Origin of the sequence: Kitasatospora sp. NPDC001603 (assembly GCF_040298365.1) — a bacterium.
In the GTDB taxonomy this organism is placed as follows: Bacteria; Actinomycetota; Actinomycetes; order Streptomycetales; family Streptomycetaceae; genus Kitasatospora.
In genome coordinates this window covers 1-57,671 of sequence record NZ_JBEPAA010000044.1, presented here as the reverse complement: position 1 = coordinate 57,671, position 57,671 = coordinate 1, and the positions used below count along the sequence as shown (strand labels likewise).

Annotated in this window: 29 protein-coding genes and 1 pseudogene (1 of these 30 running past the window's edge); 12 read left to right on the top strand and 18 right to left on the bottom strand. The window is 70.3% G+C overall.

Annotated features, from left to right (window positions below):
* The 3 genes from ABT263_RS25415 to ABT263_RS25405 all read right to left on the bottom strand — a co-directional run.
* Window positions 1-25,890, bottom strand: the 5' portion of a protein-coding gene (locus ABT263_RS25415; protein WP_352293605.1) for a DUF6349 family protein. The gene continues 9,891 nt to the left of window position 1, outside the view; only the first 25,890 of its 35,781 coding nucleotides appear in the window; the start codon lies at window positions 25,888-25,890; its stop codon lies beyond the left edge, outside the window.
* Window positions 25,891-25,947: 57 nt separating this feature from the next.
* On the bottom strand, window positions 25,948-26,469 hold the full coding sequence (locus ABT263_RS25410; protein WP_352293602.1) for a hypothetical protein: 522 nt from the start codon (window positions 26,467-26,469) through the stop codon (window positions 25,948-25,950).
* A 298-nt stretch (window positions 26,470-26,767) separates the two neighbouring features.
* Window positions 26,768-27,085 carry a hypothetical protein gene (locus ABT263_RS25405; RefSeq protein ID WP_352293599.1) on the bottom strand — a complete coding sequence of 106 codons (318 nt, stop codon included), beginning with the start codon at window positions 27,083-27,085 and terminating at the stop codon, window positions 26,768-26,770.
* Between the two features lie 430 nt (window positions 27,086-27,515).
* Between ABT263_RS25405 and ABT263_RS25400 the strand changes: the two genes are divergently transcribed.
* Together ABT263_RS25400 and ABT263_RS25395 are read left to right on the top strand one after the other, a co-directional pair.
* Window positions 27,516-27,881 (top strand): hypothetical protein, encoded by a 366-nt coding sequence (locus ABT263_RS25400; RefSeq protein WP_352293596.1) that lies wholly within the window; start codon window positions 27,516-27,518, stop codon window positions 27,879-27,881.
* A 28-nt stretch (window positions 27,882-27,909) separates the two neighbouring features.
* Window positions 27,910-28,374 (top strand): hypothetical protein, encoded by a 465-nt coding sequence (locus tag ABT263_RS25395; protein WP_352293594.1) that lies wholly within the window; start codon window positions 27,910-27,912, stop codon window positions 28,372-28,374.
* 589 nt (window positions 28,375-28,963) lie between these two features.
* On the opposite strand, the gene ABT263_RS25390 is transcribed toward ABT263_RS25395, so the two are convergent.
* Both ABT263_RS25390 and ABT263_RS25385 read right to left on the bottom strand, forming a co-directional pair.
* Window positions 28,964-30,007 (bottom strand): ATP-grasp domain-containing protein, encoded by a 1,044-nt coding sequence (locus ABT263_RS25390; protein ID WP_352293591.1) that lies wholly within the window; start codon window positions 30,005-30,007, stop codon window positions 28,964-28,966.
* Window positions 30,008-30,307: 300 nt separating this feature from the next.
* A complete protein-coding gene (locus ABT263_RS25385) occupies window positions 30,308-31,186 on the bottom strand; it encodes a helix-turn-helix domain-containing protein (protein WP_352293588.1) in 879 nt (292 codons plus the stop codon).
* 179 nt (window positions 31,187-31,365) lie between these two features.
* On the opposite strand from ABT263_RS25385, the gene ABT263_RS25380 reads away from it, so the two are divergent.
* Entirely contained in the window at window positions 31,366-32,232 is an 867-nt protein-coding gene (locus tag ABT263_RS25380; RefSeq protein ID WP_352293585.1) for a helix-turn-helix domain-containing protein, read from the top strand.
* 33 nt (window positions 32,233-32,265) lie between these two features.
* Here the strand turns inward: ABT263_RS25380 and ABT263_RS25375 are convergent, their stop codons facing one another.
* Window positions 32,266-32,448 (bottom strand): hypothetical protein, encoded by a 183-nt coding sequence (locus ABT263_RS25375; protein ID WP_352293582.1) that lies wholly within the window; start codon window positions 32,446-32,448, stop codon window positions 32,266-32,268.
* 838 nt (window positions 32,449-33,286) lie between these two features.
* Between ABT263_RS25375 and ABT263_RS25370 the strand changes: the two genes are divergently transcribed.
* The 4 genes and pseudogenes from ABT263_RS25370 (at window position 33,287) to ABT263_RS25355 (ending at window position 38,349) form a co-directional block, all read left to right on the top strand.
* Window positions 33,287-35,419, top strand: a complete 2,133-nt coding sequence (locus tag ABT263_RS25370; protein WP_352293579.1) for a hypothetical protein — start codon at window positions 33,287-33,289, stop codon at window positions 35,417-35,419.
* Between the two features lie 273 nt (window positions 35,420-35,692).
* Window positions 35,693-36,855, top strand: a pseudogene (locus tag ABT263_RS25365) (IS3 family transposase); the annotation flags it as partial.
* Window positions 36,856-37,065: 210 nt separating this feature from the next.
* The gene (locus ABT263_RS25360; RefSeq protein ID WP_352293576.1) at window positions 37,066-37,719 is read left to right on the top strand and encodes a DUF6000 family protein; all 654 of its coding nucleotides are present in this window, start codon (window positions 37,066-37,068) and stop codon (window positions 37,717-37,719) included.
* A 45-nt stretch (window positions 37,720-37,764) separates the two neighbouring features.
* On the top strand, window positions 37,765-38,349 hold the full coding sequence (locus ABT263_RS25355; RefSeq protein WP_352293573.1) for an SMI1/KNR4 family protein: 585 nt from the start codon (window positions 37,765-37,767) through the stop codon (window positions 38,347-38,349).
* 91 nt (window positions 38,350-38,440) lie between these two features.
* On the opposite strand, the gene ABT263_RS25350 is transcribed toward ABT263_RS25355, so the two are convergent.
* The 3 genes from ABT263_RS25350 to ABT263_RS25340 form a co-directional block, all read right to left on the bottom strand.
* Entirely contained in the window at window positions 38,441-38,887 is a 447-nt protein-coding gene (locus ABT263_RS25350; protein WP_352293570.1) for a hypothetical protein, read from the bottom strand.
* 68 nt (window positions 38,888-38,955) lie between these two features.
* Entirely contained in the window at window positions 38,956-39,447 is a 492-nt protein-coding gene (locus ABT263_RS25345) for a glycosyltransferase (protein WP_352293616.1), read from the bottom strand.
* A gap of 359 nt (window positions 39,448-39,806) precedes the next feature.
* The gene (locus ABT263_RS25340; protein ID WP_502885861.1) at window positions 39,807-40,982 is read right to left on the bottom strand and encodes a helix-turn-helix domain-containing protein; all 1,176 of its coding nucleotides are present in this window, start codon (window positions 40,980-40,982) and stop codon (window positions 39,807-39,809) included.
* A gap of 665 nt (window positions 40,983-41,647) precedes the next feature.
* Between ABT263_RS25340 and ABT263_RS25335 the strand changes: the two genes are divergently transcribed.
* Both ABT263_RS25335 and ABT263_RS25330 read left to right on the top strand, forming a co-directional pair.
* Window positions 41,648-42,214 (top strand): hypothetical protein, encoded by a 567-nt coding sequence (locus ABT263_RS25335; protein ID WP_352293564.1) that lies wholly within the window; start codon window positions 41,648-41,650, stop codon window positions 42,212-42,214.
* A 241-nt stretch (window positions 42,215-42,455) separates the two neighbouring features.
* Complete coding sequence (locus tag ABT263_RS25330; RefSeq protein ID WP_352293561.1) at window positions 42,456-43,106, top strand: hypothetical protein; 651 nt, start codon at window positions 42,456-42,458, stop codon at window positions 43,104-43,106.
* Here the strand turns inward: ABT263_RS25330 and ABT263_RS25325 are convergent.
* Complete coding sequence (locus tag ABT263_RS25325; RefSeq protein ID WP_352293558.1) at window positions 43,003-43,410, bottom strand: recombinase family protein; 408 nt, start codon at window positions 43,408-43,410, stop codon at window positions 43,003-43,005. The genes ABT263_RS25330 and ABT263_RS25325 overlap by 104 nt on opposite strands.
* Window positions 43,411-43,465: 55 nt before the next feature.
* Between ABT263_RS25325 and ABT263_RS25320 the strand changes: the two genes are divergently transcribed.
* Window positions 43,466-44,286, top strand: a protein-coding gene (locus tag ABT263_RS25320; RefSeq protein ID WP_502885862.1) for an IS5 family transposase whose coding sequence is annotated in 2 segments (ribosomal slippage) — window positions 43,466-43,805 and window positions 43,805-44,286 — 822 coding nt in all. Because the reading frame shifts where the segments join, the coding sequence is not laid out codon by codon here.
* Window positions 44,287-44,315: 29 nt separating this feature from the next.
* Here ABT263_RS25320 and ABT263_RS25315 read toward each other — a convergent pair.
* Complete coding sequence (locus tag ABT263_RS25315; RefSeq protein ID WP_352293610.1) at window positions 44,316-44,777, bottom strand: barstar family protein; 462 nt, start codon at window positions 44,775-44,777, stop codon at window positions 44,316-44,318.
* A gap of 454 nt (window positions 44,778-45,231) precedes the next feature.
* Between ABT263_RS25315 and ABT263_RS25310 the strand changes: the two genes are divergently transcribed.
* On the top strand, window positions 45,232-47,175 hold the full coding sequence (locus tag ABT263_RS25310) for a restriction endonuclease (protein ID WP_352293555.1): 1,944 nt from the start codon (window positions 45,232-45,234) through the stop codon (window positions 47,173-47,175).
* Window positions 47,176-47,407: 232 nt separating this feature from the next.
* Here the strand turns inward: ABT263_RS25310 and ABT263_RS25305 are convergent, their stop codons facing one another.
* From ABT263_RS25305 to ABT263_RS25295, 3 genes are all read right to left on the bottom strand, one after another.
* On the bottom strand, window positions 47,408-48,337 hold the full coding sequence (locus tag ABT263_RS25305) for an ATP-dependent DNA ligase (protein WP_352293552.1): 930 nt from the start codon (window positions 48,335-48,337) through the stop codon (window positions 47,408-47,410).
* Between the two features lie 970 nt (window positions 48,338-49,307).
* Window positions 49,308-50,612, bottom strand: coding sequence for an MFS transporter (locus ABT263_RS25300; RefSeq protein ID WP_352293549.1), 1,305 nt, complete (start codon window positions 50,610-50,612; stop codon window positions 49,308-49,310).
* A 229-nt stretch (window positions 50,613-50,841) separates the two neighbouring features.
* Entirely contained in the window at window positions 50,842-51,711 is an 870-nt protein-coding gene (locus tag ABT263_RS25295) for a class I SAM-dependent methyltransferase (protein WP_352293546.1), read from the bottom strand.
* Window positions 51,712-52,176: 465 nt separating this feature from the next.
* Between ABT263_RS25295 and ABT263_RS25290 the strand changes: the two genes are divergently transcribed.
* A complete protein-coding gene (locus ABT263_RS25290; protein ID WP_352293543.1) occupies window positions 52,177-52,974 on the top strand; it encodes a DUF5677 domain-containing protein in 798 nt (265 codons plus the stop codon).
* Window positions 52,975-53,097: 123 nt separating this feature from the next.
* Here the strand turns inward: ABT263_RS25290 and ABT263_RS25285 are convergent, their stop codons facing one another.
* From ABT263_RS25285 to ABT263_RS25270, 4 genes are all read right to left on the bottom strand, one after another.
* The gene (locus ABT263_RS25285) at window positions 53,098-55,035 is read right to left on the bottom strand and encodes an AAA family ATPase (RefSeq protein WP_352293541.1); all 1,938 of its coding nucleotides are present in this window, start codon (window positions 55,033-55,035) and stop codon (window positions 53,098-53,100) included.
* Window positions 55,035-55,607 (bottom strand): hypothetical protein, encoded by a 573-nt coding sequence (locus ABT263_RS25280; RefSeq protein ID WP_352293538.1) that lies wholly within the window; start codon window positions 55,605-55,607, stop codon window positions 55,035-55,037. The genes ABT263_RS25285 and ABT263_RS25280 overlap by 1 nt, the downstream gene beginning before the upstream one ends.
* Window positions 55,604-56,962 (bottom strand): dsDNA nuclease domain-containing protein, encoded by a 1,359-nt coding sequence (locus tag ABT263_RS25275; RefSeq protein WP_352293535.1) that lies wholly within the window; start codon window positions 56,960-56,962, stop codon window positions 55,604-55,606. The genes ABT263_RS25280 and ABT263_RS25275 overlap by 4 nt, the downstream gene beginning before the upstream one ends.
* Window positions 56,963-57,149: 187 nt before the next feature.
* On the bottom strand, window positions 57,150-57,551 hold the full coding sequence (locus tag ABT263_RS25270) for a LysR family transcriptional regulator (protein ID WP_352293532.1): 402 nt from the start codon (window positions 57,549-57,551) through the stop codon (window positions 57,150-57,152).
* Window positions 57,552-57,671: the final 120 nt, after the last annotated feature.

Genomic DNA, 57,671 nt, shown 5'->3' with positions numbered 1-57,671 from the left:
GTTGCCGCCGCGGGCGTCCTGACCCCACCAGTAGCGGCGCCCCTTCGGGCCGGTGCGTGCCCGGATCCAGCCGATGACGTCGCCGTCCGCGTTGGTGACGAGCCCGTGGCCGGCGGCTTCGTCGAGGTGCGTCAGGCGGGCTCCGTCGTCGGCGAGGTCGATGCCTTCGGTGGTGGCCGCCTGGGCCAGGGCCGCGGGCCAGTGCTCGCGGGAGCGCTGGGGTGTGGGCTCTTCTCCCGGGCGCCACAGCTCGCCCACCGGCCGCTCGGTGAATCCGTCCTGGGTTTGGACGTGGGCCATGCCCTCGTCGTCGACCGCGAAGAACCGGCCGACGAGGCCCTGGTGGCCGTGGACTTCCTCTCCGAACTCGAAGGAACTGGGCACGGTCGCGGCCGGGGCTGTCTCGCGGGCGTCGGACCCGCTCGCAGCCGGCTCCTCATCGGTCTTGTCCGTCGCCGTGTCCTGGTCAGGAAGGGGCTTGGAGCGGACCGGCTGGTGCCACTGGCGTTCTTCGGCCTCCGCCTGGGTGATCAGGTCGGCTCGGTTGCTGCCCTGCCGGTCGGCTGTGGCGGCGTCCGCGGCCTGGTTCTGCTGGGTCTTGGTTTCCCCGCGCTCGCGCGATGCCCGCTTGGCGGCTCGGGCGGCGCGCTTGTCGCCGTCGGCGAGGGCCGCCTCGTACAGTGCTGCCTTGACATCCGGAACCGGCTGGCCCGCGTCGACGGCGGGCCCGACCAGCGTCCACACGAGTTCGTTGAGCCGGTCCTGCCAGTCGACCCAGCTCCCGGCTCCCCCGGAAAGCCTGTGGGCGACGCTGGGTACCTCGCGGTTGAACGAGTCGTCGCCGGTGAGGCGGTGCGCGAGGTGCTGGTGGCAGATCACCACCGTGCCGTGGGAAGTTCCGTCTGCGGCCAGGACTTCCACCAGGAAGCGGCGGTCCTTGGCGCTGGAGGCGCAGGACCCCAGGTGCTTGGGTCCTCCTTCTGCGCAGGGCTCGTCCATCTCGCGGTGGGTGCTGACGACCCGGAGGCGGTCGTCGGGTAGGTTGAGCAGTCCTTGGTAGGTCAGTTCATGGGCTGCGAGTTCAAGGCGGATTCCGTCGCTGTACCGCCGGTTGGGGTTCTCCCCCAGGCGGCCACGCTGATGGGTTTCCCAGCCCCACGGGTAGTCGGCCGCGATGCCTTGGCGCCCGAAGCGCGCCACCCGCATGACGCCTGACTCCACCTCCTCCATCTCGATGGTGACCGAGAACGGCACCTGCTTCTGCAGGTGTCCCCAGCGCTTCCACCGCGCGGCCGCCAGCGCCTGCGACTGGCTGTCGCGCCGGATCCAGGCCAGCACCACATCCTGGGTCGGGTTGTCGCCGATCCACCGGTAGCCGCCGTTGATGGGCGAGTGCGACCAAGGCATCCACGTGACGTGCCAGCGGTCAGGTTTGGTGACCTCGTTCGTCAGGCGGTACTCGTAGCCCTCCTGGCTGGTGAAGACCCAGTCCTCGCCCGGGTGCGGGTGGAACCGGTCGTATTCCGGGCCTACCGGGTGCTCGTAACGCGTGACCGATTCGCCGGGTTCCAGCCGGGTGTGGATGCTGTCCACAGGATCGGTGTGGGTGCCGTCCGCCTGTGCGCCGGGGAGAGGCACGCCGTTCGGCTGCGACATGGGCGGATTGGGCCCGGGCGCGACGGCACTCCGCGCGATGGCGTCGAAGATCACCTGCCAGTCGGTGGAGGTGGCGACGGCCGCACCGCCCGGCCCCACCACGTCGAGCGGTTCTCCCTCCGTGATGGTGTCGCGGGTCACTCGGAACGACGTGTCGCCGCGGGTCACGGTCCAGGAGTTGTCCCCGTGGTCGACGAGGGTCATGCCGGTCGGCGGGATCGGGTGGCCGCCCTCGGTCGTCAGATCGAGGCCGAGTTGTCCGGCGTGGGTGTCCTCGGTGATGACAGACCGCTGGGGCGATGTCTGCTCTCGTGGGGGCTCAGGTTCACCGGCGACCATCGGTGCGTTCGGGCCCGCGGCGACCACGGTGATGGGCGGGGTGCCGTAGGGGTCTGCGGACAAGGGGTCTGCAACTTCTTGAGCGGCCGGGGCCGGGATTCCGAAGTCGCGCTCCTGCATCGCGAGCCAGCTGCGGCCGCCCGCCACCTGGACCACACCGACGGCGGTGCGGGAGGTACCCAGGTTCGCCGTGTCGGCGGGGACCTGCTCGGTGAAGGTCTGTCCGTTCCGTTCTCCGCCGACGGTCAGAGAGCCGTCGTCGGCCCGTTCGACCGAGCGGAGGATGAACGGCTCGCCCCAGCGATCGGGGGCGACGGCGAGTTCGCCCCGGCCTGCGATCTCCGGGCGGGGCAACCGAACGGTCTCGCCAGGGGCGACCTGGGACCAGCCCGCGTAGCTCCAGCCGGCCGGTGTCCGGTCCTCGTGGCGCCGGCGCAGCTCGTGGACGCCTGCGACCGCGTCCGGGACCGCTCCGAAGATCATGTCCAGCGCGGAGCCGCCGTCGACGTCGATGGCCGCGAAGCCGTTTCCGGCCGGCACGACGCAGCCGACCAGGACGCCGCCCTCGTCGGTGACCCGGACCAGGTGTGGGGGTGCGTGCTCGGGGTCGGCCATCCATCCGCGCAGTTGGGCGCGTTCCTGCTCGCGGATGACGTTGCGGCCGCGGTGCTGCTCGGCGCGCTGGGCGAGCAGGGTGCGCCGTCGTTCGATGAGCGGTTCGTGTGTCGGGTCTTCGGCGGGCAGGTCGAGGCTGGTGAGTTCGGCGGTGACCTCGGCGGAGGTCATCTTGGCCGGGTCGAGCGAGCCGGGGCGGGCATGGCCGGTGGGGACCGGCGAGTCGGCGGTGGTGATCCGGCCGGCCCGGCGGCGGGCGATCACCCATCCCGTCCGGACGGGGGCGGAGTCGCCGGTGTCGAGGGAGGTCGTCTGGACGGTGCGGACGCTCTGCCACCAGCCCCGGGCGAGGAGGATCTCGTCGCCGGGCTGGAAGTCGACGGGCGACCAGCGGCGCGCGCGGCCGTCCGCGGTGTCGGCTTCGAGTCCGCGTCGTTCGTCGGCGGTGAGCTGATCGACCGAGTTGCTGTGGCGGCCGCCGGGTTCGAGGGCGGCCGCCCGGTCGGCGGCGTCGAGGTAGACGGGGATCTCCCGGCCCAGGTCCGCCAGGCGCTCGACCAGCCACGTGACCCGCGTATCGCGCTTGATCCGCTGCTTCCAGGTCGTCGGCAGTTCCCAGACCTGCACCAGTCCGCCGGCGGTGACGCGCCTGAACCCGCCGACGCCCTTGCGGACCTGGTCGAACTCCTTGTCCTTGGGATCGACACCGTGCAGGCGCGTGACGAATCCGTTGTGCTCGATCCACAGCTGCGCCTCGACCGGGACGGCGGCCCGTGTCGGCACGGCGGGCGTCGCCTCGACGCCCTGCACGGGTGCTTGGTCGACGGCCTGCTGCACGGGCTGCTCGGTGGGGGGCTGCGGTGGCGGCGTGCGGTGCGCGAAGTCGAGGAGCGCTCGCTTGGTGGTCGCGTTGACGATCTCCCAGGTCCCCGCGATGCGGTAGCCGGACCTGGTGGCGAATGCTTCCGCCCGGTCGGTGGGGACTGCGGCGATGTCGCTGGCAGGCTTGGGCGACGCCCGCCGGAACCTGGAGCCGCCGGAGGGAATGAGCCCGGCACCGTCCGACTGGCGGATCTTGTACTCGCTCAACCCTGTGGCGGGATCCACGGCGATGTACACCCGGCTCATCAAGGGGGGTGTGTAACCCTCCGATTCCTCCAGCAGGGAGTCAACGGCGTTGCCCCGCCGGGGCTGGGCGTGGCGGCGCAGGACGTGCAGCATCTCCTCGCGGCTGGCCGCCTCCAAGTTGCTGCCGTCGGCGGTGGCCATGTGGACGATCTCGTCGTTGCCGACGTCGTAGGTCCGGCCGCTGCTGGTGAACAGCAGCCTGGGGCCGGGAAGCCACTCATGCTGCTCGTCGTCCGTGGTCAGCACTTCGGGCCACAGGCCGGTGTCCGCCGGCAGCTCGAACAGCTCGGCCGCGTGACGAACCGCCTGCGATACCAGGCCATCGGCGTCCGGGGCTGTGGCGATGGGTGTCGAGCCGCCGAGCGAGAGGATCCACTGCACGGCGCCGCTTTCGTCCTGCGTGAGCTGCGCGGAGAAGCGCAGTCCGTCGACGGTGATGGCGGCCGCGCTGGCGTGGTGGCGCTCCATCCGGACCAAGGGGGGCAGGGAAGCGGTGTCCTGCGTGTTGAGTGCTGGCTCGGTCTCGCGGACCTCGACCCCGCCGCTGGGAAGGGTGGTGACCGGTCCTGGCACAACGGTGGGGGCGGGGAGCTGTTGATCGCCTGCCTCTGGCGCGGGCACCGCCGGCGTCGGTGCGGGGCTGTCGAAGTCGAGCTGTTCCTGCCCCGCCGGCTGAGCATTGGCCTGGCGTTCCTGGCGCTTGGCCGACGTGGTGCCCGGCCGGTACAGGACGGGCGTGCCTGCCGGCATCGCGACGATCGCCGAGGCGGGGAAGACGAAGGGGAAGCCCGGCGTCATGGACTCGTAGTACTCGCGCCCGGTGAGCGGGCCAATGCGCGTGGAGAGGTAGGTGTTGCCGCGTCCGCGGACACGGACCCTTTCGCCGCCCTGGAGGTCGAGGTGGTCACCGACGACTTCCTCCCACCCCCCGGGGGCGGGGGCTTCTGTGGGCTCATCACCTGTCGGGGCGATCGCGTCGCCGTCGGCGTGGGCCCGGATCAGCGCTGCCCGCTCCGCGGCGGCCTGCTGATGTGCCTGCACCCGAGGTTCGGCGAGCAGGCGCGAAGCGAGGTCCTGTTCGTCGGGGCCCGCGTCGACGACGTATTCGGTGAGGGGGTGGACGCCGTCCAGATGCCGGCCAGCGGAGGAGAATGCCTGGCCTTCCTCGGGAAGCCAGGTGTAGAGGCGCAGGTTCGTCGAGCCGCGTTCGGGTCCGGTGCCCACCACGAGGAAGGGCCGGCCGAACAGCTTGGTCCCGCTGTACGGGGGGCGGACCTCGCGGGCGATCTGGCCCGGCTGCAGCTCGCCGGCGCGCAGGATCCGGCTGGTGGCGGGCAGCTTCGCGGCCCAGTCCGGCGTCGGAGCGGGTCCCTGGGGGGCGGTGGCGCGAATCCGCCGCTGAGTCACGAGGTGATCGTGTCCCTCGCGGTCGCGGACCCACCAGGCCACTGCGTGCTCGGCCATGGTGACGTGGCCGTACGGGATGTGGACACCGTCGCGGGTGTAGACCTCGACGGTGTCCCCGGGTACCCAGCCGTCCTGGGCCGGGAACGGGGCGAGGAAGTCCGGGATCCGTCCGGCCGCGGCGTCTGCCGCTGCCTTAGCGACCAAGTCGGCGTTGCGGGCCGCACCACGCTTCCCGATGGCGAGGTCCTCCCGCATGTCGGGCTGCTTCATCCGGGCGGTGGCCCGGGCGACGACGGCCGAGTCGTGGGACAGGGGGACCATCGCGCGGGGGGCGAGACGGAGAGTGCGACCGTTGGTGCTGGTGCCGAGGTTGGAGAGATGGATGTCGTACAGCCCGTCGGGTCCCAGGTCCAGACTCGTGACGACGCGGGGGATCCCGAACTCGGTCTTCCCGTTGCGGTGCTCGACGGTGAGAACCACGTCACCGATGGCGAGGTCGGACGCCCGGGCCGGTCCGTAGCCCTCGGGCAGGGCCTCGGCCCAGGCGGGCGGGATGACCGGTTCGTCGTCCCGGTACCAGGCATCGCGGACGCCGACCTGGTGTGAAGTGCCGTCGCTGTCGACCAGGGCGTAGTTCGGCCACTGGACCTCCTGGAACTCCCCGCGGGCGAGCGACCCGTCTGCCGCGCGGAAGTACGCGGGGTCGCCCGCGGCCCAGGCGCGGTACGGCGCGGTGCCGGCAATGAAGTCGTCCTCCGCGGACGGACCCGGGACGGGCCCCTCGGCCGCAGGTGCGTTGGCTGCCATGGGCGCGCTCTTGTCCACTGCGTTGGCGGGGGTGAGTTCGAGGCCGGGCAGGACCTGTTCGGTGGGCGGCGATATCCAGGTGTCCGCTTCCGGCACGGCCACGACGCGCGTGATCGAGAACCGCAGGTGCGGTCCCACGGTGTCGTACCAGCCGTTGGAGTCGGGGCCGTCCTGGACGGTGACGTTCTCGTAGCTGCTGTTCTTGCCGTCGCCGCGGCGGATGCGGACCATGTCACCGGCGAACAGGCGCTCCGGCGCCTGGTCCAGGGGCCGCCAGCCCGCGGGTGCCGGGTCGGTAGGACTGGCCGTCTCCGTGACGGCCGCCGGTCGGACGGGAGCGCCGATGTTCAGGACGAGTTGTTCCTGGGTGAGGACCTGCACCCGGGTGCCGAGCGGCACGAACGGAATGTCCAGGCCGTCGGGGTCCTCAATCCACAGCCGGTGTCCGGTGACGGTTCCCTCGTGCGAGCGAACCGTCGCCGTCGAGTACCCGGTGAGCCGGCCTTGGGCCCAGGTCCGCTCCCCGGCCAAGAGGTAGGGCGCCCGCACGAGGTCGCCGATCACGAGCTGGTGTGCGAGGACTTCCTTCGGCCGGCCATCGACACCGCTCTGCCCGTGCAGGCGTGCCGTCGCGGGGAGCTCGGTCAGCGGGTCGGGCTCGTGAAGTGGCGGCAGGGGGGTGAAGGCGGCGTCGAGGGCTTGTGCTTCGGTGCTCAGGGCCTGGGCCACCTGTGTCAGCAGCACGCTCGGGCCGGTGCCCGGCTGGGCGGTGTCCGCTGCCTCGCGTGTGGCGTCCGCGAGCGTGTGCAGGTGGGCGCTGGTGACCGGCAGGCCTCCGTGGGACAGCGGGTGGCCCGCGGTGGCGTTGCGCGACCACGCGGTGGCGGCCTCGGCGAGCTGCGGATTGTCGCTGGTGCGCCAGGCGACGGCCAGCGGGGCGATCTGCTGCAGTTGCTCGGCGTTCAGGGCGGGGGCGGCGAGGACCCGCGTCGGCTCGGGAAGCGGCGTGGAGGTGTGCCAGGCGGTCCAGACGGCGGCGCCCACTGGGTCGCTCCACCGGTCGGCCGCGGGGGTGCCACCACGTGCGTCCTGCGCCCACCACTGGCGCACGCCGCGGTGGCTGCGGGCGCGGATCCAGCCCCGGGTGTGGCCGTTCGCATCGACGACACGCCCCGTACCGCCGTCCAGGTCAAGGTCGACCAGTCGTCGGCCGTGATCGTCGAGCTGCAGCCCCTCGGAGCCCGACGCGGCAGCCAGCCGGCGGGTGTCGCGCTCGCCGGGCTCCGCCGTCACGGCCAGGCTCTCGCCGGGCAGGACCAGATCCTGCGCCGGCACGAGCGCGGTGATCTCCTGAGCAGGGCGCAGGTAGATGTCCGGGCCGACGACGGGGTCGATGACCTGGCGCAGGCTCCTGCTGAGTCCGCTCGCGTCGACCTGGTAGGCCTTGGCGTGGCTGCCGCCGCTGAGGAACCAGCTTCCCTTCACGAGGTCGGCCGGGGTGCACCGCAGCGGCGCCCAGGGCTCGGCGGAGGTCGCCAGTCCAGGGCCGGGGCGCTGGGCGGAGAGCGCCAGGACGGCCCGGGTGACGGTACGGCGGTGCTTCTCGCCGAACAGGCCCTCCCCGTAGACGGGGAGGCCGGCGTCACGGCCGACGGGCGGCTCCTGCTGCTTCTCCCGCCACGCTGCCCGGTTGCGTTCGAGCTTCTCGCGCAGGCGCTTGTCCGTCCGGACCTTACGCTTGGCGGCCGTGACGTCCTGGCCTGCGTCGATGACGGCGACGTACGAGTGCCGGCCCCAGTCACCGCCGTACGATCCTCCCGCCTCCCGTACCCATGTCAGGTCGACCCTGTGGCCGTAGTTGGCTTCGACCAGCTGCGGGTCGTTCCACTCGCCGTTGCTGTAGCTGCGGATGACTGTGCCGGGTTCCACGTTGGCGCCCGCGACCCAGCGGGACTTCTCGGGGAGCAAGATAGGCGGTGCGCCCTGGATGCGGGAGCTGAGCTCCGCGTCCCGATGCAGGTGGTCCGCGAAGTTCGCCGCGTCCTCGCTCAGGTGAGCCCGGGCGTACGCCAGATAGGCCTCGGCCAGTGCCGCGTCCAGCACGGTCTCCAGCCAGGGCAGGCCACCGGCGTCCTGCGCGGGGTCCGCGCCGGCAATGCGGCCCAGGAACTCGACGACGCCGTCCGGGTCGGCGCCCTCCTTCGCGGCCTCGGCCCGCGCGGCGACCAGGCGCTCGGCGAACACCTGGCGCAGACGAGCGTGGTGGCGCGTCTCGCCCGCGATACCCGCCCGGCGCGTCTGCAGTTCCTGCGGATCGCCGAAGAAGACGTCCTTCAGCGCTTGCGGGTCGAAACCCGCGTCGTTGATCCGCGTGAGGTAGTCGACCAGGGCGAGCTCGCCAACCCGTTCGACGTCGCCGCGCAGAGCCGTGGCCTGCCGCGCCCGCACCCATGGTGCCTTGACCTGGCCGAGGTTCTGCTCCCAGAAGTGCCGGCGGTTGGCGTCGAACTGCGCGAGCGGCTCGAGCCGCTCGGCAACCTGCAGCATCCCCAGGTACTCGGCGCTCCGGGCGCGGTCTGCGGCCGCCGCCAGCACACGCTGGGCCGCGACGTTCGGGACCTGACCCCCTTCGATGGGGTTCCAATGCAAGGACACGACGTCGAGGGGCGGAGCCACTTCGCCAGGCGCCGGAGGTGCACCAGCGAGACGCGATGCCACCGGGACGCCTGCGCTGCCCATCGGCACCGGCGTGCCGGGGACGCCACCGGCCAGAACGGGGTCCGAAGCCGCCTCGGGCGCCGCGTCGGCTTCGGACCCCGTATCGACACCAGCAGTGCCAGGGACGATGGCAGGCCCGCCAGTGCTCGGCAAGGGCGCACCGAGCACCATGTCGGCCGGCCGCAGCGCCACTGCCCGAAGCTCCTCCCAAGCCCGGGGGGTGGCGCGGGCGAGGACATCCTCGGCAACACCGTCGCGGAGGTAGGCCCAGAGCTGATGCTCCGTCGCACCATCCATGAGGGCTTCGTCCACTGCCTCGGCAAGGGCCTGGGAGAACTCGTCCGGGCTGTCTCCTTCGACATGCCGCAGCAGATCAGGATCCTGCGCGGCATGGTCGACGACCCAAGCCACCAGGTCGTCGACGGACGGCGCGAGGGAGTCGTTCATCGCGTCCGCGACCGCGGCGGCGAGCGCCGCACGCACGGGAGCACTGCTCCACGCGGGCACGAGCGGCCCGTCGGCGAGGACCGTGTCGAACCAGGCGGTCACCTCGCCCGTCTCCACCAGGTGCTCGTTCCGGTTCGCGGGCCGAACCAGCGCAGACACCACCACGGTCAGCGGCAGGGCTGCCCCCGGCAGCTCGTCGACGGGGACCCCGGGAACCGGCCGGATGGCCGATCCGGCGCCCTCAGGTATGACGGTGACGGACAACCGGTCGGGCACAGGGGCGGAAAGGGTGATCGTGGTCCGCGGCCCGGCAACAAGCTGGCGTGCCGGCTCGGAGGTCCCCTCCGGGACAGCCGCGGCAAGGGCCGAGGTCGTCGGGGCGGCCGGCGAGGGCGTCAGTGCGGCACCGATCTCGTCCTGACGCGGCTGCTCCGCAGCCTCCTGCAGCGCCGCAACACCGGCCCCGTCACCGGCCTCTCGGAGCATCGCGCCGTCCACACGCAGGACGTAGTCGAGGGATCCGAGCTCGAGGCGCTCCTTGGCACGGGTGACGGTGACGTACGCCAGGCGCAGATCCTCGCTCTTCGGCAGGATCAGCTCGCCGGTCTCGGTGTCCTCCTTAGGCTGGGGGAAGTCGGGTCCGATCCGGACCCGGTCCCACTCGCGGCCCTTGGCCTTGTGGGCGGTGGAGACGGTCAGCTGCGGGCGCTGATCAGGGTCCTCGGCGTCCTCCGGGACCAGCTGGCGGACCATGTCGATGACGCGATCAGGGCTGAAGCGGTCGAGGAGGCGGACGAAGGTCTGCAGGGCCTTGGCGTCCTCGTTGGACTCGGCGAACTCGCGGACCTCGTCCCAGTCCTCGAAAGCGCTCAGTTCCACGTGCTTGGTCCGGCGGCCGGCCATGAGGTCCTTGGCCGCCAGGGCGACGGCCTTGATGTCCTTGCCGCCGCCGACCATAGCAACGCGCTTGCCCGCGTCCAGCCCCTCGAAGACGGCTCCGACCGCGCCGATGTTGGTCTTCGTCAGGACGGCGTCGGGCTCGTCCACCAGGCCGATCGTCGTGTCCAGGGCCGGATTTCCCTGCAGCTCCAGGCCGGCGCCCAGGAGCGACAGGTAGCCGTTGCCGACGGCCGCGACCTCCGGGCCGAAGCGCCAGCTCTGGGTGAGCGGGAGCACGATGTCGGCGGGCCAGTCCTTGAGAGCGTCGATCGCCCCACGGAAGGAGTAGATCGACTGCTGGCTGTCACCGACGACGATCGTCTGCGTCGGCTGGTCCTGAATGACGCGCTTCAGGACGGGGTTAATATCCTGCGCCTCGTCGAAAAGGATCATGTCGTAGGGCAGCCGAGGCCTGGTCAGCGCCCAGATCTTGATGTAGTCGTCGCCCCTGAAGACGATCTTGTCGCTGGCGGGGTCCGTGATATCCGCCCAGGCCCGGCGGGCCGCGTCCAGGAGACCGGGCGCAGCGGGTGTGCGGCCCCACTGGCCGAGGTGCCGCGGCCCGAGGTCCTCGTCCGCGCTCTCGCGATACTGGCGGACCGCCTGCATGGCGATCTTCGCGACGTCCTCCGGATCGACCTCTCCCCCGGTGAACCTGAGGGGCCGGGTGATGCCCAGGGCCGCGGCGACGTCCTTGTCCCGGCGCGCTCCGGGGTGGCTGCGCGCGATGGCGACCTTTCGCTCGATCGGTGCGTCCTTCAGGCCGGCCCGGGCGAAGGCGTGGCTGGTGTCGGCGGTGACGTTGCGCGGCATCTTGCGCTTCGCCTCGTCGGCGATGGACCGGTTGAAGGCGATGTAGGCGATGCGCTTGTCGGGCAGGCGGCGGGTGACCATCAGCAGCGTGGACGTCTTGCCGGTGCCGGCCAGGGCCTGGACGGCGACGTCCTGTCCGGCGAGGCACGCGTCGATGATCTTCTGCTGCTGCGGGGTGGGCGGGTACTCCGTGCTCGCCTCTGCGGCTGCGGCCTTCGCAGCGGCAGCTACGGCTTCGCGCTCGTCCATGTCCGCCAGGTAGCTGCGGATCTCGTCCAGGACGCGCGCCAGGTCGCTGCCGCGGCCCTTGTACTTCCAGCGGCTCTTGCTCTTGATGAAGCCGAAGTTCCTGTTCTTCTTCAGCAACTCCCGGAGTTCAGCCTCGTCCTCGTAGTAGCCGGACTGCCCGGTGCCGGTGACGTAGGTCGTGCGTCCCGCGGTGACGATCTGGATGCGGTTGACCCAGGCGTTCGGGTCGGGATCGGCAACGGGCGGTGTCGGGTGAGGTTCGGCATCGTCCCTGGCCTCGGCCGCATCGGGCGCTGGAAGGTCGGCTGCCTGTTGTTCGGTCTGCGGTTGCCCACCGTCGACGGGGCCGGGGCGCATGGCGGTCGGCTCGACCGCCATGGCGTACACGGCAGCCGCCGCACCGGAGCGCTGGCGGAAGGGCGGCTCTGCCGTAAGGGTGCTGTCGGCGAACCGGGCCAGCCACTCCCCTTCGCCGGCGCGACGTACGGCGCCCAGGGGGAGAATGCCGCTCATGACGGGTGCCCACCCGTCCGCGTCACGGACGCCGAAGGTGACCTGGGAGCTCACGAAGGCGGGGTAGTCGGCTTCGGTGAACCGCGCGGCGTCCGCCGCGGTCCATTCCTGCTGCCTGCGTTCCAGGAGGTCCGCTGTAGCCCGCAGCCGTGCCTCGTGTGCCCTGGCCTCCTGCAGAATTCGGGCAGTTGGGAAGGCCAGCATTTCCCGGGCCTCGCCCGTGATCCGCTCGCGCAGAGCGGTGGCCGGGCCAAGGAGCGCTCCCAGGGTGTCAGCCTCAGCCCGCATGCCTTCGACGGTGTGGCCGACGGCTGTGTCCCAGGCGGCGAAAGCGGTTTCGAGGGCCAGGAGTTCGGGCTGGCGCGCGTAGTCCAACCCGAAGGCCCGGCTGCCGGCCTCGATGAGAGGCTTGCGCTGACGGCCGAGACGCTGGCGGCCCGCGGCCAGGTCTGCGGAGGTGGCGTAGGGCTGGTCAAGGCCGGGACCGAGCTGGATGTTGTGGATGAACGCCCACAGCTGCGCCGCGCGGTGGGCGCCCTCCTGGAGGTTGAGGGCGGGGTCGGTGACGTCCTGGCCGACGGTGGCCTGCCAGCTGGTGCCGGTGAGTGTGCGCCGGAGCGTGGCTGCGGTCTGACCGTCGGGGGCGACCAGTTCGTGCCGGCCGCCGCTGCCCGAGAGCGTACGAATGCTGAAGCCGGGCAGACCCTCGACCTCGGTCAGGAGCCCCTGTTCGGCAGGTGAGGCATTCTGCGGCTCGGTGCGCGGCGGCGCGATGTGACCGAGCGCGACGCGATCGCCGAAGCCGTCGATCAGGTCCTGCAGTGCCGTGGCCGCCCCGGCGCTCTGGGTGTCGGCGCTTCCTCCCGTCGAGGCGTTCCGCGTGGGGGGCGGCGCGATGTCGATGGCCTCGTCGGCTGTGGGCTCCGTCTGGGGAGCCGGGAGGTGCGGGAGGTGGCCGGCTTCGGCTTGAAGGTCCTCTTCGGTGGTTCGGGTGAGGGGCAGGTTGGCTGGCAGGTCCCAGTCTTGGGCCTGGCCGGTGTCCGGCGCGAAGGTGCCGTCGTCGCCGTCGGACAGAGGGGCGAGGGTCAGGGTGATGAGTTCGGCCGGCCCGCCCTCTCGGACGGCGAGCACCTCGTGCGGCCGGTGGGCGTCGTCGTAGGCGTCGAACCAGACGCGGTCCCCCAGCTGGAGGGTGTCGGGGTAGACCTCGCCGTCCTGGGCCTGTGGCCGGTCCGGGCGGTGGTGGGTGAGCTCCCAGACCAGGCATGCGGTGGACGAGGCCTGGAGGCCGGCGGCCCGGTCGAGGCCGGCTCGCTCGCCCAGTGCGAGGCGGTCCAGTTCGTGCCGGTAGGTGCCGAGGGTGCGGGGCAGCGCGGGGTCGTCCCAGGCGACGGGTTCGCCGAGGTGGTCGCGCAGGGCGGCCAGGCGCTCGGACAAGGCGAGGGCGTCGTCGCGGGTCGGGAGTCCGCGCATGACGTCGACGGCCCGGTCGAGGCCGGATCCGCTCAGGTAGGCGTACTCGTCGACGCGGCCCACCTCAAGGCCGCTGCCGGCCGCCAGAAGCGCCCACGTCCCGTCCGTCTCCTGGAACAGGGCGAACTGGCCGTTCGGGGTGAGGGAGAAGCTGTCGAGGTCGGCGAGGCGCCGCAGATCCCTCAGAGCGTGAGCGTCACGGGCGAGCCACTCCATGGGAGCGGCCTTGAAGTGGGTGACGAGCTGGCCGGTGGAAGCGAATCGGCCAGTCGACGGCGCGTTTGCGGCCGGTGGCAGCACGGACTCGTCCGGGGCCTGCGCCACGGTCGCGTCGGCATGGGGGGCGGGCATGGTGCGGGGGTCGCGGACGTGGCCTGCCCAGGTGGCGGCGCCGGTGGCCAGCTCGGTGTACGCGTGCTGGAGGCCGTTGTCGCCCATGGACTCCGCGGCGGCGGCGACAGCAGTGCCGGCTGCGGCCACCGCGTCGAGGCGCTCGGCCAGCCGCTCACTGCTGAGGGGCCGCTCCAGTGCCGCACCGACCGCGGTGCTCGCGGCGCCGACCAGAGAGGTCATGCGGGTGGTGATGACGTGACTGGCCAGCGGGCCCTGTCGCGGCCGCAGGTAGGAGCGGGCAGCCCGGCGGGCGACCTGGTCCGGGCTGTACGCGTGCTTGCCGATCGCTGCGCGCATCACCCCGTAGCGGCGTAGCTCGCCCGGGATCGTCTCCGTGACGGTGCCCTCGGCGCGGCTGCCTTCGATGGTGATCTCGCCGGTGTCGCGGCGGGTGATGGCCGCCAGGGTCAGTGGTTGTGACCAGTGGATGGCGCGGTCGTCTTCGCTGTGCGGCAGGCGGAACGGGAGGCGCAGGGTCTCGCCGGGTTCGAGGTCATCGAGGGCGGTTGGCCGCCAGCCGTCCGGGGCCCGGTCGGCTGCGGAGTCGGCGCGTTCGTAGGCGGCGTTGCGTGCGCCCTGGCGTGTCTTGTGGCGACTCCAGGCGTTGCCGTCCCGGTCCAGGGACAGGAAGGCCTTGCCGTCCTTGGCCGTCGCGCCGAGCGGCGCTGCGTCCTCGTCCAGGACGAGGTTCTTGCGGCCGGCCGGGGTGCGCTGGTGGCTGGAGCGCTCGGCGCGCCGGCGTTCCTTCTCTCGCCGGATGGTGGTGCGGCGCTCGACACTGGCGGCCAGCGCGGCCTTGCGCGCGGCCACGTAATCGGCGTGGCCGGGCTCGGCCAGTGGCAGGTCGAGTTGCGCGAGCTCGTCGTGGATCTGCTCGTCCGTCAGGTCGGCGACGAGGCCGGTCATCGGTCGGGCCGTGGCCCGGTCGGTGCTGGGCGCGTCGGCGATGGTGAGGATCTGATCGCCGCGGCGTACCGCCCAGACGTTGGCGTACGCGTCCGGCTCGTTGCCGAAGGTGCGGATGTCGTCGCTGTTGACGGCGGTGACGCGCCGCCACCAGGGCGTCGATCCGGCGAGGACCTCGTCGCCGACCTGTACGTCGATGGGTGACCAGCGGGCCTTGCGCTGCTCCATGTCGGTGCCGTGGAGAGCCTGGCGCTGGTCGGGCCACAGTTCGGGGAGGGTGGTGTCGGCCGGGCCGGGCGGGGCGTCCGGGGCTTGGCGGACCGCGATGGTGCGGCCGCGCGCCAGCATCGCCGTCACGAACAGGCCGGTCTTGTACAGGCTGGTGGAGCGGGAGGTGTTGCTGGTCTGGACGTGGACCTCGCGGCTGGGCGCCCACACGAACTGGGTCGCCCGGCGGGCGGCCTGGGCTTCGTCGTCGTCGCCCTGCTCGGGCACGCCGTGGAGTTCGGCGGTGGGGCCGGTGTGGTTGATCCAGGCCACCTCGGCGGGGCGGGGCCGGTCGACGTCGACGTCGTCCGGCGTCGCGGGGAGGGCGTCGGCCGCGACGGGCGCCTGGGTGAGCAGCTGCTGGTCCGATGCCACCGGCTGGGCCTCGACGGCCTCCGGGGCTGGGGCGGGGATCTGGTCGACGGGTGCGGGAACGGCGGGCCGGCGGACGTCCTGCTCCACCGTGGCGAGCTTGGGTCGGAAGCCCTCGTTGGCCGACTTCCCCCTGAGATGGGCGGCGGTCGAGTGTTCGGAGTTGTAGGTGTAGTTGCCCTTCCTCAGCTCCCAGGTGAGGCTGTAGCGGCGCCATCCCTCGGCGGTGTGGGCGTGCAGGCTGACGTCGTAGCTGTGGGAGTAGCCTTCGCGGTTCCAGCGGCCCTCGGCGGCCCAGCCGTTGGCGAGCGCGATGGCGATGATGTCTCCGGCCCTGCCCGGCGCCGGCTCGTCGACAGCGCCCTGTGGTTCGGCGGCGGCGGCGCTGGTGTCGACCTCGGCGCTCTGTGCTGGCACCGCGGCGGCAGCCGTTTGGGCGGCCGGCTGTGCGGCCGAGGCGTTGATCGTCGCCATGACGTCGTGGAAGTAATGGCGCATCGCCAGGCGGAAGGCGTGCAGGTCCTCCGGCGTGGCCAGGGCGGCGGCCAGCGGCCCGGTCCCGGCGCGTTCGGTGATCCAGGCGTCCAGCCGGCCCGGAAGATCGAGGTCGTCGGCGGATCCGTTGAAATGCCGAATCGCCTCCTCGAGCATGGCTCGGACGTCATCCTCGAGTCCGGCGACCGCCGCCGGCAACTCGTCGGGCAGGAGTGTGCTCGTCACCTCGCCGACCGGCCCGGAGGTGACCACGTTGCCGTCGGGGGTCCGGGTGACCTGGACGCCTGGGGTGCTCGCGACGAGTTCGCCGAGGAGACGACCCGACTCGTCGTTCACGGTGCCGTCGGCACTGGTGTAGGTGTACCACCGGTCCGGTAGGAACGCGGCTGTCGGCGGGTCGTCGGGGGCCTGGGCGGCCGTGCGCTGGCGTTGGAACTGGTCGACGGCTTCCTGCGCGGCCCGGTCGATGTCGTCGTGGACGTCGCCGACCTGCTCGCCATCGATCTTGACCTGCCACCCCCGCCGCAGGTAGGGGCTGAACACCAGTTGAGCGACCGGAGTGTGGTCAGGGAGGGAGAGTACGTCCCGAACGGAGTTCAGGTCGCCGCTGTAGGGAGCCGTCACGAAGCCGGGCCGGCCGGGGACGGGTTCGGCGGTGTTGAGGAAGATGGCGCCGGCCTGGGCCAGGGACATCTCCTCCCCGTCGACCACGTGGCTGCTGGTGTTGTTGTCCGGGCGGTGCAAGGTCTCGAACTGGACTCCGGCGGCCCGCAGGGCCGTGACCATGCTTATCCGAGTGAGGTCGCCGGATGCCGGCTGGCGGGAGTCGTCGGCCGCCGTGGCGCTTGCCGCGTCCTGGTCTTCGCGGCCGCTGTCGGCGGACGTCGGCGCCGGGTGGTCGGTGGTGTTGTCGGGCTGGGTTGCGGCCCGGTCGCGGGCACGGCGGTCGTCGCGGCGCTGCTGGTCCTCGTGCGCTCGGCGGATGGTCAGGGTGAGCCTGACGATGTGCCTCTCGGTCTCGTCATGAAGCTGCTGGGCCAGCGCGCCCGCTGCATCGTCGCCTGCCGGTGCCGTCGCGAGCTGCTGGGTGAGCCGGGTGGTCGATTCCCGGGCGCGCAGGTAGGCGTCCATGACGGTGCGATGGTTCGGCTCGTCGGCGGTCGCTTCCCGGTGTGCTTCCTCCCAGGTGGCATGGAATTGGGCCGCTGCACGGTCGCCTTGGGACGAGGCGCGGACGTGCGGGGGCAGGATGTCGGCGAGCTGCTGGTGGAGGTCGGCCAGTCGGGCGGTGGCCTGCTGGAGGCCCTCGGCGCTGTACGGTCCGGCGACGAGTGGGTCGCTCGCGATGGCGACGGTGCCGGTGGCCGTGGCGGGCTCCGCCGGACCCGCGGGGGCCGGATCGGTGGTTGCCTGCTCCCGGTCGGTCTCCGGCGCTGTGTCCGTGAAGGCGAGCTCCCAGGCACCGTCGTGCTCGGCGGTCGCGGTGGTGCGGGAGGCCAGGAGCGTGGCGTACTGGGTGAGGGTGCGAAGGTGGGGCAGTGCGACGGGTGCCTTGTACTGCTCGCGGTCGAGGTTGCGGGACAGCTGGATGGCCGCGGTGGCGAGGCGGCGGCAGCGCTCGGCGACGTCCTGAGCGGGGTGGACGAAGGGGTCCCGGCTGCTGCCGACCGGCCCTTGGCGCAGGTCTTCGACGGCCTTCCAGACGGCTTCGCCGTCAGGCCTGGCCCCGAGCCCGGTGGTGAGCAGCTTCTTGCCGGCGGGTGTCTCCTTCAGGCGCCACAGGCCGCCGAACATCTCGTCGAAGTCGTGGGCGGCGTCCTGCTTGGAGGTGTAGGGCTGCCCGTCGGGGATGGTGATGTCGCTGTCGAGGGGCAGTGCGGGCGGGTCGGTGAGGGTGCGGACGGTGCGCTGGAGGTTCTGGAGGGCGAAGGTGAGGTCGCGGACCCGGTTGTCGCGGGTGCTGAAGTTCGTGCGGGCGGGCAGTGCCCAGGCACCGGATGTGGGGGTGGGCTTGAAGCCGTGGCGTTCCAGGGCGGTGCGGACCGCGGCGTGGGCCTCGCTGTCGGTGACGCCTCGCACCGTGCTTGTGAGGTAGTGGTGCTCGATCTCGATGACAGCCGCGACCGGGGTTGTGGTTGGCGTGGGGGTGGGGGTGTCGACCGTCTGCGGCCCTGCATCGGCGGTGGTGAGCGCGCCGGGGAGGGAAGCCGGCACACCGTCTCGGGCCGCGAGGGCGGCCAGGATCTCCGCAGCTGCCGCGGGATCCCGCTGGGAGGCGCGGGTGGCGGCCGTGTGACCGTAGGCGGACCGGATCAGGTGTGCGAGGACCTTGCGGTCGTCGCGGTCGCGGTAGGCGCCTTCCGGCAGGCTCAGGGCCATGGCGTAGGACGCGTGGGCGAGGTTGGCGGCTTGGCGGACCAGGTCGTCGAGGGTGCCGTCGGCGGCGGTTGCCCACAGGACCTGGTGGGCTGCCTCGCGCAGGGCCTCATGGGCCTTCATAGCGGTGGGCCCGCCGGCGGCAGCAACGTTGTCGCGGTGGGCGAGGCGCTTGGCCGTCGCGGTCACCACCCACCTTTCCAGCACCTCCGTCAGATCCCGGAAACCCTGTTCGTAGGGCCGATCCGGGCCGAACGGCTCAGCGTCCGCTGCGGCGAGCTGGGGGGCGGCGAGGCTGCGCTGGTGCTCGTAGGCATGCCGAGCAACATTGCGCAGGATCTCCCGGCTGGCCGGCTGATCGCCCTCTCGGGCGACTTCGAGGGCGAGTCCCGCCGCCTCCAGCCACTCGGGGATCGCCCGGCCAAGAAGGGTGTCCGGGGTCTGCCGCAGGTCCCACATCGCGGTGCGCAACCGCTGGGCCGCGGGGCTGGCGCCCGGGCTGTTGGCGTCGGGCCAGCGGTCGTAGGTCTCGAAGACGATCGAGCGGGCGTAGAAGTGGTGGCCGCTGTCACCGTACGGGTGCGGCCTCTCCTTCAGCGGGTCGTTGCGTACCCGGACGGCGAAGGACTCGGGGTCGAGGTTGGCTGCGTCCAGGAGCAGCTCGTAGGGGTCGCGGGTGGCGTGCAGGCGGGCGAGGTGACGGTGGGTGCGGTCGGCCAGCGGCTGGGCCAGTTCTGATACTGCCGGGATGTCGCTCTCGGCCAGCCGCTCGGCGGCCTGGGCGAGGGAGTCGTAGGCGGCGAAGACGTTGACGGGCGTGTAGGGGTCGCTGGTGGCGGCCACGTCGATCGCCGCGGTCGTGGCGGCTAGCGTCGCGGCGTCCGCGGGCGTAAGTGTGCCGCCGCCCGCGACCAGGGAGATGGCTGTGGAGAGTTCGTCGGCGCTCGCGCGGACCAGTTCGCGTCCTGCCACGGCTTCGCCGGGGTCGCTGTATGACCCGAGGAGTACGGCGAGGTTCCTGACCCGGGGCAACGCGGATCCGACCGTGTCCTCCACGTCCGGCGGGGAGGCGATCACGTCGTCGGCCTCGAACGCACGGTCCGGCGCCGGGTCGGCGGTGCGGTCCGGGGCGGAGGTGGGTGAGGCTGGCGCGATGTCGTAGCGGGTGCCGTCGGGCCAGGTGAGGGTGAGCCCGTGCGGGCGCTCCGTCAGGGTGGCGCCTTCGGCGGTCAGCTGCTGGAGGGTGGTCTGCAGGTTGGCGCCGTCAGCCGGCAGACTTCGGACACCGTCGCCGCCGGTGACCGTGTAGTGGTCGAACCTCGACAGGTCCGGGACTGCCGGCGCGTCCTCCGCCGCCGCATTGGCCGGCTCCGGGGTCCCGGCCCAGGCCTGGACGGCCTCTACCTCGGGGTTGTCGATGGTCGCGAGGTAGCGGTCGGCGTGCTCGCGCGCGGCCTTCATCATGCCCCAGGTGGCGGAGACGCTGCGCGTTGCCCGGGCCTCGCGGTCCCACTGTTCGCCGACACGGCGGGCGGCGTCGGTCAGGTCACGGATGATCTGCACCTCGAGTTGGCCGGGCAGGTGGAGCAGGCGGGCGCGCCGGGTGTTGGCGCTCTCGGTCATGGCACGCTGGCCGGCCGCCGCGAGGGCCTGCTCCTGCGGGCTGCCGTCGGCGAGGTGGGTGCCGTGTTCGTCGGCCCAAGCCCGGTAGGTGTCCAGCATGGCCTGCTCGGCTGCCCAGTACTCGGCCCGGTCGGCATACGGCTGGGCGGCCTCCTGGCCCGGGAGGGGCCTGCGGCGGGGGAAGCGGGGCACCCGGGGGCCGGCTGTGGCGGGCTGGGGCTCCTTGGCGGCGGTGTCCGGGGCAGGTGACGCGGCGAGGTGGTTGCGTGCCGCGTAGCCCAGCTCGCGAGCGAGATCGTCCGGGTCTCTGTTCTCGCCATCGGGCAGCGTCTGGAGGACATCGAGGTAGGCGCTCGCCGCGTCGACGAGGTCGTGGGTCTGCGCCGCGGCGCGGAAGTCGGGTTCCCCTCCGGCGCGCGCGTCTTCCAGGTGTCGCTGGTTCTCGGCGGCCCAGTCGTTGCCCACCGTGAGGAGCCGGCGAAACGCCGTGTCCTCGGGATCGGTGGCCTGCGCGGGCTGCTCCTCGCGTTCGATGTCGAGGATGCGGTAGCCCTTGGTGCGGTACCAGTCGAAGTAGGCGTCGCGCAGTTCCCGGGCGCTGTCCCGGGCGGGGTCGGGGCCTGCCGGGAGCTGAGCCTGGGCCGGGTTCTGGGTGGAGGTCTGGTCGTCGTCGTAGAGTGCCTGGCCGGCCTGGCCGGCGATCTCCGCGTCGATCTGCGCCTGGTTGGCGCGGGCGCGCAGCAGTTTGTCGTGTTTGCCGAAGGGCTGGTCGACGAGCTTGGTCGCCCGGTCGACTTCGAGTCTGAGCTCGTCGACGACCGCGAGGTGGATCGCGTGGAGGCCGTCGAGTTTCTCGATGTGGTTCTCCAGGCGGGCGATCAGGCCCAGCGGCGGCTTGGAGTCGCTGAGGAAGGCGCTCGCGTCGTCGATGACGAAGGTGGCCTGCGCGATGTGGCTGAGGCCTTCGATCGTGAACTGGATGTGGTCGTGGAAGTTGTCGACCCGCACCTGGATGTCCTGGCCGCCGAGGGTGGCGATGCGTTCGAAGCGGGTGTTGCGCATCCCCTGGGAGTGGCGCTGTATGAGGGCGAGCTGGGTGCGCAGGGCGGTTGCGGCGTCGGTGCGCTTGGTGTGGACGGTGCCGTCGGGTGTCTCCAGGCTGAAGGCCGTGCCGGTGGTGTCAGTGCGGGCGGCGGCGGCGCGGGCGACGAGTTCGGCGCGTTTCTCGGCTGCGGCGACGGTGGCGTCGGCGGTGTCGACGACGTTGCGCAGGTGGTTGTTGGTGCGCTTCCAGTTGCTGTAGGCGGATTCGAGCTGGCGCAGTTCCTCGTCAGCGTGCATCTTCTTGAGCAGGAGGGGGTTGCCGGTGGCGATGGCCTTGATCTCGCCGAATTCGAGGTAGTCCTTGCCGAGGTCGCCGTCGAGGAGGGCCTGGTCCTGTTCCTCGAGTTCGCGGCCGGTGCGGATCTGGTCGATGAAGCGGGCTTTGCGTTCGACGGTCTGCCACATGAAGGAGTCGAAGGAGCCCTCCTTGACCCAGCGGTGGATGCCGACGGGGATGCCGAGGTCGAAGTGCTGGTTGAACTGGCGGACGATCCGGCCTTCGCGCTGGGTGACGTCGGCAGGCCGCCAGGGGCAGTCGATATGGTGCAGGGCGATGGCGCGGTCCTGCACGTTGACGCCGACGCCCATCGTCTCGGTGCTGCCGATGAGCACGGAGACCTTTCCGTTGCGGGCGTCCGCGAACAGCTGTTCCTTCTCCTCCGCGGTCTTGGCCTCCTGGACGTAGCGGATGCGGTCGGCGGGGACGCCGCGCAGGATCAGCTCGTCGCGTAGGTAGTCGTAGGCGATGAACTTGCCGAGCTTGCGGTTGTCGTCGGAGGCGGTGCCACGGTCGGCGAAGACGAGCTGAAGGGCACCGGGCAGGCGGCTGGGGTCGCCCTGCCGGTTGGTGTAGCGGCGGTCCTTGTGCTCGTGGTGGATCGCGGCGATGCGCTCTGCTGCGGCGTCAAGCTTTCCGGGGCCGTCGGGCTCGCGGCCTGCCATGCGCAGGTCCATGGCGGCCATCCGGCCGTCGTTGGAGATCTTGAGGAGGTTGTCCTCGGACGGATCGACGTCGCCGGCCCGGACCTCCTCCGCCCGGGCTGCGATGTCGGCCATGAAGTCGCGGTCGGCGTCGGTGGCCGGCACGACGATCGTCTCGTTGGTGCTGTCGGGCCTGGGGAGGACAACGTCGTATGCCGTCCTGACGTCCGCGAACAGCTTCCACATCTGGTGGAACTGCCTGGCGTTCATGAACGCGCCGATGCGTTCCTTGATGCGGGGCGTGCCCTCGGGTGAGACTTCCGGGGCCATGGTCTCGCGCAGGTACTGGGCCTGGAAGGAGGAGAACGCCTGCAGTTCGGCTTGCTCCAGCAGGTCCGGGCGGAACAGGTCGATCATGACGTACGCCTGGACCATGGAGTTGGGGAACGGTGTGCCGGTGGAGCCGAGGCCGACCTTAGGGCCGTACTGGCGGGCCAGGGCCCTCAGCTTGGCCTTGAGGTCGCGTGCCTGGCTGGAGACGGTCAGGGCCAGTTCGCTGTTGTTGGCGCCGATGTCGCTGTTGGCGTAGTCCTGGACCTCGTCGACGGCGATGAAGTCGATGCCGGTCTGCTCGAAGCTGATGCCGGTGGTCGAGGTCTTGGTGAGGACGCGCTGGGCGCGCTGGGTGTGCCGCTTGAGGGCGCCCTGGAGCTTCTTGACGGTCTCTCGCACACCCGCTTCAGGGCGCCTGCCTTCGGTGGCGTGTGCGGCTGCGGTGTCGAGGGCGTCGGCGGTGAGCGGGTCGCCGCCGGGGTTGAGCGCGGGGTCCAGGGCGGCGTCGCTGCCGGTGATCACCTTGTGGATCCGGGCCCGGTACTCGGCGGTCTGGTCGGCGACGTACTGCTGCTGGCCGAGGCCGGACAGGGGAATCCGCTTGAAGAGACTCAATGGAAGGATGACCGCGTCCCAGTCGCCGTTGGCGATCTGGGCGATGTAGGTGGCGGCGGTGTCCTTGTCGAAGTCGGCGCTGTCGATCGCCAGGACCCGGGCCTTGGGGTAGGCCCTGAGGAAGTCGTTGCGGAAGCCGTTGACGGTGGCGTTCTTCACCACGATGACCGGCTTGCGGACCATGCCGAGACGGCGCATCTCCATGATCGTCATGGCGATGGTGAGGGACTTGCCGAAGCCGACCTCGTAGTCGAGGAACGCTCCGCCGGGCTCCACCAGGGCGCGGGCCACACCGGCGCGCTGGTGCGGCCGGGGCGGCATCGCGTCCGAGATGCCGGGGAAGGTCAGGTGGCTGCCGTCGCCCTGGTAGGGCACGTGGGAGTTGAACAGCCGGTTGTAGGTCGCCAGGACCTCGCGGCTGCGCTCGGCGTCCTGCCACAGCCAGTCCCCGAACAGCCGGTCCAGTTCGTCGGCCTTCGCCACGACCTGCTCGGTCTGGTTGGCCGCCCAGATCTTGCCGTTCCTGACCTCCTCCGGGCTGGTGTCCTCCTTGGGCTTGGGCGGGTGGACGACCAGGGAGGAGCGGCGCAGCATGCGCTCGAAGAGGTCGACGGCGTCGCGTTTCTCGGTGCCGTAGACCGTGGTGGCCGCCCGCGATTCGCGCACGCTCTTCGATGCGTCGACGTCCCAGTCGGCGCCGGATTCGCGGGTGACGGTCAGGTACTTGGACTGCAGGAGCTGGCGGAGGAAGTCCTGGTAGAACTTCGGGTCGATCCAGGTGGCGCCGATGTGGATGTCGTCGATGTCGCCTGGTTGCTTGTCCGGGGGCAGCACCTCCCGCAAGGCGGTGAGGTTGGCCTGCAGCGGGTGGTGGGGGCGCAGGTCGTCCGAGACCATGTGCAGGACGCTCTGTGCGGCCTCCAGCTTCTCGCGGACGTTGCCGCTGAGGTAGGTGGGGGCGTGGATCAGGCGCTGGGTGCCGGGCTCGTTGTAGACGAGGTCGCCGAGGGCGTCACGGGCCTGTTCGAGGGAGTCCCGCGACAGGAGCCGGGCGATCTCGCCGAGACGGACCTCGCCGAAGGTGTTGAGGCTGATGGCCAGGGCGTCCTGCGGTGTGTCGGCCGTGGTCTGGTCGATCTGCGGTTTGGTGACCGCCCGGGTGAAGATCGCATCCTTCTTCGCGGTCTCGGTGTCCGGGTCGTAGACCTCCAGGGCGTACACGCCGGCGGCGTACGGGTCGGTGCGGAACGAGCCGTGGGCGGTGCGGCGGTCGCGCCGGGCCTCGCGCTTGTTGATCGGCCCGTACAGGGCGGTGTGGGAGTCGTAGTGGTAGTTGAGCTGGGCGCGCAGGCTGGAGGCCTGCTCGGTCGCTCCGGTGGACTCCGCGCTGAGGAGCTCGACGTAGGTGTCGCGCAGGCGCAGCAGGGAGCGCAGTTCCTCGGCGGCGTTCTTGTAGACCGGCCGTTCGGTGATCTCGTGGCCGACGAGCTGCAGGAACGTTCCGTCGCCCTGGTCGATCAGGGTGCCCTGGAAGCGCTGGATGTCCTCGCCGAACATCTCCTGCGCTCGCTGGATCCGCTGTGCCTGCGCCTCGACGGCGGCGCGCTGGCGGGCGTCGCGGTTGGCGCTCATCGTCAGGCCGCCGTCGCGGGCCTGCGCGGTGATTCCGGCAAGAGCTTCGGTGAGGGCGTCGGCGAGGTTCTCGTCCGGGCGGGGTCGGACGGTCACCTCCTGCGCGGAGAACCTGCCGCTGGTCAGGCCGTGCCGGCCCAGGACCATCTTCGGGCGCTTGGCGAAGTAGCTGTTGACGAGGACGGCGTTGTCGGCGTCGACGGGTACCTGGGCCAGGCCGATCCAGTCCGGGGGCACCTCGGGCGCTGTCTCGCGTCGGCGCAGGATCAGCAGATCGGTGACGGCCTCGGTGCCGGCGGCCTTTCGGTGGGCGCCGGCCGGTAGTCGCACCGCGCCGACCAGGTCCGCGCGGTTGGCGATCTCCAGGCGCGCGGTCTTCCCGGTGCTGTCGAGGGTGTAGCGGCTGGTGAGCACCGCGACCAGGCCACCTGGCCGCACCAGGTCGAGGGCCTTGACGATGAAGTGGTTGTGGGTGGCCAGGCGCAGCGGGTTGTGGTTGGGGTCGTGGAGGGCGATCTCGTCGAAGGGGACGTTGCCGACCGCGGCGTCGAAGTAGCCGTCCGGGACGCGGGTGTCGACGAACGATTCGCTGCGCACGTCGGCGTCGGGGTAGAGGGCGGCGGCGATGGCGGCGGTGACGGGGTCGAGTTCGACGCCGGTCATGGCGGCGCCGTCGGGGGCGAAGGCGAGGAAGTTGCCGGAGCCGCAGCCCGGCTCCAGAACCTTGCCGTCCTGGAAGCCGAGGGCCTGGAGGGCGTTCCAGATCGGCTGGACGAGGGCGGCGTCCGTGAAGTGGGCGTTGCGGGTGGTGGCCTCGGCCGCGTGCCACTCCTCCTCGGTGAGCAGGGAGCGCAGTTCGGCGCGGAGGCCGGCGTAGTCCTTCTGCCGGGGGTCGAAGATCGCCGGGACCGCGCCCCACGAGCTCCAGCGGGCCAGCACGGCCTGCTCGGCCCCGGTGGCAGGCCGGTCTTCCTCACGCAGGCGGTGCAGCACGTGAACCGCGGCGATGTTCGCGCGGATCCGGGCAAGCGGCCCGGACGGGGCGAGGTTTTCCTGGCCGTGCGGTTGGAAGCGCGGTGCTTCGACGGGTGCAGGCGGTGCGGAGCGTGTTGCGGATACGACCTGTTCGAGTTCTATCTCGTACGGTTCGTCGTCGCCGTCGATGTCCTGGACCACGAGGTATGTGCCGTCGACCGATACAACGTGGGCTTCGATCGTCTCGTCGCTGTCGGGCAGGTACTCAAGCCTGTCGGCCAGGTGCTCGATGTGGTCGCCGCGGCGGAGGTCGTCGATGGTGACGGCGACGTTGCCTACGTGCCCGTCCACAGTGGCGGTCGGCACCTGGTCTAGGGGTGCGCGGGCAGGGAGCGGGGCCGACAGAACGGCGGCGGTCAGCCGGCGCTCCTCGGCCAGGAGGAGAGGGTCGGTTCCGCCGTCGTCGGTCATGGCGACGGGCGGGAGCCCGCCGAACTGCTGGGCCTCGACGAGCCGGTCGAACAGTTCCTCGGCCTGGACCAGGTCGGCGAGCTGCCGGGGCGCGGCGACCTCGTGGACGGTGTCGTCCTCGTTGACCCGCACTACGACGCACCGGCCCACCTCGTCGGCGCCGGCGCTGGGCGAGTCGTGGTCGACGACGTAGAGGCGGTACTGCCACAGGCTGTCGGCCCAGCTCGTCTGCGCACGCAGGTGGATCGCACCGCTCGCGGCCTCCGTCTCCAGGCCTTCGAGCTGACGAGGTGTCTGGTACATGTGCGATCCTCCGCGCTTCGCGTCGAGTGTCGAACCGGAGTTGGTCCAGTGGGGCGGCTACAGGTCGCGGCCGCGGGCGCGCAGGTCCTCCACCGACGTGCCGAACAGGCGCAGGAAGGACGGCGTCATGTAGTCGAGGACATGGCGCAGCTGGTGGTCGTCGAGGTCGCTCAGGTGGAGGTTGCCGTCGAGGAGGGCCTCGGTGGTGGTGCTGACCCATTCCGTGTGCCGCTCGAGGTGGGCCAGTCGGGCCTCGTGCTCCTCGTCGCTCTCCAGGCCGTCGTCCTCGTCGTCGAGGCCGGCCCCGGGCTCGGGTTCCAGCCGGACCATCTCGTCGAGGACCTCGTGCTCGGCGCGGGCCTTGAGCTGCGCGAGGCGGGCGACCCGCTCCTCGTGCGTCTCGTCGGCCGGCGCGGCATCGGCGATGACGTACTGGTCCCAGAGGTCGCCGGCCAGGGCCTCGACCTGCTCTCCGAGCGCGGTGAAGAACGCCACGGGGTCGGGCAGGGCGGCGTAGCGCGTGGGCAGCCACCTGCGCCAGTAGGCCCGGGCCTCGGTGCCGTATCGGTTGATCGCCATCGCTACTCCTTGGTGGTCTGCTGGTGGGGCGGTCAGCGGGCCTGAGGTTGTCACCTGCTGACGGATGGAGTTGTGAGGCTTTCAGGTCGATGGGGATCCCTGGCGGGCCGGTACCCTGCGGGGCGGCCGTTCGATGCGCCGTCTGTGTATCCGGCTCACCGTGCAGGAAGCTCGTCCTGACGCGCATGTGGTGGGTGATCAGATCCCGCTAGCCGGGAAGCACGGGCGGGGACCGGCACATACTTCCCGCAGGCCGGGACAGCGGCCCTGCTCCGACCGGCTCCCGCGGCGGGTCCGCTCAGTCCGGCGTGGGCGGTTCCATGTCGCCGGTGACCGGGGCCGAGTCGAGAAGCAGGGTCACGGCCGACTCCAGCACCGCGACGTAGGCGCGCAGGCGCTCGTTCTCCTGGACGAGGTCGTCGGAGCCGGCTTGAAGGGGCGCGCTGGGCGGCCGCTCCGCGCCGGCAAGTGGGCCGGCCTGGCGCGCGGCGCGGCTGGCGGCCAGCTGCTCCAGCAGGCGCAGGTGTTCGGGGGCCAGCTCGACAGGCTCGGTGTCGTCGGGCGAAGCGGGTTCCGATCCGGGGTCGGCTGTCAGCGCCCCAACGTCTCCCTCCACGTCACACCGCCTGCGGCACGACGATCGGAACTGCAGGAACGTTCCGCCTCCGCGACGTGCGCGACTTCTTGACGAAGGCTCGGGAGTCACCGAGAGCTGCGGCGACCATGAGCGCGCCCATCACAAAGAGAATGACGAGCAGAGCAGTTGATGGCTGCCCCATGGATTGCCTCCCCTGCGGCCGGCCTGTGTTTCGGGTGCCCAGGAAAGTGCACGGCACGGCCGGCACGCGCCCGGACAGAGGTGGAGTTCCCGTGGAGCGGGATGCGCCCCGGGGCGGCCGCGCTCGGTTCCGCTCGGCGGGATCTGCGCGCTTGTGCCCACGTGCCCGGGACCGGCCGGGAGGGACCCTGTCCCCGGCACGTCCGCGGTCATCAGCACACAGCTGTCCCCTTGAGAGAGCCACCTGACGGCTCGCTACCGTGGGGCCATGGACAGCAACGTGACTCCTCCCGAGATGATCTCGCCGAGCAGAGCGGCCGGCACCCTGCGGAGCCTGGTGAAGCAGCTCACACAGGATCCGTCCTCCGCGATCGTGATCGGGGAGGAGGACGTGCCGCAGGCAGTTCTGCTCTCCTTCGACGCCTTCCAGAAGCTGCTGGCGGCCGCGGGCGAAGCCGATGCCGCGATGGTCGCGGACCGTCTGGCCTCCGCGCCCCAAGCGGGCGAAGGGCTGAGCAACGCGGCCCTGGAACAGCTGATCGCGGATGCCGAGGACGACTCCACCGCTGTGCACGACGCTCCGGGACGAACGGGAGGTGTCGAAAGGGGACCGGATGCCAGTGGTAGGGCCTGACCTGTACCGCGGGGACCATCACCCCCAGGTGGGCGCCGACATCCTGGCGCTGCCCTCGTCCCAGCTGCAGCGCATCGCGCTCATCAGGATCAGCCAGCTCACCCGCGGCGAGATCCGCGGAGCTCCACTCGAGGCGATGGCAAGGCATCCGGACCTGTCCGACTGCCGGAAGCTCTACTTCGACCTGTCACAGAACGAGCACCGGGTCGCGGGAGGGCAGGCCCCTCAATGGCGGATCGTCTACCGTCTGCGTGATGCACTGCCCGGCCCGGACGCGCGAATGCTGCTGCAGGTGGTGGCGGTGGGCGCGAGAGCTGCGAGCGAGGTGTACCAGCTGGCCGGGACGAGACTGGAACGGCAGAGGATCGTCCGGGCGCCCGCGCCGCAAAAGTCCCCGGCCCCGGCCGCTGCTGCGCCCCGGCAACGGAGCCTGGTCGAGGCGCAGCGGCTGGCCGCGGAGCGTTTGCGCCGTGCACAGAGCCGGCGGCGCTGAGGGGGGGTTGACCTTGGTGCTGCGGTCCGCGGCAACGCACGGGCGAGGCAGGTCGGGGGCGCGCCGTGGTTGTAGTGGGTCATCTCCGCCGCTGGACCCTGTGCGCAGCAGCTCTCCGAGTGGAAGGCCGTCGACTTCGCAGTCTGTAGGCGCGATGGATCTTCGCGACCGGCCGCTCGGGCTCAGGCAGGCGTGCGAGGTCGCCTCGGTCGGCTTTCCGTGCGATTTCGAGCTGGGCCGAGCCGGCGGGCTTGCCGACGGCTACGGGCTCGGTGACCCTGCGCAGGTCGCGGAGGTTGGTGGCGATGGCGGATGCGTCGGCGGTCGGTCCGTGCCCGCTGACGGTTGCCCGGTGATATCGCGGCGAGTCACTCGGGGTGCACGACGGGCCCGGGTAGGGAGCCCATCATGCCGAACAGTGGGGCATGCTCCAAGACCGGGCCGCCGGCCCAGATGGGCCGGGAGTCCGGGTGCTCGGCGACGGTGTCGCCGTTCTGGTGTGCGCGGGCCCGCGGTGAAGGAGCTGCGGGGAATGATCGGCACCACCGGGGGTGCGGCTCCTACCGGCCTGCACCCCGATCCTGTGGGGCTACGGGTGGTCTGGCTGTATGGTCGTCCGAACGGACTCGCAGGCCTGCGCGAGGTTGGCCAGGCAGGTGTCCGGGTCGGGACCGGTGACGACGCATCGGGCCAGCAGCGAGGCCGGGCGAGTCCGGACCCAGCCGCCCAGAGGGGTCTCCCAGGTCAGTCTGGCCATCCAGGGTGCGTCGAAGAGGTCGAGGTCGACGCCCTGACCGGTGACAGTACCGTCGGACCCCGCTCGGATCAGAGCGACGGCCGCGCTCGCGCTGCGATTGGGCATGATGACGGGCTCTTGGCCGGTGGCGAGTTGGATGGCAGCGAGGAGCAGGTCAACGCCGGTCGCCAGTCGCACGAGTTCGGGGACGCTGTCGCCCTGCAGGTGGGCGGCTGCGTCGGTGATGACCGGGCCGAGTACGGCCATCACCACCTGGACGTGGCCCACACCGTGGTCGACGCCGAGGGCCTGCATGGCGCGGGCCGCGAGCTGCGCGAGGTCCGGGTCCATCTCCTCCGCGGTGACGAGGTGGGAGGTGGGCTGGAACAGGGGGTAGTTCGTGAATGCTGTCCGGACCGCGGCGACCACCCGGGTTTGTCCGCCGCTGGTGATCGTCTGGAGGGTGACCCGCTCGCCGCCGTGAGCGCGCTCAAGGAGGACCGCCCCGGGGGTGGTCTCTGCCGTGAGGGACGCGGTGTGCGCGACTTTCCACGCGGCCTGGAGGTCTTCGGCCTTGTCGGCACGGATCTCACCGTAGTGGCCGAGGTTCGCGAGCGGGCGAAGGACCACGGGGTACCCGGTCCAAATCGCTGCGGCTGCCGCGTCCTGGTGGGTGTCGACGCGGGTGCCTTTCGGGGTGGGCAGTCCCGCTTCCGCGAGCAGGAGCCGCGCGATGGAGCGGTCGGCGGACGCGTCGGCCGATGCCTTGGACGGGCCTCGGACGCCAAGGGCTTCGGCCAGGTCCGCGGCCTGCGGCAGGGCCTCGGCGGTGAGCGCCAGCAGTCCCGCCGGCGGTGCGCCTGCGGCACCGCCGACGCTCGCGGTCTGTGCGGTCATGCCGGTTGCGCCCCAGTTCGAGTCGGGGTCGTGGAACGCGAGCGGACGGGTCTCGGCAACGCTCCGCAGGTCGGCTGCGTGATCCCGGCTCGGGCCGACGATCAGTACTGCCGGTGATGAGGGCACGGGTCGCTCTCTCCTCGTTCGTCATGGTCCGTCGTCGATCGGGACTGCGCGGGCGTCGCAAGTACTCAGGTGCAGCGCGTCGTTGCCGCTTCAGTGATGACGCGCGGTCGGAGGTCTGCGGTTGCATGCGGAGATGGTCGGGCGCCAGGGAAGCACCTCCGCGGAACGCGTGGGTCAGGGCATCTGGTCCACCGGCTTGGGCGGGACCAGCCACACGAATCGGTGAGCCGAGGCCGCGTCGAGGGGCCGAGTCATCAGGAGAGTGATCCGGGTCGGACCCCACTGGGGGTGTTTGATCAGCCGCGTGTCGCCGTTGGGGTGGACGTATTCGTCGTCCATCGAACGCTTCATCAGCTTGCGAAGCGGCTTGTCGGTGCGGGCCGTGTCCTCAAGTTCGCGCTGGAGCTGGACCAGGCCCGCTTCCCAGGGTGCGGTGTTCAACGCGGCACGCTGCTGGCGGAGGAAGGGCAGTGCCCACCCTGCCTCCCAGTCGAGCAGTACAGTCTCACGCGCTTCCTTGTTGATCAGGATGTACCTCAGCACGTTGGTCGGCACCTCTTTGCCGGCCCACACGTCCCGGAATGCCTGGTTGGTCAGTTCGATGTCCCAGCATCGGTTCGACAGGTAGCCCGGCAGGACGCTGGAGTCGAGTGCCAGCTGGTACGCCGGCATCGAATCGAGCTTGTTGGTGAAGGGCTGCGGAGGTTCCTGCCCGGTGGACAGCAGGAACATGACGTGCCGCTCGTGGGCGCTCATATGCAGAACGGAGGCCACGCGGTCCAGGAACTCAGGCTCCGCGCGGGTCGAGCCACGCTCGAAGTCACCGTAGGACCGGACGGAGATCCCGAGCATTGAGGCGGTCCGCTCCTGCGAGAGACCGGTACGGCGCCGGCCGCGGGTTGTGATCGCTGCCTCCGGCGGGCCGGCCTCGACCGCGTTCCTGCATCGGACCAGCAGCGCCTGGAACTGCTCCTTCTGGTCCGGCGCGGTGCCGATCCCCTGACGTGCCGTCGTCACGTTCATCCCCCTCGTCCAGGCGCCGACGAGCACCACCGGCGAGGGTTCCTGCTCCCCTCGTGGCGGCCTCGCGGCGCGCATTCGTCTCCCAAGCATCGCGCTCAGCCGGACCGTGCCGCCGGTCAGGCTCGCCTTCCTGGTGTGCAACTTCCGGAAGGGGCCCTTCCTGGCCAAGAGCGGCCGGTTCGACTACATCTTTAGGGCCAAGGGGCGACTTGGCATCCGAATTGGTCATTTCGCCTCACCAGCACCACACGCTCACAGACCTGGGGGGCCTGATGATGCCGAAGCCGCCGCGCGAGCTTCAAGCCCGCGATCACGATCACGAACGCAACAGCTCTGCGGAGCGTGCCTACCGAGTGCTGCAGGCGTTGGTCGAGCTCGGCCCGGGCGCGCATACACTCGCCGCGGTGATGGCCCACAGCGGGCTCACCCGCTCCACCGCTCACCGCATCCTCCAGTCAGGCGTTCGTACGCATACCTTCGTCCAGCCGACATACGGCACCTACTCCATCGCCCATCCCAGCGTCATAGGGCACAGCCAGGACGCGCTCACCGCGCTGCCTGCTAGTTCTCCGGCGACTTCCGAGGAGCTCGCGCATCTGCAGCGCCGCACGAACCAGGTCGTCGCGCTCCACAGCCACCTCCTGCTGGGCATGCCCAGCAGGATCTGCGTCGACATCGCGGACGGCAACCGGCATGATTTTGCGGCCGCGCTGGCGAGCTCCGATGCCGGACCTGTCCTGCGCCGCGCACCCCTGCACCAGGACGCCGCCGGGCTGGTCATGCTCGCCAACCTTGACGACCTGAGCGCTGGCAACGCTGTCCTGAGGCGAATCAAGATCCAGGGGTACGCTCGCACTTCGTCCCCTGTCTCAGGCTGGGAGATGCTTTCCGTGCCGCTGTGGCGAGGCTCCGTCCTCGTCGGCTCCGTCAGCCTCCTGTCCCCCGAGGCCTTCCTGAGGCGGCGCGCCGAGCGTCTGGCGGACGCCACCATGGACGCTGCCGCAGCCCTGTCCCGGCGCTTGGAACACACCAGGACTCAGCGTCAGGTCATGCCGATCCTGCAGCAAGCCAGCTGAAACGAAGCTCTCGGGAACACGACCATGAGCCACTCACTCCTGATCGCCGCCGCCGGCCGGGGAATCGGTATCGCCATCACCCAGGCCCGCGACGCCGTCAGCGACCACGGTGCCATGACCATCCGTTCCACTCCGGCGTCCGATGCCTTCCTGTCGGTGCCGGACGATGCCGCGCGACTTGCCAAAGTTGCGCTGACATTCGAAGCGATCGAGCAAGAGCACAGCCCGGTCGACGTTCCGGTGTCGAACGCCACAATCACGTGTGTCACGCTGCCGCTCAACACAGCCGAGGCCGGCTGCACACCAGTCGTGGACGCCCACAACACAGGCCTCCACCGGGCCAAGCCGACGCCGCGCAGGATGAATGCGCGGAGCCACTTCATCTCCTCCGCGACCAGCGTCTACGCGCAGGCGCGAGAGTCCACCCACGCGGGGTCTGATCGGCTTCCCCCCGGCCCCTGGCGCTCCACGACGTGGCCAGCTGCAGCACGGTGGACACCCTCTTCCCCGCTCCTGCGAGTACGGCGGTCCTCAAGCCCTCAGCCCCGTCGGCTGGACTGCCCGAGCCGGAACTCCGCCACGAGAGGAAAGTCGATCATGAGATAGCCCGTCGTCCGGCCCGCTTCGAGAGAACACGGGCCGCTGGGCTGCCGCCTACACACCGGTGTTACCAGCACCGGGTCGGGCGGCACGCCCCTCCCGTCACCGCCGACACATGACCGAGTTCGCGCTCACGTCATCTCCGGCGACGACCCGGGCGACCGCCCTCGGCAGAGGGCTCGCCGCCCGGTGTACCGCCCGGTCACGGGCGGGTCCAACAGGCGATGCCAACCCTGGGAGCGGAAGCCGGCCCCAGGGGATCGTGCTGCCTCCACCCTCCAGCAGAGACTCCTCGATGATGCCTGACTCCCTTCCCGTTTGTCACGCAGGTGTGAGCACTCCCCCAACCGGTCCTACAGGCTGTGACAGCCATTCAACATGCCGTATACGTGCGGAAGATTCGGCATCCTTCGCTCTCGCCGTGGGCTTGGAACCTCTACGGCTGGATGAGCCGATGCGGGAGCGACTGCGGACGGCCGTCTACGCGTTGCTCCGTGCGCCTGAGGCGGCGAATCTGACGGACATCGACCACGTTCTGAGGATCGTCACCCTCGCCAAGTCCCAGCTCGCCCGGACCTGTGCCACCACCTCGGCGGCACCGGAACTCGGCCGCTGGCTCGGAGTATCGGCCTCCGCCATCCACCAGTCCCTCGACCGACAGCGGAGGGCGTCCACGCTCATCACGCGACAGCGGTTCCGTGAAGCCGGCACCGTGCAGGGCCTGTTCGTCGGAGTCCCGCAGCAGATCGAGGTGGCTCGGGTCGGCGATCGCCAGCATCCGCTCGCCCTTGACAGGCCCACGCTCGCTACCCTGCTTCGCCTCGTGGAGCGGCTGTTCGCCCCGGGCTGGCGCCACCGGGACGGCCGGGTGACCCCGCCGGGGCTCCTGGCCTCCCGCACGGGCCGCGGTGCCCCTACCGACCGGCTCGCCTTGCTCCTGCTCGTCCTGGAGGCACGGCCTGACGGGCGGGTGCGACTGTGCTCCGGGCGGGTGTGCAAGCGCGGGCGGGCAGCAACAACGCTCGCCCGGCTCATGGGCAACGGGTGCACTCCGGCAGGCGCGGCAGGGATCCTCCAACGCCTCCAGAGCGCAGGGGCAATCCAGCTGGTCCGGCGGGAGACCAGCAGCCGGTTGCGCCAGCGTGGCGGGATCGTGGTGCCGGCGGTGGCCCAGGACTGGGCGACGATGAAGGCCGCCCGGCGGCGCGCCGCTGCCTCCCGGCGCGACACCGCCGCTCCTCCAACGCGGCCACGCCGGCGTCGCGGTGGGACGTCCCCGCAGGTGGCGGAGCCGGGGCCGGCAGGTGGTGCCGAGTTCCCAGACAACTCCGCTGCTGACACCCTTCACGCCTCTCACGCCGATCACCCTGGTGCTGATGGTCAGGCTGATGTCGCGGTTGGTGTTTCCGGCGAAGCCGAGACCGGGGTTCCCACCGTCGCCGGTGGAGCGCGTGCGCAGGCGAGTAAGACCAGCACGGTCCGGTCGCGTCCCGGCGCCACCCCGGCTGGCACGGCCGTGACGTCCGGGCATCGGCGGGCTGAGGCCGCGCTACCGCAACTGAGCATGTCGACTGCGGCATACCGGGTACTCCATGAGGTCGCGGTTCTGCTGCCCCTGATGACCGCCTGGGAGCAGCGGGAGGCGGCGCGGGCCGCTGGCGCGGCCGTGCGGGAGGTCACGGGTGACGTCGGTCGGGTGGCGCGGCGTTTGCGGTTCAGGTTCGCCTCGGCCGGCTCGATCGCCAGCCCGTATGGCTGGCTGGTCCGGATCGGGCTTCGCCGTGCCAGTGACTGTGGGCGGGTCGAGTGCGAGAGCGGGATCGACGTGGTGACGGGCCTTGAGTGCGTTGCCTGCGGGTATCTCGTTGAGGGTGCGATCAGTCGATCGCGGCGCGCCAGCGAGAGGGCCGAAGGGCAGGTTGAGTCCCCTGTTGCGGAGCCGACGGGTTCGCAAGCCACGGCTGGGGCCGGACTGGAGATACGGAAGGCCCGCGCCGAGGCCGCCCGGCTGGCCGTTCCCTGTGCGGACTGCGGCTCTCCCGGCGCGGCCGGGTTGTGTACCGGCTGCTCGCGGGGGCGGGCCCTCAAGTCCGGGGTCGGTGATTGCATTAACTTGGCGTTGGCCGCCCGTGCAGATCTGCGCGACTATCCGAGTGTTCGCGCCGTCTGGGAGGAGGTCCGATCGGATATCCGCAGCGCCAGGGCCCACGCTCGGCACGGAACGCAGGACGAGGAGATCGCGGGTGCCAGCGAGCTGCTCGCCGTGACCTGCCTCCGAGACCGGTACCACCAGGACGCCCTCCGTCGTTTCGAACTCTCGCCTGCCGTGGCTGCCGAATCCCGCAACGCCCACGCCAGTGTGATGCGCTCCAGGCACCGGTTCGAGTCGTCCGCCGCAGCCCGGCGGGCTGCTACCGCTGCGGCCGCCGACGCCGCAGAGCGCACAGCCAAGTTCCTGCTCCGCGAGCGGGTGGCGACGGTGGCCCGGATCCGGGCCGGCATCGCCGACCGCCGCCGAGCACAACCACTCGCAATCGTGCAGGGATCGGCCAGAAGTCGTGAGCGCGGAGAAGGAGCAGCTGCCTGAGCACGTAGTAGCCGGGTGCAGGACATGCCGAGCGGGGAGGGTCCTGCCAGAGGGGGAGTCGGCCCGGGCGAGCTCGCTCGCCCGGCCAAGCAGCCAAGCGGGACACACTGTTTCCAAATTGAGACGGGCACTCCGCCGGACGTCCGCAGACACCTCGGTGGATGCCGGGAGGGGGTGCAGCCCGGCTGCTGCCGCACCCCTCCCGGGGCTGGTAGGACGGCGGTTGGGCCGGTAGGCGAAGCGGTAGGAGCGCAGGTCAAGCCAGCACCACGCAAGCACCCCGATGAACTCCGCGAGCGCGCTGTACGAGAGGTCCGCTCGACCGGTCGGCCCGTTGCCCATATGGCCCGCGACCTGGGCATTCACAAGGAGGCTCTGCGGTCCTGGGTCCGTCAGGCCGAGGCCGACGCCGGAGAGCGCGACGACCGACTCACCACCGCCGAGAGTAACGAGCTGAAGGAACTCCGCAAGGAAGTCGCCGAGTTGAGGCGGCCCGACGAGATCCTCAAGGCGGCCAGCGTGCTCTTTTGCCCAGGATATCGACCGTCCCCGGATGAGGCCGAGCAGGTGATCGACCACCTGCGTGACGGCTTCGGGGTCGATCCCGTGTGCCGGGTGCTGGACCTGTCCGCCTCGACGTATTTTGCGCGCAAGACCAGGCCGAAGTCGGCCCGCCGCCTGCGCGACGAGGAGCTGACTGCGCTGGTCACAGCGGCGTGGGAGGACTCCGGTCGCACCTACGGCGCCCGCCACATCACCCGCGCGCTGGTCCGGGCCGGGCACGCGGTGGCACGCTGCACCGTCGAGCGACTGATGCGCGAGATGGGCATCGAGGGCGTCATCCGCGGCCGGCGCCGCCGCACCACCACCCCGGAGCCAGCCGCCCGCGCCCGCCGGACCTGGTCAACCGCCGCTTCACTGCCGAGCGGCCCAACCAGCTGTGGCTGGCCGATCTGACCTACGTGCGGACCTGGTCGGGCTGGGCCTACGTGGCGTTCGTCCTGGACGCGTACTCGCGCCGGATCGTGGGCTGGCAGATCGCCGACCACATGCGCACCGACCTGCCGCTGGACGCGCTGGAGATGGCGCTGTGGCGACAGAAGATCAAGAAGGACGCCGACCTCATTCATCGCAGCGCCCGCGGGTCGCAATACGTATCCATTCGCTACACAGAGCGATTGGCCGAGGTCGGCGCCTCGGCGTCGGTCGGATCCGTCGCGGACAGTTACGACAACGCGATGGCGGAGGCCCTGAACGGCATGTTCAAGGCCGAACTGATCGAGCATCAAGGGCGGTGGCGGGACTTCGATCAGGCCGAGCGGGCCCTCTTCCACTGGGTCACCTAGCGGCTCCACTCCGCCCTCGGCTACCTGCCGTCCGACGAGTACGAGCAGACATACTGGGCGAACCCGGAGCCAGTCCCACAGAGCGCTTGATCACACGATCGCGGACTCCACGAAACTCGGGGCAGCTCACGCCCGTGTCCGCGCTGGCCCCTGTCTTCATGCACAGTGGAATCATGCCCGGACCAGGCTTTCACGACGAAGCCCTTTTCCCGCAGTCGGTCAAGGTTACCTCCTCCCCAAAGTACCGAGCGGGCGTGCCATGAGCGGCTGAAGGCTTGACGGCTTCGAGAGGATGGCCCGATGAGCATGAGGCATCCACGCGAGGTCGGCCAGGAACATGTGCTGGAGCGCTATGTCACACCCGGCCAACGGTACTTGGGGCTGCTGCACGGCAACTTCTTCAGGCTGGACGGGTCGGAGCAGTCGGACTTCGTCGAAGCCCTCGCCTCGGATGCCGCTTCAGTGACCGTCGAAGAGCTGAGCGCGCTCTTCGGCTACGAATGGCGCTCGCGGTTGACCGCTTCATGGCTGGCCGGGGTGGCCAGGCGGACCGAGTGGCGGAGCTTGATCGGGCAACTCCTACTGGCCAGCGAGCTGACGTACGCCGGTCAGGGCTTCTGCTTCGCGCTGGCCCGGTTCGGCACAACCGAGGACGCCCAGATCCTCACGGAGTACCTCGCCCGGTATCTACCGCAGCTCGATCGCCGCTACGACCAGCCACTTGCCTTGGGCGCCCTGCTCCGGCTGGACAGCCTGCTGGGCACCGACTATGCGCAACGCTTCACTGCTGTCGACGGTCCGTGGGATCGGTGGGCAGAAGCCCTGCCGCACCTACGCGGTAATCCCGCATGGACGGCAGATGCTCAGCGGCACAGCCTGGACGCCTGGTGTGAGTGGCCCTGGCCGGACGCCCCGCTCGCAGCCGAGTTCGGAGATAGCGGCAGCCTCGGCTAAAGCCTGGTGCCGCCGTTGTCGGCACCCTGCGGTTTACTCATTGGCGTGGACACAACGGCGACGTGGAGTGAGAAACTGGCAGCCATCACCGGTTGGGAGAGCACGGCAACCAGGACGATCGACTGGCCCTCGGTGGAGTCAAGGCTCGGCACTGCTCTTCCAACCGACTACAAAGTGCTGGCGGAGCGATTCGGCTCGGGTGAGTTCGACGGATACCTATGGCTCTCCACGCCCGATAGCCCCAGCCCCCACCACGATCTGATCAAAGAGGCAAAACGGCTAGGCGAGCAGGCCTCCGCTGACCCCTGGATCGGCGACCTCTACCGCCCGCATCCGGTCTTTCCTGCAGCCGGCGGCCTGCTTCGGTGGGCTGATTCCGTCCAGGCTGACCAGTTCGTCTGGCTGACGGAATCTGCGAACCCCGATGAATGGCCGATTCTCGCGCAGGCCCATGAGGATGTCGGGGAGTGGGCGCGGTTCGACGGCTCTACCAGCGAGTTCATTTACCGGCTCCTCACCGATCCTCAGCAGCCCTTCTCCGTGGCGGATTTCTTCGAGGCTCACACCTTCCAGTCATACGAGCAGGTCAGCGAGCTATTCGAGGGATGGGACGCCGATCCGCATTGGTGAGGGCACGGACCTGGTCGAGCGCCGTGTGCTGTCGATCGCCCTGCTGGCCCCGATCCCAGGGATCGGGGCCAGCAGGGCGATCTGTTGCTGGTCAGTCTCGGCGGGCGGCCTGGACGATTCGGTCGATGACGGCTGCGGCCTCTTCCGGGTGTTCCCGGGCGAGGGTGGCCAGGGTGGCGATGACGTCGTCGGCCTCGCAGCCGTCGTGCTCGATCCAACGGACCTCTGCGTGGTCGAGTGCGGCCTTGACGTGCTTGAGCGACCCGATCAGCCCGGCGTCCGTCTCCACCGCGCGGTTGGCCTTGTAGTCGCTGTCCTGCGCGATCCTGGCGTCGGCGCCGTCTTCGGCGTCGAAGACCACGAACACCTCGTGGCCCGGGGCGTGGAGGCGCTGGGCCTTGCGCAGCAGCGCGACGAACCCGAAGAGGCCGGTGCGGTCTTCGCTCTTGTCGTGGCTGAGGACACGGGTGGGGAATCCGTACCAGGACCGGTAGAGCAGGTTGTGGCCGTCGACGAGGAGCAGGGGCGGGAGCGTCATCGGCTGGCCTCCTGGGGGTGGCCTGTGACCGCGGCGGACGGGTACTCGGGGCCGGATGAGGGTTGGGTCTACCGGCCGGGCCCCGCCGATCCGGGAAGAGGCGGGCCAGCAGCGCGCCGAGGCGCTGGGCACCGTCGCGCTCGGGCCACCGCCCTGGCGTGTGCCGCGCGCCGCATCCGGGCCCGCTCGGTCTCGGTGAGCGCCAGCGCGCGGCGCAGCCCGCTGGCGAGTGCGTCTGGAGGGGCGGGGTCGTAGAGCAGGCCGTTGGGGCCGTCGGCGATTTGCTCGGTGAAGCCGTCGCGGGCCGGGGCCAGGACGACAGCGCCGTCGTTCTGTGCCCACAGGGCGGTCTCGAAGACGACGTTGGCCAGGGTCTCAACGCGGCTGGGGCAGGCGATGACGCGGGTGGCGGGGAGGGCGGCGAGCGCGCGGGGCAGTTGCTGGTGGAGGCCGCCGACCAGGGTGGCGCGCAGGCCGGCCCGGTCGCACTGGCGCTGGTAGGTGTCGAAGAGGGTGGCGCGTTCGTCGTCGGTGCGGACCGCGATGGCGGCCAGGTGGATGTCGTCGCGCAGCGGGGCGAGGGCGTCGATGAGCAGGTCGAGGCCTTTGGTGGGTCGGTGCGGGCGCTGGTAGGTGTCGACGGGCCGGTGGGCGGGGATGCCGTGGCGGTGGGCGAGCGCGGCCGCGTCGCCGGCGGCATGGGGGCGAGGTCCGGGGGGTTAGGTGCCCCGAGGGCCAGGGTGTCAGCGCGGCCGGGTCGAGGCCGTAGTCGTGGGGTGGTCGGTGAGGAAGGTCCCGACGTCGGCGACGTGTACGCGCGGGTGCCGGTCGCCCCTGTCCAGGGCTGCGGCGCCCTGGTCTGACCAGCGGGACCGATGCCCGACATCCTACGGTGCTTCGTTCTGCCTGACGTTCCGCTTCACGCGGCGGCGCGCATCTCGGCGATGGCGGCATCCAGCCGGGCCGATCCCACCGCGCAAGCCAGGTCGGTGGCGACCGCGGCGTGATGGCGGGCCTCGTCCACCTCTCCCTGCCGGAACAGGACGGTGGCAAGACGTGCCGCGCCCATCGCCCTCGCCCGGGGCTGGGAGGCCGCGGAAACGCCTGCGGTGCGCCGCAGTTGCGGTACGACATCGGGTGCGAGGTGGCCGGTGGTCGCCGACAGTCGATACAGGGCGTACCCGAGGTCGGAGCGCAGCTTGGCGGGTGTCAGCGTCTGCAGCCAGCCCTCCTGTGCGCTGTCGCCGGCGCGGGAGGCGTGGGCCTCGGCCGCGGCTACAGCGCGCATCACGACGCGGATGTCGCCTTGGAGTGCGAGTGCCTGCGCTGTGACGGCGCTGACCATGGCCAGCACGGCGGGCGGGTGCGGGCCGGTGGCGGAGGCGGTGAGCGACAGCGCCCGTGCGGCGTTGCCTTCGTGGACGGCCTGGCGGGCGGCGTTGGTCGCGATGTGGCAGTACGCCAAGGCGTCGTCGGCTTCCCGTGCGGCGTCAAGAGCCAGGTCGAAGGCGGCTGCGGCGCCCTTCTCCCCGGCGTCGAAGGTGGCCCAGGCGTACAGGCCGGCCAGCCGCGCCACCGCTCCGCTCCAGGCGGTGCGGACGGCCGGCGTCATCGAGGCGGCGCTGAGGTCGACGGCCCGCCGCAGCTCCAGGCCCGCGAAGTGCCAGGTCGCACGGCCGCCGGAGCGGCGGTCCCACTCCTCCAGCGCGACGGTGTGCTGGGCGATGCCGTGCACGTCGCCGGTTCCGAGCCGGGACGGCGCCGCAGCGATGTCGGGCAGGACGGCGGCTGCGCCGAGCGACAGGAAGGTTCGGCGTTGCGTCGGACTCACCTCGCGGGTTCTGGTTCGCGGCCGGCGCGTGCCGACGAGGCCGAGCTCCGCGTCGGTCTTGACGTTGAAGACCGCACGCAGTGCCCGCCGCACCTCGTCCCGCGGCCACCTGATGCGACCGCATTCAAGGCGGCTGACGGTGGCCGCGTCAAAGCCCCCCGGGTCCAGGCCTTCGTTCAGGCACCAGGCGTGTACGCGGTAGGCCACCGTCTCCTGCGTCCAGCCCCGCACTTCCCTGGCCTGCTGTAAGGCCGTGTTCTCCACCGTCCTGCCCCCTGAACTGAACGCCTGCGAAGGGCAATGAGCCTACTCGCTGCTCGTAACTTGCCGACCTAACTTGCCCTACCCCATTCACCTGAACCGGTGTCAGATGGTGCTTCGCCAGATCGAGCACCGAACCTGGGAGCGACAGCCGAGCGCTGGTGGACCGGTCGGCCCACGACCGGCGCCGCCCGGCCCTCTCAAAGCTGCTCGGCCTTGGCCGAGCGCTGTTCCACGCGGCACGTTGCCGCCCCGCCTTGAGGAGATGATGGCCCTGTCCGCCTCCCTTCCCGCCGTCGAGATGCCGCCCAGCGGGCTGACCTTCAGGGCCTGCTGGGTCGGCGGCGCGGCGGCGATGGTTCGGTAGACCTCGCCAGCCGCTCCGGCGCACGCGCCGACCAGCTCGGTCAGGGCGAGGAGCAGACGGGCGTTGCGACGGCGGCGGGCGGGGCGGTCGGGCGGGGTCAGCTGGTCCGGAGTCGTGGTCACCGCTGCACTATGCCGCCCGGGCTGGGTCCGGCGGGCCGGTTCGACAGAATGCACACCGCCTGGACGGCGATCAGGGAGGGGTGGAGGAGGGCGGCGTCGCCTTCGGGGACCGGCGCCGTCCTCTACGGCCCCGCGGCTCTGGCATGATCTGCGCTCAACGAGATTACCTAGGAGGGCAGTTGCAGCAGACACTGGCCACGATGTTCCTTGCCGTGGTTACCACGGTGTTCACCACCTTGGTGATGTCGAGGGTCACCCCCCGTACAGAGCGCTGGGGTGGGCGGTACAAGCGGGCGCAGGCCGGCCGGGACGCCCTCCGTACGGCACTGGAGACCATCCTGGTGGCCTCCGGCCGCCTGGCGGTGGAACGGCGGGCCGACGGCACCGGCTACGCGGATCGGCTGGCCGGGGAGTGGGATCGCTGGCGCGGGCAGCTCGACTCCGCGACGTGCACGCTGATCGACGGCGGCGAGTTCGCGCTCACCTACAGCCACCGCCAGCGGATCCAAGAGCAGCTCTCCGGCTTCATCGTCCTGGTGCGGGCGGTGTGGCTGTGCGACCGGCCCGAAACCGAGCGGCTGCGTTTGGTCCGTGAGCTGACCGAGCCCGCGTATCAGGTCTTCTTTCCGTCCCGGCTCCACCCTCTCCGCTTCGCGGCCGCCCGGGAGCGCCTCGATGCGGCCCTCGGTACCGCGCAGACCGCTGTCGCGCTCGACGTACCCACCTCCGAGCCGGCCATCGACTGACCACGCACCCCAGCGCGCGATGAAGTACACGCGCCCGTGCTGCGCTCCGGTGCCCCCTTGTCGAGACCCCCATACCTTCGGGCAGGCTGTCCGATGCGCAAGACCAGCCAAGCCATAGCGTGCCTGACGCCACGGGTACGCGGGTCGCGCTTCCTGCCAGGTGCGGAGCGCCCTTCGCCCCTGGCAGGGTACGAACGCCGAACAGCAGGACCCGCGCACCAACGGACGGCAAGGTGGTGAGGTGGCGAGGGGGGCGCCGTACTCGCCGCAGAACCACGTGACGCACGACGACAACCTGCACGTGCTGTTGGAGATGCTGGCCCGCTCCGCCGTGGACCGCACGGTGCCGCCGATCGTCGACTGGCTGACCGTCCGACTACGGGTGGCGGTTGCCCAGGCGAGGGACCGGCTCACCCACGGCCGCCGCCCGGCCGGGCGTAACCTGGAGGGCGTGACCACCACCGTCGCCGTTACCAGTTCGGCTGTCGCGCTGCAGGCCTGTCTGGCCGCGCTCACCAGCCGGGCCCGGGCCGGTCTCGACGCCGAGGAGCGGTGGGACCTGCTGGCCGCCGCCTGGTGGTCGGGCGGCCACGACCTCGTGGAACTCGCGGCGGCCGCCGGGCTGGGCACCCGCTACGACCAGGTCCGCACCGACCTGCGTGCCCGAGGTGTCGACACCTCCGAGGCGACCTTCGGCCCGCCGCCCGGCCCCCTCTTCGCGCCGCTGCGCACCGCCGAGGTCCGGGCTCTCGGCGACGTCGCCGACCGGGTCGTGGGCCCGGTCATGCTCACCCCCGATCCGGAGCCGCTCGCGGAGACGGCGTGGCGCCTGCGCCTCGCCTTCGAGCGGCTGGCCGTGGCCGTCGACCCGGCCGAGTCGACCGAGCAGTGAGCTCGGCGGCGTCCCGGCCGAGGCGCTTCATCTCGTACACGGTGAACAGCACGCGGCAGTGCGGGGCGTGGGCCTTGATCTCGCGGGCCACGGTGAGCGCGGCCTCGAACTGCGGGCGGACCCGGACCCGGCTGCTGACCTTCTCCGAGAAGATCTTGTCGCGGGGGATGCCGTGCGCGCTGAGCGCGTCCAGCTGTGACTGGAGCTCCTGGGTGAGGTCGCGAACGTCCTGGGCATCCGGAGGCTCAGGACGCGCGCTCGACGGCCGTACTCGCCCAGCGTTCCCACTAACTGATCGTTTCAAAATGAGTTACGCCGCAGGGCTTGCACTGGGCGATCTTGGTCGGCAGGGTGTCCGGATGCGTTCTGATCTTGTTCCGGACGATCTGTGGGAGCGGGTGGCTCCGCTGCTGCCGTCCGCTCCTGCGCGGCGCCACCGCTTCCCCGGACGGCTCCGTGTCCCCGACCGGGCGGCACTCGCCGGCGTGATGTACGTGCTGCGGACTGGTGTTGCCTGGCGCGACGTCCCCGCAGAGATGGTGGGCTGCTCCGGAGCGACGGCCTGGCGCCGGCTGCGAGACTGGACCGAAGCCGGAGTCTGGCCGCGTCTGCACGCCGCTTTGCTGGCCGAGTTGCGCCGTGCCGACCTGTTGGACCTCGACGACTGCGCCGTGGACGGGTCACACGTCCGGGCGCTCAAAGGGGGGATCACGTCGGCCCCTCGCCCGTCGACCGCGCCCGTCCCGGCTCGAAGCACCACCTGATCGTCGACCGCCACGGAACCCCGCTCGCCGTTGCGCTCACTGGTGGCAACCGCCATGACGTCACCCACCTCCTGCCGCTGCTGGACGCGATCCCACCGATCCGGGGGCTTCGGGGACGCCCTCGCCGCAAGCCGCGGCGCCTGTACGCAGATCGCGGCTACGACTTCGACAAGTACCGCCGCTTGCTGTGGAAGCGCGGCATCAAGCCGATGATCGCTCGACGTGGCATCGCCCACGGCTCGGGGCTGGGCAAGGTGCGTTGGGTGGTGGAGCGAGCGTTCGCCTGGCTGCACCAGTTCAAGCGACTCCGCATCCGGTACGAGCGACGCGCCGACATCCACCAGGGACTGCTTGAACTCGCGTGCTCGATCGTCTGCCTGCGGCGTCTTCGAGCGGCGGCCCCAACCCGGCAGTAGGAGCCAGGTGTCACTACCGGTGTCTGCGCTTACAACAGCAGCGAATTGAAGGACTTGCCCGACCGGTCCAAGCTGAGACCCCAGTGCTGACCTGCCCTCTCGAGGATCTTGAGCAGCGTCTCGCGATCCTCGGCGCTCCCCTGCAGCATGAGGGCTGACCGCTCGATGACGATCAGGTAATGGTCAGCGGGCGCCCACCCCATGTCGCGAAGGCAGTCCGAGAGGGCGTTCCAGTTCCAGCCGAAGTAGACCGGAAACCGCAGACGGGCACTCATCTGTTCGAACAGTCGTTGCTCGTCACCCATCTCGGCACCATCCAGCCAAGCCACGTAGCTGGTCCCCGACGGCGGCAGGAGAAACGAAGAACGCCGGGCGTCCCCCTCCAGGAGGTGCACCCAAGGCGCTTCGCCCGTCCAGTAATGGTTCACTATCCCCCCTTCAAAGCATCCAGCCTGCAGCCGACACGATAGCTGGGTCGAGATGAACAGCATCACCGAGGCGAGCGTTCCGGGCCTGGTCGGCGACGGGGAGCGCCACCCGCGCTGCATCCCATGGGTCCTGCATCCCTGCGGCCGTGTCAGGTGGCCACCATGTCATTCTGAAACGATCAGTAACTGGCGGTCAGTCATCGTGTGTGCAATGGTCGTCTGCTTCCCGGATTCACGGGAGAGCTGCCTGCCACGGCTTCAACCGGCAGCCCATCCCACCCGTAACCGGCTGCCCCGTCATGCCCCTCGGGCCCTTCTCCGCACAGGAGAAATGGAGGCGTTCATGGCTCCACACCCGTGCGGTCTCCGCAGGGCGCCGCCACCTTGCTGCCCCGGGAGGCCGGCCCGAGAGCCGGACGATCCTGTGCCGAGATCCCCGTCCGTGCCCACCGCACCTCTCAGATATGACCCGCAGTCACATTGACGCGATGTCGGTCACCCTTAGTATTGTCCGGAGGTGAAATTCGAACCCCTGGCCGATCTCGTGTGTCCGGACTACGGCGACGACCACCTCAACCGTGCCGTGTCCGATCTGGTCGCCACCTACATCGCCGACGACGCCTACTTGGCCCTCTACTGGGTGACCGAGGGATGCCTGGCGGTGGTCGTCCGCGTGGAGCTGGGGAACCACCTGGAGCAGCTATACGAGGCGAAGGCAGCGGCCGACCGCAGGGCGTCGGTCCCGGACGCCGGCCCGGAGTCGGAGGCGAAGCTGAACCGGCGTGCGGCCGAGACCACGGCCGCTCTCCAGGCCTTCCTCGCGCGGGAGATCGAGGAGACCGAAGAGACCGCCGCCGAGGCCACCGCCCTCTGGCAGAGCCTCGGCCGGGAGTACCCCGGCCCTGTCCCCCCGCGCTACCGTCCGGACCGGCAGAGGGGAGAGGATCCTCACCTGCTGGAGGTGCTGTACGACTTCTGGCGGCAACTGATCACGGCACGCAAGCGCTTGGAGGAGGCGCTCGAAGCCGATCGCGCGGCGCAGCGGGAGCTGGCCGAGGACAGGGCCGTGCTGAAGAGGCTCCGGCGGTTCGGGCTCCAGCACACCGCCCGACACGACGGGGACGATGTCCTCGAGCTGTTCCGCGGCCTCCTCGCCCGGGACGGAGCGCGCCATCACCAGGCCGGACACGGACTCCTCGTGGAGATCGCGAGCGGCCGTACGGTCCTGCTCCACGTGCTGCTGCAGCCCTACCGCGCGCTGCAGGGCGAGCCGGTGATCGTCGATGCGGCGCGGGTCCACCAGGTCGCTGCCGACCTGCGAAGGTCCCGGACGACCGACTCCGTGGTCCTGCTGACCAACACGGAGTTCAGTGCTCCGGCGCGCCGCTTCGCCACGGCACGGGGCATGAAGCTGCTGGATCACAGGGCACTGGAGGCCTGGGCGCTGCGGAGAGTGGCTCCTCGACCTCGTACGGGACGCCGGGACGGAGGCCGCCTGATGCGTATCAAACGCACACCCACGATCGTTCCGCCGAAGTACGGCGACCGTCATCTCCGCGCCAACCTCGGGGACTTTCTCGCAGCTGCCACCGTCCAGGACATGAGGAACGCCGTCCTCTACACGGCCGAGAGGACGATCGCCCTGGAGGTGCGGACCGAGGTCCGCACGGCCCTGGAGGAAGCACGGCTCGTCCACCGGCATAGCGAACGCCGCAGAGGAACCGGCTCGGACGGCGACGACGGGGACTGGACGCCCGCTTCACCGGCCTACGCGAGATCCGCCACCCCGCTCCTCAAGGAGCTGGGAATCGTCATCGGCCAGCTGGAGGACTCCCTCGCCCGGATCGAGGAGGCCTGCGCGGCGCTGAAGAGGCAATACGGGCATGACGCCGACGAGGCCGGCACAGGACCGCTGAGAAGGCTGGGCCTGCCGTGGCAGCAGGCGCGCGTCGCCCGCGCGCGCCTCGGGGAACTTCTCGCGGCAGACCGTGAGAACGCGCACGAGGTCGCCCTGCGGGAGGAGCGGTACCGGGCCTTCCTGGGGAGCGAGAACAGCGTCTCCCTCCAGACGATCGCCGCGATGAGCCCCACCCAGTTCGAGCTCGCCGTCGCGGCCTTCCTGCGAAACGACGGCTTCACCGTGCTGCGCGAACGCGGCGGCGCGGGCGACCTGGGCGCCGACGTCATCGCCGTCTCCCCCGAAGGACAGCGCTACGTGATCCAGTGCAAGCACGGCAGCCGGCGGACGGCGAAGGTCGACTCGCCGGACCTCCAGCGTCTCAACGGCACGGCCAGGCCGGTCCACGGCGCCGACGTGGTCGTGGTCGTCACCAACGGCACCGTTACCGCCCCCGCGCGCGCCTTCGCCCGCTCGCAGCGCATCCACTGCGTCGAGCGGTCCTTCCTGGAACGGTGGGCAGCCTGGGGACAGCCGCTCCCCGAACTCCTCACCACCTGCTGACGCGCCAGGCCCGCCGGAACACCGCCCGGGTGGACCTCGCCGCCGGTCGGACGCAGCGCTCCCGGCCGCCGGCGTCCCGAGCGCTTCACATGGCCACCGGGCCGGACGGCCGTACCGACAGGCCGGCGACGCGGGCTTGCCGCTTCCGCCCCTCCACGGCCAGCGGGCCGATCAGCCAGTACCGGCCGTCCGACAGCGGAGTTCGGCTGGGCGGGACGCACGTCCGCCGGGTTCATGTCGTAGCGGATTCGGCCCGCGCGCACGTAGTGACGGTACCTACCGAACTCCGGCGCCGCCTGGTCTGCCTGGATCTCCAGGACGACTTCGGGCACCACCGGTAGGTAGCGACCCCGGTGCCCGCCCCCGGGCGGGCCGACAGCCGTCTCCGGCAGGTCGCGCACATTTCCCTCCGAGTGGAGCAGCGGCGCGATCTCTGTGCGCAACGCGGCCGTGATGGGCAGAGTGACGGCGACGGGGCGCAGCCGGCCGGTGGGGCTGGGCTGGGCTGGGCGAGCACGAGGGCCTGGCGAGCCGGTGTCGCAGCCGTGACACCGACGACGATGAGGTCGATGGGGTGGCGCTCGCGCCACTTGAGCCAGCCGGCGGCGGTCTTGCCCGGCCGGTATGGGGAATCCTTCCTCTTGAGGACGAGGCATTCCACGCCAGGGGCGGGCAGCCAGGCCAGCGCGCTTTGGAGGTCCTGGGTCGTGAGGACAGCCGTGATGGCGGCCGGGGCACTTTGCAGCAGGCGTTCCAGCTCGGCGCGGCGTTCGTGATAGGGGCGGGAGCGCAGGTCGGACGTCCCCAGGGCGAGCGGGTCGAAGTCGGCGAAGGCGATCATGAAGTCCTCGCCGGGCCTCGGCCCCCGGGGTGATCGGCGCTGGATCGCCGTGAAGTCGATGGTGCCCGTGGTCGGGTTGAGCGCGATGAGTTCGCCGTCGAGGATCGCAGGGCCGAGCGGGCGGGCGGCCGCGGCGATATCGGCGAACCGGGAGGTGAGGTTCGTGCCGCGACGTCCAAAGGCCTGGCCTCGCTCGGTGTCCAGAGCCAGCCGCCACCCATCGAGCTTGACCTCCATGGCGAGGCCCGTCACGTCCGCAGGCAGTACGTCAATGGGGCTGGCTTCGGCGAGCGGCAGCGGAAGACTGACCGGGAACGCCACATCTCAAGTAGTACACCGGCGTGCTCCCGAACGTACCGTCCGCTTACGGAGCGGACCCACGCCGCCGGGACCGCCTGCGCGGACACCTGGAAGTCGCCGACCACCCCGACGACGGCCGGCCAGTGTTCCGCACCGCAGGCCTGCTGACCGGCCTGGCCACCAGCACGGGCGAGTCGTCGCCATACCGCGTACGGGCGGGCGGCCTCGTGGCCCGCATGTTTCACCGCCGGACGCCCGGGCCGGCCCTGCTGCCGCATAGCACGCCAGGGCGGGACGAAGATGCGCCCCCGCCCCGGCGGCCGCGTCTACCGGCGCACGCTCGCCGAGGTAGCCGCCGATCCGGTCGGCTTCGTAGCGCATCATCTCAGTGAGCCGCTCTCCCGCCCACAGCAACAGGGTGAGGGTGAGCTCGCGGGCGTCCTCGACCTCCCGGTGGGTCCGCACGTACCCGAGGAACGGCGGCACGAGTCGCACGCTCCGCTCGACCATGCCGGAGCCGTCGGGACTGGCTTGGAGGCTGTCGGGCAGGACGACGAGGATGTCCAGCGCGGTCGGGTCCGCCGGGTGCTCGTGCCGCTGCGCCTGGTGGACCAGGTCGCGCTGTTCGAGCAGCCACTGGTGGGCGCGGGTCCAGTCAAGGGCGCAGATCCACTCGGTGAGCAGCTGAGCGTCTTCGCGCAGTGTGCCGGCCGCCTCCCGGTGTTCCAGGGCGGCGGTGAGGTCCTGGTGGACCGTTCAGTTCGGGGGCGGGGCGTTCTTCCCGTGGTGGGCGGCCTCGTCGAGCGCGACGGTCCGAAGCAGTTCGAAGGCGAGGGTGCTCGGGTCGGGTCGGGCCGGGTGGTGTTCTCAGGCATCGTGGCTCCAGCGGCGGGGCTACGGGTGTCGGCGTCGAGGTTAGGCGCGGCCGCCGGACTGTGGGCCGGGCCGGGGTCGACGGGGGATGTACAGGGTCGGACCGCGGTAATGGGCATTAGGGCCGGGCTCGGGTGCCCCCCTCACGGGCAGGCGGCACGTCCACGGTTGCGGGCGGGAGGGGCATGCTGCGTAGGGTTCGAACAGGTGAGGCCAGCAGCAGGGCGACTGGCACGATTTGGAGTACCGCGCCGACGGTGAGGGTCGTCCGTACGTCGAGGAGGAGGACCAGGATGCCGGCTGTTGCGGCGGCGAGCGGTCGTGCGCCAGCGGTCACCGTGGTGCTCGCGGCCTGCATCCGGCCCTGGAAGCGCGGGTCACAGAGCGCCTGGCGCAGCGAGCGCTGGCTGGTGCCGGACGCCGTGGCCCAGAACAGCTGCACGGCGAGTGCCGTGGCCAGGGTGATCTGCCAGCCTGGTCCGGGAGCGGCGAGGAGCAGGGGTACCTGTGCGAGGGGGCTGACCGCGAATCCGGTGATGATGGTCGCACCGAGGCCGATCCGGGCTGCGAGTCTCGGGGCGAGGAGCGCGCCGGCGAGGCTTCCGGCTCCGCCGACTCCCATGATCACGCCGAGTGCGGTCGGGGAGGTACCGAGGGCGGTCAGCAGGTAGTAGGCCCAGTAGGTGTTCATGACCGCCAGGCCGAAGCTCAGTGCGGACAGGGCGGCGATCACCGTGCGGATCGTGGGTTGTCCGAGGACGTAGCGCACCCCGTCAATGATGTCCCGCGCAAGGCCGCGTTGCTCCGTGGGTCGTCCGGCGGCCCGTTCGGGGATGCGGATCCGCCAGAGGAGCAGTGCGGAGATGATGAAGGACGCGGCGTCGGCGAGGACTGACCGGGCGGGGCCGAAGGCGCCCACCAGCGCGGCGCCGGCGTTGCTGCCGGCGCTGTCGGCCACCGACGACGCGGCGCCGAGCCTGGAGTTGGCGTTCTGTAGCTGGTGCGATTCGACGAGGGCGGGCAACAGGCTGATCGCCGCCGCGTCGTGCACCGTCTTGGCAGTGCCGAGGACGATCGTGACCGCGTAGAGGTGGCCGATGGTGAGCACACCCGTGAGCGCGGCGGCCGGGATGGTCACCAGGGCTGCGGCTGCGGCGAGGTCCGAGGCGATCAGCTGGGGCCGCTGCGCGTGGCGGTCCGACACGGCGCCGGCCCACAGCGCGATTGTGCTGGGGAGCTGGCCGAGGAAGGCCAGGACTGCGACCTGCGTGGTGCTCGCGTGGAGTTCCAGCACGGCGAGGGTTGGGAGGGCGATCGTGCTTACCGCTGATCCGGACAGGCTCGCTGCCTCGCTGCCCAGGAGATACCGGAAGGGCCGGCTCGCCCGCGCCGTGGTCCGCGGCGCCCGAGCAGCCGTCGTCATCTGCTCCCACCACCGGACGCCCGGTCCGAGGCGGTGACGTCAGGCCACAGAACGTCGGTCGGAGGGCGGGGCGCGGTCCGGCTTTCGAAGTAGCCGGCGCTAGGCTCCGCGAGGGACGGTCCGGGTGTGGAGGACACCCCGCAAGCCGCGCCGTGATCGGTGCGCCGAGCGCTCACGCCTCCGCGGGCCGGAGAACGGGGCGCTGCCTGTCGGGAGCACTGGCCCCTGGTCATGGCGCCGTCCTGGTGATGGGCGCCTCTGTGTCGGAGGGGCGGTGGGTGACGTCGGGTCCGGGCCATTGGAACACGAGGCGGGTCGACCTCTTGGTCAGGACGTCGCCGACGGGGAGGTCGTCGTCGGAGGTGGTGGCGGGGTGGATCGTCAGCCGGGGGTAGCCCCGGCCCCGTGCGTGGCGGTCCCACGCGCGGACGGCGTCGGCGAGTTGCTCGGCGAGCTCGGGGCCCAGGGGGCCGAAGGCGTGGGCGATGAACTCGGCCCCGTCCTCCGCGGCGGGGGTGTGGGTGAGGTAGGCGAGTGAGGCGGCGCCGAGCAGCGCGGCCGCGTCTGCGCCACGCGGAACGGCGGCGATCCCGGTGTCGCGCTCACGGTCGAGTGCGAGACGGCAGAACCCGGGCAGGCGGGTAGCGAGGTAGAGCTGCAGCGTCTCGAACGACTCGCCGCGGGCGACCCGCACTCCGGTGGACACCTCGTGCCGCACCTCGCGCAACGCCTCGCCGAGACCCTCGGCATCGCGGGACGGGCCGTCCTCGAAACGCAGCTGCAACTCGCCGTCGGCAAGGTCGGCGACGGGGGTGGTGCGGCCCATCGACCCGAGGTCGCGGACGAAGCCGCAGTAGGTCCAGTCCCGTGCCCACAGCACGTCGCCGCGACGTTGGAGGGCGATGGCGAGGGTGTAGCCGTGCACCTCGAGCGGGACCACCAGGTGGCCGCCCTCGGCGAGTTGCTCGTGCCACGCCGGGGCGATGTCCCAGACGTTGTGGGTGACCACGATGGCGTCGAAGCCGCCGCGCGGCACATTCCGGGCGGGCGCGCCCAGTGCCCCGTCGCCCTGGAGGGCCAGGACTCTAGGATTCGTCACTTCCCGAGCACTTGGCGCTGGGCGGACGCCGAAATCCGTGCGAAATGAGCAGAGACGGGGGTCGCTGATCATGAGCACTCGGGTACTTACATGACGTCGGTGTCGTGACGGTGAGTACCGGAAGGCCGACTCACCACGGGGGAGACCGTGGGCAGGCACAGCTATCCCGGACCGCCGGACCAGCCGTCCAGGCGGTCGTACACGCATCGACCTCGACGGTCGGATCGCTCTCTGTACAAGCGGCGGCGCGCGCCGATGGACGTCTATCGGCGCTATGGCCCTACGTGCGGCAGGGCCCAGCCACCTGCGGCCTGAGGAGCCGAGAAACCTCGAGTCGTAAGACGGCTTCGCCTATGTTCCACGGGGAACTGCCCTCGCGGCCGCCCAGCGGTGGGAGGACAGCAGAGCATCAGTAGTCGCAGGCGTGCAGGCCACGGGGCTGGCTCGCAAGCTACATTCAGGATCATGACGTACAAGTTCGGACCGAATGAGCAGTGCCTCAGGCGCTGCCGTGCAGTCGTGCCGCTGTTGCTCGCCGAAGCGGACAAGGTTGTCGGTACCGGCGTGTCCGTCGCTGTCCGCGACATGCCGATGATGCCGATGCTGATGGGCTGGTGGCAGTTCACCAACCGCACGGCGAAGGCGGTCGTCCGGCTCTACGACGACGGCTTCAGCGTGGAAGCCGCGCCCCTGATGAGGAACCTGATCGGTCACGCGTACGCCATGAACTGGCTCGTCGATAACGGGTGGCCGGCGCTGAGGGCTATCCGCGCGTACTCCGACGAGCACCGCACCAAGCTCGCCAACAATGTCAATGCGACATGGAACCTGCCCGACCCCGTAACGGTCGAGACAGCGCCACTCGAGTTCGCGGACGAGGCCGACGAAAAGCTGCACAAGCGGCTACTCGGCGAGCTGTCGAACTTCGACAACCTCGCCAAGGCGTACGGGACTCCGGAGATATATCCGGTGTACCGGCACCACTCTGCCTTCTCCCACACGACTGCGTACACGGCGAACCCGTTTGTGGTGGAGAAGGACGACAAGCTGTACTTCGCGACGGAGCCGCAGGACGCGGAGGTGATCGTCGAGCGATTGTGGATCCCGGTCGCACTTCTGCAGGCTGCGAACGCGATCAACCCTTATATTGAGGGCCACCCGATGAAGAAGACCATTGAGAAGGTTATGAACGACCTGGGCCTTCCCGCTGAGATCCTCAACCTGAAGCGGGGTGCTGTCCCGGTTGCTGCGGCGCCTCAGTGACATGCAGCGAGAACCAGTCCGCATCCGCGTTTGACAAGCGACGCGGACACGTCCAAGTGGGTCGTGTCCAGGATTACTGCTACCAGCCCGGCCACTAGGAACGGCCGATGGCTGGCCGCGGCTCTATGCCTCATAGCCGTGTTCGGCGCGGTGGACATGCTCAGGCCCAGGGTGTGCTACGCCGGGGACCATGGGGCGGTTGTAGTCGAGGGGGATGGTGCTGAAGGTGTCGCTAGGGATGGGAGCGGTGTCGTTGTCAGCGATGATCAGTTGTACCCGGTCGCCGTAGGCGTCTGCGAGTGCCTTGAAGCGGTCGTAGATGCGGTTTCCGCGTTCCTGGTCGTCTGGGTTGTTGCCCAGTGCCTTGCGTGGGGAGTCGATGATCAGCAGGGAGGGGACGAGGACATCAGGGTGGGTGAGCCCGAATTCCAGTAGGGCGAGGCTGTAGGCGATGCTCACGCATGTCGTGATGCCGCCGCCGGAAGCCTGCAGGCTCTCGAAGGGGTTGCCGTCGATCACCGGCAGATAGGTCTTCGGGTCGATGACCGCCGTTTGTACCCAAGGCAGGTGCAGCTCGGCGAGCAGGGTGAAGAACTCCTGGCTCAGGTCGTCTACGAGTTGGCCGCGGGCTGCGAGGGCTAGGGTGCGACTCTTGACGTCGGCCTGGACGCGCGTGCGGGTCGCCTTGAGGTCCTTGACCTCTTGGTTGATGGACCGCGCGCGAGCCCAGGCATCACGCAGCTGGGTGACGGCGTCGATGCTCGCTCCGAGCGAGGCTACGCGGGCGCTGGAAGCGGCGATCGCGTCGAACCGGGGCGCGACGATGTCCCGGGTCTGCACATCCAGTTCCCGTCGAAGGGTGGTGGTGAGGAAGTCGGCTTGCTGGACGCGGTCGCGCGCAGCTGCAAGAACCTGCGCATCAGCTTCGCGAACAGCTTGTGCGTCCTGGAGCTGCCTCTCAAGGGCCTCCCGGGTCTGCTGGATGGCTGCAGGGTCGACGGACTCGTCCGGGGGATCGTGTTGCAGGCAGACAATGCAGTGGTGCTCTCGGACCGGCCGTCCTTCTAGCCGTTGCATGCATCGAGGGCAGACGACGAAGTCGAAGGGAGACAGCTTTTCGATCGCGGACGCGGAGCGCTCCAGGCGCAGGAGATCGAGTTCGACCTGAGCGACGACTGATTCACGGGCTTCGAGCAGCTCGCGTGCGGCTTCGACCTCTTGGCTGGCGTCCCTCGCGCCAGCGACGGACCGACGGAGCTCCTGCCGGAGAACAGCATCGGCCGCGCTGCTCTCCTCCAACTCTGAGCGCAGATCGCTGAGGGCACGTTCGGCGAGGGACAGCATCTCGCGTAGCTGAACGAGTTCCGCACGGAGCGCGTCATCACTTCGCGAGTCCGACTCTCGGAGGAAGTTGCTGACGTTGTCGTGCTCAGAGGTTTTCGTCTTCATGTCCGTCAGGAGCTGTGCCGAGCGCTGCTTCAGATCCAGGAGCACGCTGTCCGTCAGCCCGAAGATGATTTCGAATAGGGCTCGGCGCATCCCGTCGAAGTAGGTCTGCTGGTGGCGAACGATCTGAGTGTCGATGTAGATCGCTTCGAGGTAGACGTAGGCGAATAGGGCCTGGAAGGTCACGTTGGCCTTGGCTGCCTTGCCTTCCCGACGCACGGGAATCGACGCACGAGGGAACCTCAAGGCACTCAGCAGCCGGTCGGACAGGGTTGTTTGACCGGCTTCGGCGCGAATGATGAGGCTCTCGCGGAGTTCCAGTGTGACGGGGTCGAGGACGTCCACCCGGTTGCTGCCAGCGTCGCCGATCAGCCTCCGGAGCGCCAGGTGCTCGTCGCCGACGAGGACCTCCGCACACACCGAGTGGACATGATCGCGCACGGCAGGCGTGAGGATGGCGTCACCGCCGACAGCGTGCTTGAGCAGCATGAGAAGGCTGGACTTGCCGCTGCCGCTCGGTCCGCTGATCACGGTGGCCGGCTGGTCGAACCGGTACGTCTGCTCCGCGTCGGCGGTGGTGAGAGTCAGGGCGAGGAACTTCAGGTTGACCGCCATCAGATTTCCGTCCGCCAGGGCCTGTCCACCGCGTCGGGCAGGCGCTCATAGATGAGGTTCTTCAGGGCTGACCCCGACTTGTCGAAGTGCTTCTTCAAAAGCGCCGTGCGTTGCGAGACGAGCACCCAGTCAGGCGTATCGGACAGAGCCGCCACGGCCTCAGCGCCTCTGGCGGTGACGCGGAACTCAGTCCGGTCGCCACCCGCGTACGTGATGAGGTCACGAGCCGCCAGCGAGCCAAGGATGCTGTAGTAGCGCTGATCCCACGGCCCGTACTTGTAGCGGGTCATGCGACTCTCGACGGCCCGTCGCTCGGCGGCTGTGGGCTCGGTGCCGCGGGGCCAGCTGGAGCCGTTTTCGTCGAGCAGTCGCTCCAGCATTGCCGGATAGCGAAGTAGGAAGTCAAGTTTGGCCAGTTTGGTGAGTCCCGCAAGGCCCGTGTGTGCCGTGGTGAAGCGTCCGATCAGCAGCAGGACTCTCGCCTCGTGGTAGTGAGCCTCACGGCGTTCCTCGCTACGAGCCTGCACCTTGATGCGCGTCTCGGAAGTCAAACGCTCGGAGGCGTTGCTCACGATGCCTCCTCGTCGGAGATCGTGAAGACGTCGGAGAAGTAGTAGCTGCAGTCGTCGCACAGCTGATACGCCAGGCCACGAAGGTGCTTGCCGTTGATCTTGAACGGTAGGGTCGCCGACATCGCTTCAGGCATCAGCCGCTGCCTCAACAGCCGGTTCATCCGAGCCCCGTACGACTTGCCCTCCGCCGTCTCGCTCTGCGCGTCCGCACGGCAGTCGAAGGCGGTGTCCAGGACCTCCAAGCGCATATTGGCGAGGTCGGAACTGTCTCCTGGCAATCCCGACTGGTGCTGTTTCCAGGCGACGTACCAGGCCGAGCGCAAACTCTCCGCGTGCACGACCTCGTCATCGGGGACCTGCCCCTGCACCAGCTTCTTGCGGAGATTCACTCCTCCGGGAGCGACCATGGGGAGTCGACCAGGAGCGAAGGTCGGAACGGTGAGTTCGCGGTAGACGAACTGCTCGCGCACAGTGCGGGCGTACATCGTCCGGCGGGCGATGCGCTGCTGCATCTGCACGTTCTGGAGGACCCTGCTCGGCGTCGCGATGTACTCGGCCAACTGGCCACGCTCGCCCTCGCCGCGGTTGGCCTGCTCGATGCGCTCGACGATCTGGCGGTAGGTGGCTTCGTCGTCCACGTGGTCCAGCTCCAGAGCCAGGACGGCCGGCCGGAGGAGCTGCTGCAGGTTGTGATCGGTGATGAACCTGGACGAAGGCACGCTCTTGTAGTCGATGTGCAGCACGGCCAGGAACTGTCTGATCGTGGCGACGAAGCCGTCAGGTATGGCGATGTCAGCCATCGCCTTGGTCTCCGGCACTTCGGGGATGTGCGGGTACGGCTGCTTCCAACGAATCTTCAGGAAGTACCGAGCTATGGTCGTTGCCATCGCGTCGACGTCCGCAGTGACCTCTGGGTCTGGGCCGCACATTCTCGCGAGCACAGCGGCATTGCCCTTGCCGGTGTTCAGCGCGCCGTTCGTGGTGAGGCGCAACCGAACGTTGTCTGCGCAACCACACGCGCGCCAGCTGTTGAACAGGTGTGCCAGGCCCCCGTCCTTGCACAGATCGCCGACATTCCACAGGGTCCGGTGGTACTGGCGGTGCTTCACCGACACCAGCTCGACGGTGCCGTCCTTGAAAGCGATGGCGAAGTCCTCGTGCCACTCGCAGACGACGTACTCGATCTCGTCCCGTGTAAGCATGGCCACGCACGCCTGGGCCGCCACTTCGGCTTGGTACCGATACAGCCGTGAGGTGTCGGTTCCGCCGTCCTCTCCTGGCGCCCGCTGAAAGATCGGGTGCACGAAGTCGTCGGCGTCATCCACCGCGTCCGCTGTCACGTCGACCACAGTCACCCCCAAGCCGTACGCGCACCGCGAGCCCTGAAGGGGGTCGGTGAGCCGAAGATCCTTAGGCATATCACAGTCCGGATGCGTGACGTAACCGAGTGATCGCATAAATCTGGAACGATCAGACAACCCGGTGGTCGGCGAGGTCGCAGCGCGGTGTTCGCCTGCTTCAGCGTGGCACCCGGCCTTGTGCTCACGGTGGATCGGGAAGGCCTGGTTCGGCGGCAGCTGCGATGCGCAGGAGATGTTGTGCTTCTCGGAGGAAGTCGCGCCCGCGGGGTGTGGGGGCGAGGGGGCAGGTGTCGCGGTCGATGATGCGGAAGCCGGCCCTATGCTCGATCGCGCGGATGCGGTGGGCGAGGGCGGTGTGCCTGCTTCCGTAGAAGCCGTCGGCCGCCGCGGGAATGCTGTCGTAGCCTGCCACCTGGACGATGGTACGCAGCCGGTCCAGGGCTTCGCGGCCGGCGATGACAGCTTGCATCGCCGGTGAGAGCTTTGGGGGCAGGTCGAGGTGGCCGAGGCCGTTGTAGCCGCCCGGAGGGTGGACGGTGATGCCGCACCGGCGGGCCTTCTGCGACAGGCCCCAGGTGCTCATGCCGCATTCGCGAGCCAGTTCCCTTAGAGGTCCTAACAAAGGCGTTGGACGTGGCGGTGAGTGATCAGGCAGGCGGCGAGGCCGAGGAAGGCCTCGTGCATGTCGTCGCGCCGTTCCCAG

Coding starts and splice junctions, on each gene's coding strand:
- ABT263_RS25410 (WP_352293602.1), bottom strand. CDS start 26,469: ATGGCGATCAACCGATACGGCACCGAGGCCCGGGCCTACTGGCGCAGG.
- ABT263_RS25400 (WP_352293596.1), top strand. CDS start 27,516: ATGGACAGCAACGTGACTCCTCCCGAGATGATCTCGCCGAGCAGAGCG.
- ABT263_RS25390 (WP_352293591.1), bottom strand. CDS start 30,007: ATGACCGCACAGACCGCGAGCGTCGGCGGTGCCGCAGGCGCACCGCCG.
- ABT263_RS25370 (WP_352293579.1), top strand. CDS start 33,287: ATGCGGGAGCGACTGCGGACGGCCGTCTACGCGTTGCTCCGTGCGCCT.
- ABT263_RS25360 (WP_352293576.1), top strand. CDS start 37,066: ATGAGCATGAGGCATCCACGCGAGGTCGGCCAGGAACATGTGCTGGAG.
- ABT263_RS25350 (WP_352293570.1), bottom strand. CDS start 38,887: ATGACGCTCCCGCCCCTGCTCCTCGTCGACGGCCACAACCTGCTCTAC.
- ABT263_RS25315 (WP_352293610.1), bottom strand. CDS start 44,777: ATGCTGTTCATCTCGACCCAGCTATCGTGTCGGCTGCAGGCTGGATGC.
- ABT263_RS25300 (WP_352293549.1), bottom strand. CDS start 50,612: ATGACGACGGCTGCTCGGGCGCCGCGGACCACGGCGCGGGCGAGCCGG.
- ABT263_RS25290 (WP_352293543.1), top strand. CDS start 52,177: ATGACGTACAAGTTCGGACCGAATGAGCAGTGCCTCAGGCGCTGCCGT.
- ABT263_RS25285 (WP_352293541.1), bottom strand. CDS start 55,035: ATGGCGGTCAACCTGAAGTTCCTCGCCCTGACTCTCACCACCGCCGAC.
- ABT263_RS25270 (WP_352293532.1), bottom strand. CDS start 57,551: ATGAGCACCTGGGGCCTGTCGCAGAAGGCCCGCCGGTGCGGCATCACC.